The sequence below is a fragment of the Flavobacterium gillisiae genome (genome assembly GCF_900107635.1).
GTDB classification, from domain to species: Bacteria; Bacteroidota; Bacteroidia; order Flavobacteriales; family Flavobacteriaceae; genus Flavobacterium; species Flavobacterium gillisiae.
This window is the reverse complement of sequence record NZ_FNRD01000006.1, coordinates 57672-115342: the sequence shown is the minus strand read 5'-3', so window position 1 is coordinate 115342 and position 57671 is coordinate 57672. Positions and strand designations below refer to the sequence as shown.

Here is a 57671-nt window from a genome sequence, read left to right as displayed (position 1 = left end):
AATAAGCCGACAAAAAGAGCAATTACCACAAAGGATCCTGCAAAACCCCATTCTTCACCAACAGTAGTGAAGATGTAGTCAGTGTGTTGCTCTGGTACAAAACCTCCTTTAGTCTGTGTTCCTTCAAGGAAACCTCTTCCTAGCCATCCTCCGGAACCAATAGCAATCTCTGATTGATTAGTATTGTATCCAATTCCTTTTAAATCTACTGTTTTACCCAATAAGATATTAAAACGATCCCTATGGTGTTGTTTAAATACATTTTGAAAAACATAATTAACAGATAGTACAAAGCCTGAAATTAGTACAAAAAGAATACTACTTAAAACGATATTTCGGTCTCCTAATCTTGATTTAAAATAGACGATCAAGATGACCACTAGCGCCAATAATATCACATATTGTGGTTGTAAGACTAGGGTCAATACAAATAAAAGAATAGTTATGAAACCAGTCCATACATACCAGGAAGGCAATCCTTCACGATACAGTACAATGATAAAGATGCTATAAATAAGCGCGCTACCGGGGTCTGGTTGCGGTAGGATAAGTAGAACGGGTAAAAATACAATCGCAAGAGCTTGAATTTGACGATTGACTTCCTTTAAGTTAATTTGAGAATCACTTAAAAATTTTGCTAAAGCCAATGAGGTTGCTGCTTTTGCAAATTCAGAGGGTTGTAATGTGAAGCTACCTATTGCATACCAACAACGCTGACCAGCGATGGTTTTTCCAAATAAAAATAGACCTGCTAATGATAATAAAGAGACGGCAAAGATGATACTCGCATATTTCTCATAAAACTTACCGTCAATAGCAAGCAGTATGAAAATTAGAGGAATAGTTAATATAATAAATATAAGCTGTTTCTGGTAGGTGTCTTCTATAGATGACAAGGATGATGAGTAGATATTTAACCAACCCATAATCACAAGTGCACTATAAATTAGTATACATGTCCAGTCAAGATTTTTCTTTATACTCTGATTTTTCATTTGAAATGAATCTCTTTTTAATTTTGTTTAGTAGAGTCGATAGGTGTAAATGTATTCACAACATTTTTTTTCCCTATAGAATCTTTAGGCGTAGTTTCAATAGCGCTAGCTTCCGTCATTCCTCCTAATTTTGCATATTGATCTCGTAAGCTAATATTTAGAACTCTCGTTTCTAAATCTATTCTTGTAATTTTTTTTCTAAGGTATCTTTCGATCATTAGACTGGCAATAGGACCCGCAATTGTTGCTCCAAATCCACCATTTTCTACTAAAATGGCTATTGCGATTTTTGGATTATCCTTTGGCGCAAAAGCTACAAAAATAGAGTGATCCTTAAGCTGAACTCTTTTTCCTCCAATTTTAGCAAAATTTTCTGCTGTACCTGTTTTACCAGCAATGTCAATTCCTTCTACTCGCAATGAACTGGCGGTACCCATGTTGTACACGTCAAATAAACCTTGAATCATCGGTTTAAAATACTTTTTATCAATGGTCGTCTGATGTTTAACTTTAAATTTAGGGTCAATAGCAGTCCCTTTAATTTTCTTGATGATGTGAGGAGTATAATAGTAACCTTCATTAGCGACCGTAGCCATCATATTGGCTAGTTGTATTGGTGTCATTAAGACTTCTCCTTGTCCAATTGAATTTGATATAATGGTCGTGCTTCTCCAGCCTCCGTTAGGATAGATTTTTTTATAGGTTTTTGAATCCGGAACATTCCCTCTTTTTCCTGTGGGTAGATCATAACCCATAAAATCACCCAGTCCAAAGCTTTTTACGTGATTACTCCAAACATCAACGGCATAAGATGGTTTTGCATATTTATTAATAGTCCTCATGTAGACATTAGCAAAATAGGTGTTACAGGAAGCGTATATCCCATTATTCAATTTGTGCGGTCCAAAACCGTGACATTTCATAAATCGTCCTCTTGCATAACTAAATCCATGATGGCACATAAAAGTGGTTTGTTCGTCCACAACACCTTCTTGTAAACCAATTAAACCAGTTAATATCTTAAAAGGAGAACCGGGAGGGTACTCTGCTAAAAGACTTCTGTCATAAAGTGGTTTTGCAATCGAGTCGTAATATAATAAGGTGTAATTTTTAGAGCGTTGTCTACCAACCAAAATAGATGGATCATAAGATGGGGCGGTGACAAGGGCTAAAATCTCGCCCGTTTTAGGTTCGATCGCTACAATCCCCCCTCTTTTATTAATCATTAATTGCTCTCCATACTTTTGTAGTTCAGCATCAAGTGTAAGGTTTATATCTTCTCCTTGTACCGCAATAGTATCATATTTTCCGTCTTTATAGGAGCCTATTTCTCTGTTGTATTTGTCTTTTTGAAAATATTTAACCCCTTTTATTCCTCGTAGGATTTCTTCATAACTTTCTTCAACGCCTTGACGGCCTATCAAATCCCCACTGTTATAGTACGGGTTTTTAGCAATTAATCGTTCGTTAACTTGAGTGATAGACCCAAAAACATTTGCTCCAAAATCTACTTCATAATCACGAAGCGAACGTTTTTGAAAGTAGAAACCTGGAAATTTTCGTATTTTTTCTTGAAATGCAGCAAACTCACTCTTGTTTAATTGAGATAAAAAAACGGAAGGAAGGCGTGGGCTGTACACTCTAGCTTTAGCTATTTTTTGTATATAATCCTCTTTTGTAATATTTAGTAACTGGCAAAACTCTAAAGTGTCGATTTTTTTTAACTCTCTTGGTATTACCATAATATCATACGACGCTTGATTAGATACTAACAACTTCCCATATCGATCAAAAATATAACCTCTTTCGGGATAGTCGTATTTTATTTTAATGGCGTTATTATCTGATTTTAATTTGAAGCTGTCATTGATAACCTGCAAATAAAATATTCGAATCAGCAGCAATAGTGCTGCGACGATAATTAAGGAAGGCAGCAGGAGTTTTCTCATCTTTTGTTAGGCTTGATTAGGTATATTATTATGATACAGCTAATGATAGTAAACACGGTACTTAATAATGTTCGAATTAGGATGTCCCAGAAGAAACTGACCTGAAACGCTTCTAATATAAATAAGGTGAAATGATGAATTATTACTGAAATTAATATAAAAGAGAATCGCTCAGGTGTTAAGACATCATTCAATTTTATGGTTTGATATTCATAGCTAATTCCAAACGAAAATTTAAATATAGAAGGCCTGAGATAAGCTAAAGTCAGGCAGGAAGCAGCGTGGACACCTCCTGAATTAGAAAACACATCCATGGTTAGGCCTAATAGAAAACTGGCTAGTAAAAGCCCAGCTCTGTTTCCATTAACAGGATATAAAATAATAAACAACATGTAAGGTAGGGGCATTATAAACCCTAAAAAATTCATATTGTTAAAAATAACAATCTGGACGGCCAATAATAAAATAAACCGAAAAATATTGACTAACAAAGTGCTATTCATCTTTCTCTCCTTTTTCTAAATTATTAAGTTCGTCTCTATATTTGCTTTTTAGAATGTATACGTGACCTAAATTTGTCATGTCGTTAAAAAGTTTTATGTCTAAAGTATAATAATTGGTTTTGTTGTCAATGTATATTTTTTCAATTGTTCCAATGTTTATATTTTCGGGGAAAATAACGGATTGTCCGCCAGTAACAATGGTGTCTCCTTTTCTAACAGAAGCTAATCTTGGAACATCTATCAATTGTACGAACCCAGTACTTTTTCCGTTCCAAATTAAAGAACCAAAATGATTTGATTTTTTAATTTTAGCATTAATTTGAGATTTAACATTCAAAATACTGATAACAGTGGAATATCTTGGAGAAGTATTGTCTATGATTCCTACTAATCCTAAATTATTGATTACTCCCATATCAGATTTCACACCTTGTAAGGCACCGGAATTTAATGTTAGGTAGTTTTCGTGAACATTATAGGAGTTATGAATCACTTTAGAAACCACAATGTCGTAAGGCTGTGTTTCCTTTGTTTTTTCTAATTTTGTAATCGAAATAGAGTCGGTAGCGGCAAATAAGACACTTTTTAGCCTGGCATTTTCAATTGCCAAAGCGTCATTTTGAGTTTTTAAATTCAAATATTCGCTCACATTATTGATCTTTTCATAGACTCCGCCGCTTAAATAATTAGCGGAGCTTATTATTTTACTTCTATGGTAGGAGTGAGCTTGTATCGTAAGCAAAAACGAAATGCATAATAACAGCAAAAACAGTATTCTAGTACTGTTTTTGAATATAAAATTAAATATTTGCTGCATTCTCTTGTATGATTATTTTGTTTCAGGATTTGCTTCTAAACGGAATTCGTCAACATCTTATTTTATTAAGATACTTTTAAATTTCGAAAGGTTTTTAAGCGCCATTCCTGTTCCTCGAACTACTGCTCTTAATGGATCTTCTGCAATGTAAACAGGTAAATCTGTTTTTTGAGAAATTCGTTTGTCTAATCCACGTAACATAGAACCACCACCGGCAAGGTAAATACCTGTATTGTAGATGTCCGCTGCTAATTCCGGAGGAGTTTGAGACAACGTTTCCATAACTGCATCCTCAATTCTTTGAATTGATTTGTCTAACGCTTTAGCGATTTCTCTATAAGAAACCTCTACTTGTTTTGGTTTACCGGTAAGTAAATCTCTTCCTTGAACAGACATGTCTTCTGGAGGAGTTTCTAAGTCTTCGATTGCGGCTCCAATTTGGATTTTTATTTTTTCAGCTGTACTCTCTCCAACAAATAAGTTGTGTTGAGTACGCATGTAATATACTATGTCATTTGTAAAAACGTCACCAGCAATTTTTACTGATTTATCGCAAACAATACCACCAAGTGCAATTACAGCAATTTCAGTTGTACCTCCACCTATATCTACAATCATGTTTCCTTTTGGTTGCATAATATCGATACCAATACCAATTGCTGCAGCCATAGGTTCATGAATTAAGTAAACTTCTTTACCATTTACTCTTTCACAAGATTCTTTTACCGCTCTCATTTCAACTTCTGTAATTCCAGAAGGAATACATACCACCATTCGTAAAGCTGGAGTGAACATTCTTTTTTTCAATGCAGGTATGCTTTTTATAAACATACTTATCATTTTTTCTGAAGCATCAAAATCAGCAATTACACCGTCTTTCAAAGGCCTTATTGTTTTAATGTTTTCATGTGTTTTACCCTGCATCAAGTTGGCTTCTTTACCAACGGCAATGATTTTACCAGAGATTCTATCTCTAGCAACTATTGATGGGCTGTCAATTACGACCTTATCATTATGTATGATTAAAGTGTTAGCGGTACCAAGGTCTATCGCGATATCCTCGGTCATGAAATCAAAAAATCCCATAAGTTTTTCAGGGGTTTAAAAAGTTAAAAATTAGGAGCGTACAAAGTTAAACAAATTAATGCTTAAAATGACGTGTTCCTGTAAATACCATTGCAAGTTTATTTTCATTGCAATAGTCAATGCTCAATTGGTCTTTTATTGATCCTCCTGGTTGAATGACTGCTGTGATTCCTGCATTTTTTGCAATCTCAACACAGTCAGGAAATGGAAAGAAAGCATCGCTAGCCATTGAAGCTCCTTCTAATGAAAATCCAAAAGCTTTTGCTTTTTCAATTGCTTGAAGCAAGGCATCAACTCTTGAAGTTTGCCCTGTTCCGGATGAAATAAGGGTTCCGTTTTTTGCAAAAACGATTGTGTTAGACTTTGTGTTTTTACAAATTTTAGAGGCAAATATTAAATCTTGAATTTCCTTTTCTGTCGGAGTCGTTATAGTAACGGTTTTAAGATCTTCTTTATTGTCGGTAATGTTATTTCTTTCTTGAATTAAAAGTCCATTCAAACAAGATCTAACTTGTTTTTGAGGTAAGTCTATTTCGTTTTGAACTAAAATAATTCTGTTTTTCTTTTCTTGTAGAATAGCAATAGCGTCAGCATCATATTCAGGAGCAATAACTACTTCACAAAACAATTTGTTTATTTCAGTTGCTGTAGCAACATCTATTTTAGTGTTTGCAATCAATACACCACCAAATGCTGATGTTGGGTCACAAGCTAAAGCGGCGTTGTAAGCATCGCTTATTGTATCTCTTGTAGCTAGGCCACAAGCATTATTGTGTTTTAGTACGGCAAAAGTAGGTTTGTCAGTTTTGAACTCTGCAATCAAATTAACTGCGGCATCTACATCTAATAAATTGTTGTATGATAATTCTTTTCCGTGTAGTTTGTTAAACATAGCGTCAAAATCACCAAAGAAGAATCCTTTTTGATGAGGGTTTTCTCCATATCTTAATATCTGACCATCTGCGATACTTGCTTTGAAAATAGTTTCATCAGTATTGAAATAGTTGAAGATAGCAGTATCATAATGAGAAGAAACATGAAAAGCTTTTGTTGCCAATAGTTTTCTGTCGGCAATAGTTGTCGCACCATTTTGATCTGTTATTAAGTCCAAAAGTGTTCTGTATTCTTCAACTGATGCAATTATAACGGTATCCTTGAAGTTTTTTGCAGCAGCACGAATTAAGGAAATTCCGCCAATATCTATTTTTTCAATAATGTCACTTTCACTTGCTCCAGAAGCGACTGTTTTTTCAAAAGGGTACAAATCAACAATTACTAAATCGATTTGGGGAATATTAAACTCCTCCATTTGTTGAACATCACTTTCATTATCTTGACGGTTTAAGATACCACCAAAAACTTTTGGGTGTAATGTCTTTACTCTTCCACCTAGGATCGAAGGGTAAGAAGTTACATCTTCAACTGGTACTACTGGAATACCTAAGTTTTTTATAAAATCTTCAGTTCCACCTGTAGAATATAAAATTACATTCTGAGAATGTAATTTTCTAACTATAGGTTCTAAACCTTCTTTTGAAAATACTGAAATTAATGCTGATTGAATCGTTTTAGTTGTGCTCATTATGTAGTTATAGTTATAAAGTGCAAAAATAGTTAATTTTTGATTATAAATTTATATGAAGTGTTGTAACATTGTCTTAAAAAATTAGACCAACTTGAAGTATCCTTTATTATTTGGTTTTTGAATAATATTTTAAGATTTTTACAATAAAAGAAAAAAGTGTTTATGCTAGTATATCTCCGATTATTGAAAGAAAGTTTTGCTTTTGCAATGAATGCATTGCGAAGTAATATGTTGCGAACTTTACTTTCATTGCTGGGAGTGACTATAGGGATTTTTTCAATTATTGCGGTGCTTGCTGCTGTAGATTCATTGGACAGAAAGATCTCTAAAGATTTAAGTGGTTTAGATAAAAACACGATTTATTTAATGAAATTCTCTTTTGGGCCTTCTGAAATTCCCAAATGGAAAAGAGAGCAGTTTCCTAATATCAAGTATGATGAATATACCTATATGAAAGGGGCTATGACTAATACGGATCAATTGGGTTATCAAATTTTCACTAAACGTGAATCTATAAAATACGATTCAAACACAGTAAGTGACGTTAATATGGTGCCGGTGTCTTATGAATTTATAGATATTCAAGGGTTAGAGTTTGATAAAGGAAGGTTTTATAATGAGTCTGAAGCAAATTCAGGTGCGAAAGTTATTGTTTTAGGAAGTGAAATTGCAAAATCACTTTTTGATGAATTAGAGCCAATTGGTAAAAACGTTAGAGTATACGGTCAACGTTTTACTGTGATTGGAGTGTTAAAGAAACAAGGAGCAGGTCTGTTTGGAGATAGTGATGATACTTCTGCTTTTATTCCAGTTAATTTTCTTAGACAGTTGTATGGAGATAACAATGAATCTTTAGTTAATGTAATTATTCTAAAACCCAATAAAGGAGTGGATATGGGTGCTTATAAATCTGAAATTTCTCAAAAACTAAGAAGCTATAGAGGTGTGAAAGCTGGTGAAATAGATAATTTTTTTATAAATGTATTCTCTGGTTTTACAGATTTAATTGATGGGATTATATTGAATATGAAATTTGGAGGATGGATGATTAGTGGGTTTTCTCTTTTAGTTGGAGGATTTGGAATTGCAAATATCATGTTCGTTTCAGTAAAGGAACGTACGAATCTAATAGGAATTCAAAAATCATTAGGAGCAAAAAACCGTTTTATCTTATTCCAGTTTTTATTCGAAGCAGTTATATTATCTGTTATTGGCGGGGTTATCGGATTGTTTTTAGTCTGGATTATTGCTTTGGTATTAACTAATGTTTTGGATTTCGAATTTGTTTTAGGGATGGGTAATATTCTTTTGGGAACACTATTGGCGGGATTAATTGGTTTAATTTCCGGAATATTGCCAGCGATTACGGCTTCAAAATTAGATCCTGTGGAGGCGATTAGAACGGGGATGTAACACCAAACGAAGTTTTGTTTTATTCCAAATCGTTCTATTATAATAAAGAAAACCACTCGATTTGAGTGGTTTTTTGTTTTGTATACTTTGTTAGCAACGCCTCTGTTTGTGGGCACAGATTGCAAATCTGCGCTATCCTAACCTAGATATTTAGTTAAGTATCAAGGACGTTCGTCTTGCAAATCTGCGCTTTCCTAATCTACATATCTGAGCGGTCGGTGTTTGTTACTTGTGTAATAACAAGTTAATCTATATGGTCAAATATAATTAGTCTTCTTACAACAAAGTAAAAGTAAGTGTATTTTAAGAAACATAATTATGAAAACTACAATTTCCTTAGTAGCCCTGATCGCAGCGGCATCCTTTTATCTCGTCTCGTTTTTAGAACGAGACGAGATAAAAGATATAGCGTAGAGCAGGAGGGATGTCTGTTTAAAACGAGAATCACTCTGCTTCAAGAAAAGAATTAATTTTCAGGAAAGTTAGTTGCAAAAAAAATCCCAAGAAGTAAGTCTTGGGATTTTTTGTTTAGGTAGTATTAAAACTATCTAATATCATTATTTTGAATCAAATCGATATACAAGTTGATCTTGTCTTTCAATTCTTTTCTTGGCGTGATAAAGTCTAAGAAACCATGTTCTAAAAGAAATTCAGCAGTTTGGAAACCTTCAGGTAAATCTTTACCCGTAGTATCTCTTACAACTCTAGGTCCTGCAAATCCAATTAATGCACCTGGTTCAGAAATGTTGATGTCTCCTAACATAGCATATGATGCAGTTGTTCCTCCCGTAGTTGGATCTGTACATAAAGAGATGTAAGGTATTTTTTCCTCAGCAAGCTGGGCAAGTTTTACTGATGTTTTTGCTAATTGCATTAAAGAATAAGCAGCTTCCATCATTCTTGCTCCACCCGATTTAGAGATCATTATAAATGGGATTTTGTTTTTGATTGAGTGATTGATCCCTCTTGAGATTTTTTCACCTACAACAGCTCCCATTGATCCACCAATAAAGGCAAAATCCATACAGCAAATTACTACGTCTCTACCTTTGGATTTTCCAACTCCAGTACGTACCGCATCTTTAAGTTTAGTTTTCTCCATAACATCTTTTAGTCGATCTGCATATTTCTTCGTATCAACAAAGTGCAAAGGATCTTTAGACGTTAAGTTTTTATCTAATTCAACAAATTCATTATTGTCAAATAAGATTTCAAAATAGGTGCTACTACCAATTCTAACATGAAAACCATCTTCTGGACTTACAAATAAATTGCGTTCCAACTCATCGGCATCAATAATTTTTCCTGTAGGAGATTTGTACCAAAGACCTTTAGGAACATCCATTTTGTCTTCAGTCGCAGTTGTAATTCCTTTTTCTTTTCTTTTAAACCAAGCCATATTTAATAGTTATGAGTTATGAGTTAAAAGTTATGAGTTATAAAATAGAAATAATGCTTCTACTTCATAACTCATAATTCTTAATTTTATAGTGTATTCACGTTGTTCAAGTCGGCAAATGCTTGCTCTAATCTTGCGTTGAAAGTCATTTCGCTTTCACGGATCCATTTTCTTGGGTCGTAATATTTTTTGTTTGGAATATCAGCACCTTCTGGGTTACCAATTTGAGTTTTCAAATAATCAATATTTTTAACCATATAGTCACGGATACCTTCAGTAAATGCAAATTGCAAGTCGGTATCGATGTTCATTTTGATAACTCCGTAGCTAATTCCTTCTCTGATTTCTTCTAGAGTAGAACCAGATCCACCGTGGAAAACGAAATCAACTGGATTGTTTCCTGTGTTGAATTTCTTTTGAACGAAATCTTGAGAGTTTTTCAAAATTTTCGGAGTCAATTTTACATTACCTGGTTTGTAAACACCATGTACGTTTCCAAAAGCAGCAGCAATAGTAAATCTTGGACTTATTTTAGATAATTCTTCGTAAGCATAAGCTACTTCTTCTGGTTGAGTATATAATTTAGAGCTATCTACATCTGAGTTGTCAACACCATCTTCTTCACCACCTGTAATTCCAAGTTCGATTTCAAGAGTCATTCCCATTTTACTCATACGATCTAAGTATCCTTTGCAGATCTCAATGTTCTCTTCGATTGGCTCTTCAGACAAGTCAATCATATGTGAGCTATATAATGGTTTTCCAGTTGCAGCAAAATGTTCTTCTGAAGCATCTAATAATCCGTCAATCCAAGGTAAAAGTTTTTTTGCACAATGGTCAGTATGTAAAATTACTGTAGCTCCATATGCTTCGGCTAATGCATGTACGTGTTTTGCACCAGCAATACCTCCAGCGATAGCTGATTTTTCATTTGCGTTAGAAAGTCCTTTTCCAGCATTAAATTGTGCTCCTCCGTTAGAAAATTGAATAATAACAGGAGCATTTAATTTTGCTGCAGTCTCAAGAACTCCATTTATTGTGCTAGAACCAGTAACATTTACTGCAGGTAGAGCAAAGCCTTTTTCTTTCGCATAATTGAAAATTTCCTGTACTTGATCTCCTGTAGCTACGCCCGGTTTGATGTTATGTCCCATTTTAATTTTTTTTAGTTGGTTTTTTTGTTTTTAGTTCAAGACTGCAAAAATAAGAATTAAATAGCATTAGAAGGGGTAATTTATTCCAAAATTTAAAACAGAGTTCGCAAAGTTGTATTCTCTAAACCATTTTTGGCCAGAATCGTTGGCCGGATTATAGGTTTTAAATCCGAAATCAAATCGGATAACAAAAAAGCTTAAATCATATCTTATTCCGAAACCAGTCCCCAAGGCAATGTCTTTTAGACTTTTAAAACCGGTGAAAGTGGACTTCTCATCAGTCACGTTATCGTAAACATTCCAAATATTACCTGCATCAGCAAATAGAGCTCCTTTTAATTCTCCTAAAATTTTAAATCGGAATTCAGCACTCAATGCAATTTTCATGTTTGCTTCGTTAAAATCGTCTTTAGCTCCACTACTTCCAGGGCCTAAACTATAAGGTTGCCAAGCTCTGTTGTCATTTGAACCACCAGAAAAATAACTTCTAGAAAACGGAATGTAATCAGAGTTGCCAAAAGGAATTGCTATTCCAAAGAAGCTTCTTACTGCAAGAACTTTCTCTTTGGTTAGATCCCAGTGTTTAATATAGTCAAATTCTGTTTTGATATATTCTGAATACTCTAAATTGAAAAGTTCAAATTTGCCGTTTTTATTTTCAACTTGATTTGTCGTATTCGAAATTAAAGTCAATAGTGATCCCGCAGATTCTATTTTTGTTTTGAAGAGGTAGAAAGTGTTGTCTAGTAAATCTGTTTTGGTTGTTTTTGTAAAGGTATAACTAGTGGCTAGAATAAAATCGTTTTCAGTTAGTCTTAATCTTCGCTCTTCGATGCTTTTTACTGAAGCGTAATCGCTATCTGAAGAGGTTAATGCGGTATTTCCTGCTAATACATCAGTAATAAATCCGGTTGTTCCTTTTTCAATTATTAAATCATTGTTGTCGTCAAAATAGGTTGGTTCTGTATTGTATGTTTTTCCAATTTCGTTCAAAGCAGTATAGGAAGATCCGTAGACATTAAAATAATTTTGCGGATTCAGGTTTTGAACAAATTGGGCGTTGAAAAGATCAAAACGAGCGGTGTTATTTTTCTTGGGAGTCCAGTTGTAAGTAAATGCTCCAGTGAAATTTTCTTTATCTAATCCAATGTTTCTTTGTCTGGCAAATCCAATAGCCATAAGGGTAGAAGGGATCATGCTTTTCTTAATAATTTTTTCGGTAGAGAAAGGCATAAAGATCCTCGGGACGTTTAACTTTAAGTCAACTCCGTATTCTGAAACATTAAAAAATTGATTGTTTGGATTGGCTAAATCTTTAGACGAACCAATGTTTCCACGCACGGAAGCCTCCAATGTTTCGGCACCGTTAAATACATTTCTGATCGTTTCTGAAATACTTAATGCGATTCCTATATCCTGAATATTAGAATGGGTGATGTCAAGTGAGGTTCCAAAACTATATTTTTTTCTTGGTGTCAAGTATATTTTTGCAATCAAAGAACTATATGTAGTGTCTCTTGAGTCAATTTCGTATTGGACAGTAGGGTAATTGAATATTTTAAGGTTATTCAAATAACGTGTGGTTAGAACAGTTTTGTTGTCTGCAAAAAGTCCGCCCTTAGTGATAAAAATCGCATCTGTTATGGCGTGTGGTTTGTATTTTAATTTTTCGTGACTGTATAAATTAAAATTTTTATAAGTAGTACTATCCGTGATTTTTGAACTACTGTTGTTAGGAGAATAATCGGTATAGATGTTTACATCACTAATTTTATAGATCTTAAAAGGTTCAGTTCTCGTTGAGTCCTTATCTTGATACGAGTAATCATTAATGATTAAGTTTACATTAGCCTTATCGCCTTTTTGAATGGTGTCAATATCGAAGTTTACATAGGTAGGCTGAAAGTAGTACACACCATTATTTCTGAAATGGGTAGTAATACGGTTTTTCTCATCGTCAAAATCAAGTGTTTTATATTGAGTTCCGGACTTAAGTACAGAGTTGGATTTAATTGTTTCGTATAATGAATCTAATACAGGAGTAGCAATGGATGTTGTTATGGTGTCTAATGAGTAAGGTTTTCCTGTGCTAATTTCATATTTTATTTTGGCTCTTTTAGCAGCCACAGTATCTACTTTGTAATCTGTACTTACATTGAAGAAACCATTATTGAAATAATAGTAATTCAGTCGTAAGATTGATTTTTCGGTTTTGGTGCTGTCTAGTATTACAGGAGGTTCTCCTGTTTTTTTAAGGAAATCATGAATTCCATGATACCAAAAAGATTTTCCAAGTCGGTTTACTTGTTTTGCCGATAGCCATTTTGATTTTCTTTCGTACTTGTCAGGATGATTTGTAAATTTTGCTTGGTAGGTTGAATCTGGATTCAAATTAGCTAAATTGTACAAATTTAAACGCAGGCGAAAGCCTAATGACAAAGTGCTATTTGGTTTTTGATATAACTGATTGGAGACATTTTCTGCCTTTGTCGCTTTCCCATTTACTATAATTTGATTTTTAGTAAGGAGATGTTTTCCATCAGGAACTCTTTTTACAGCGTTACAGGCGCAAATAAATGTTGCTATTAGAATAAATGCTGCTATTTTTGTAGAAATCTTCTTCAAGTGTTATAAAATATTTAATTCAAAAGTACATTATTTTATGGTTAGTAAAAACCAAATAAAACTTATAACGAGTTTACAGCAAAAAAAATATAGAACCATCAATAAATTATTTTTTGCCGAAGGCGTAAAAGTAATTCAAGAATTGTTAGATTCAAATTTTGAACTGGAACATTTGTATTCCACTCAAAACGATTTTGAAGATGTCTTACCATCAAAAAAATCATTGATACTAGAAGCAGACTTGAAGAAAATCAGTGCATTGGCAACGGCGAATAGTTGTTTAGCAGTGTTTAAAATTCCTCTTGAGAAGAAAATTAAAGAATCAGGTTTAATTGTGGCTTTAGACTCCATACGTGATCCAGGTAATTTAGGGACGATTTTAAGGTTGTGCGATTGGTTTGGTGTTAAGGAGATCGTATGTTCAAAAGAAACGGTAGATTTATACAATCCAAAAGTGGTTCAGGCTACTATGGGCTCTATAGCGCGAGTCAATATGAGTTATATTGATTTGAATTCTTTTATAGCCGCTACTAATTTGCCGGTTTTTGGCACATTTATGGACGGCGTAAATATTTACAAAACTACGTTGCCACAAGAAGGTATTGTAGTTATGGGTAATGAAGCGAATGGAATTTCAATGGAACTCGAAAAATTGATAAAAAATAAGTTGTCTATTCCTCGTTTTGGAGAAATTCAAAAAACTGAAAGTTTGAATGTGGCAACTGCAACAGCGATCATACTCAGTGAATTTAGGAGATAGTGTTGATGTATTCTAGTGAAAGGTAAAATTAATCAATATAGCTCTCGTTTTTAGAGATTGAATGTCGCCTGTCCACGGACTGTTAGGATCATTGTCTCGTATCAACTCATCGTTAATTCCAAAAACTCCTCGGATAGAAGGGGAAAATATGAAATATTCAGAGAATAGATCGATGCCAAAACCTACTTCATAATTAGTAGTCCAAGGTTTTACTCTGAATTTTTGTTCGTAATTGTCATCGATTGCTTTTGAATTACCTGATAAATTTAAAGTAGCAGAAACGCCTCCAACAAGATATGGTCGAATGTTACCAGTTCTTAGTGAAGAGAATTTCAACAATAGAGGAAAGTGGATGTAGGTACTACTTACTTCTCTTAAAATATCTGTTTTTTTTGTAAACCCGGGAAAGTAGAGGTCTCTCTGGGTGTAATATAAACCAGGTTCAAATCTTAGATTGATATATTCTTGAAGTTTTAGATCGCCTACTATTCCCACGTTAAAACCGGTGGTCTTTTTAACAAGGATGTCCGGTCCTACAGTTCTGTAGTCTATTTTAAAGTCGTAGGAGTTGAATCCTAAGAAATATCCATAATAGACTCTGGATTTTTGAAAATTCTCTAAATTGATTATAGGATCTTTCGCAAACATGCTTTTTTTAAACTGTGAGTTTCCTTTAATGGACAAAACGAGTAAAAGTAAGACAACAATTTTTTTCATATTTGGGCTGAATATATCTCAGTATTAATTTTTAGATGCCGAATAAATAGTAGCTACCCCAAAAGTTTGTGGCAAGGCTATTACATCTATAAACCCAATTTTCCTCAATATATTGTTTAATGCCTCTCCATAAGGAAATGCTGCAGCTGATTCTGACAAATATCCATAAGCTACATCGTCTTTTGAAAAAAGTTTACCAATGATTGGCAATATGTTTTTACTGTAAAAATTATACCCTTGTTTGTAAGGAAATTTGCCTGGAACCGAAGTCTCAAGGATAACGAAAACACCATTAGGTTTTAAGACACGTAGTATTTCTTTTAATCCTTTTTCAAGTGTTTCGAAGTTTCTAACGCCGAAGGCAACCGTGATTGCGTCAAAATAATCATCCTCAAACGGCATGTTTTCAGAATCCCCTAATACCATTTCTATAGTATTAGATAGTTTTTTGTCCGCGATTTTTTTTACACCTACTTCAAGCATTCCTGAAGAAATGTCTAAACCAATAATTTGTTTAGCATTGGTTTGCGCCATCAAAATAGCTAAGTCACCAGTTCCTGTCGCAATATCCAATATTGTTTCTGGATTTGATTTTGCGACAATTTCCAATACTTTTTTTCGCCACTTTATATCTATTCCAAAAGAAATGACACGGTTCAAATTATCGTAATTTCCTGAAATGGTATCAAACATTTTTGCAACCTGTTCTTTCTTGCCTAAATCGGAATTTTTATATGGAGTTATGTTTTTTGACATTTTTTAAATTTTCACAAATATAATACATTCTATTTTGAACCGTAATCGAGTTTTGAAAATAGTAAGAAAAAAATGGGGCCTATGTTTGGTTTATACTTGTCTAGATATGAGGTGGAAAAGCGAGTGTTACAAATAAATTGAAATATCACTAAAAGTGGGTATTGTGTGTGAGTGTTTTTATAACGATTTTTACATTATAAAATTATAATAGTTTTTCAATGATTAAAAGGGAATTAATGACCCAAATCAAGTGGTTGATTTTTGCGCTAGTTATGTCACTTGTTCTTGTAGGCGGGTTTGACGGTACCATTGTAAAAGGTGGTAGTGTATTTATTGCGCAGCACACGTTCTTAGGATTAAATTTGTTTTTGGAAATTTTAATTTTTTTTGTCTTTAGTACCTTCGTGGTATTTGGTATTAAGGGCTTTTTTGAGATGTACTCTCAAAAAACATCAAATGTTATTATCTTCATTTCTGGAGTTTTATTAACATTCGTTATTTTTGGATTGTGTTATCAAATTCTGTTTCAAGAGTAGGTCATTTTCCTAATCATTGTTTTAAAAGAAAAACACCCTAATTAGGGTGTTTTTTTATTTTCTAATGTACGTTTGATAAGTGTAATCAAATTGATGTTTCTCGTCCTTATTTTGGAATTCAGAATGAATCATTTCCCAGTCCTTAAGATTAATTTCCGGAAAAAAAGCATCTGCTTCAAAGCTGTGATGAACACGTGTTAATTCAATTTTATTTGAAAAAGGAATTCCTAAATTATAAATTTCACCTCCACCTATAATATATATAGCTTCATTTGAAGGACAGATTTCTATTGCTTTCTCCATGCTGCTAACCACAGTACAGCCTTCTGGTTTATAGTTTTCTTGACGACTTATGACTATGTGTGTTCTGTTAGGCAGCGGTTTTGGAAAACTTTCAAATGTTTTTCGCCCCATAATGATATGGTGGCCTGAAGTGAGGCTTTTGAATCTCTTGAAATCGTTAGGTAAATGCCAAACCAATTCATTGTTTTTTCCAAGTGCATTGTTTTCTGATGCTGCCGCAATCATTATAATCATGTTTCTAGTGCTTATATTGAAGTGTCTTCAGTTATTTGTGATTGTATTTCAGCTATTTTGTTTTTTTGTAATGCAACCAGTCTGTCTATCTGCTCTCTTTCCCAGTTTTTATTCATAAAACGATCCGTTATGTAGACTTTGATGAAATGCAAAAGGAAAATAAAAAACCATGCTGTAATTAGGTAGATATGCCAATTTGAATCTATTCCAAAATTAAAAAGTTTGGTTGAGACAAACAAAAATAAACTGGCTAAAAATAGAAGTACAAAATGAAAATATAACCCTTTTTTTTGTTTTATTCTTCTTCGGGCATATTCATATAGTTCATGTTGTTCTCTTTCCATAAGTTGAATTTTGGTTATAAAGATAAAATTTAATTTGGAAAGTCGACATTTAGACTATCTAATATTTATTGAGAAAACGTTTTCTTTTTTATTTTAGAAAATTTAAGCTTGTGTTAATTGTTAAATTAGCTAAAATTTAACACTGTTTGCCTCATACTACTAAATCTGCATGGGGTATGACTTAAACTCAATAAAATTTGTTTTCTTTGCTTTATAATATTAAAAATGAAACTGTTATGGCTATTAAAAAGCAATTTATAAAAACAAAACCGGTGTGTAAAGTTACCTTTTCAGTTGAGGCAAAAGAAGCTGATGAAGCTGCGGTTATTGGAGATTTTAACAATTGGAATCCTAAAGAAGGGGTTTTAAGTAAATTAAAAAATGGTACTTTCAAAGGTGTCTTTACCATAGACAAGGACGCTGCTTACGAATTTAAGTACGTAATTGACGGTGCATTTGTAAATGAAACTGAAGCAGATTCTTTTAAATGGAACGAGTTTGCAGGAGCAGAAAATAGTGTTTTAGTTGTTTAAGCTAAAACATTTTTTTTGTCTATTATACGGCCACATTCCCTTTAATTAGGGCGTGAGGTTCGTATCCTTCCAGTGTGAAATCATCAAATTCAAATTTAAATATGTCTTTTATCGCTGGGTTTAAAATCATTTTTGGTAAAGATTTTGGTTCTCTGGATAATTGCAATTGCAGTTGCTCGATATGGTTATTGTAAATGTGTGCGTCTCCAAAAGTATGGATAAACTCACCTGCTTCTAGATCGCAAACCTGTGCAATCATCATGGTAAGTAGGGCATAAGATGCAATATTAAAAGGGACTCCTAAAAAGATATCGGCACTGCGTTGGTATAGCTGGCAGGATAGCTTACCATCGGCTACATAAAATTGAAAGAAAGCGTGGCAAGGCGGTAAAGCCGCTTTATTGTTAGCTACATTTTCCTCAAATGATTTTGTAGTATCGGGAAGTACAGATGGATTCCATGCGGAAACAAGCATTCTACGACTGTTAGGATTTGTTTTTAATTCGGTGATTAAATCGGCTATTTGATCTATTTCTTCACTGTTCCAGTTGCGCCATTGATGACCATAAACCGGTCCCAAATCGCCATTGGAGTCAGCCCAAGCATCCCAGATTTTCACTCCGTTTTCTTGAAGGTACTTGATATTTGTATCTCCTTTTAAGAACCAAAGTAGTTCGTAAACAATTGATTTGAAATGCAATTTCTTAGTAGTTACCATTGGGAAGCCTTCGCTTAAGTCAAAACGCATCTGATGACCGAAAACGCTTTTAGTTCCTGTTCCCGTTCTGTCTCCTTTTTGACAACCGTTGTCCATAACGTGTTGCACTAAGTCTAAATATTGCTTCATTGAAATGTTTATTTGGTGATTTGATAATCTGGTATTGAGTTCAAAAGTAACCAAATTAACGCTTGTGCAACTACGATTCTCTTTTAGAAATTTCGTCTCTTATTTTAGCTGCTTTTTCATAGTCCTCGTGCTGAACTGCCTGATCAAGTAATTCACTTAATTCCTGGAGGCTATGCTTAATATAAATACGACCGCTTTCGTTGCTTTCTTCTTCATTTCCAAAAGTTTCTGGGTTTGAAAGAATATCATCGATTTCTTGAGAGTCTTTATCTGTTTCTTGTGAATTTGCTTTTAAATAAATACCAGCTTTGTCTAGAATGTTTTTGTAGGTAAAAATAGGTGCGTTAAATCGCAATGCAAGTGCGATTGCATCTGAGGTACGTGCATCTATTATTTCTTCAATTTTATCTCTTTCGCAAATGATGCTGGAGTAAAATACACCGTCAACTAATTTATGAATGATGACTTGTTTTACAGTGATGTCAAATCGTTCTGCAAAGTTTTTGAATAAATCATGTGTCAACGGACGAGGTGGTTTAATTTCTTTCTCTAAGGCTATTGCTATAGATTGTGCTTCAAAAGCACCGATGACAATTGGTAGTTTTCTTTCGCCATCAACTTCATTCAAAATCAGTGCGTAAGCTCCGTTTTGTGTTTGGCTGTATGAAATTCCTTTTATCGACAATTTAACTAAACTCATATTTGCTGAAATGAAAAGTACAGAGTACCTAATTTAAAGATTTAATTTCGTTATTAAATTTGGGTGCAATTTTAATAAAAAAATGATAGACAAAAAAACTGCCTGAAAACAAAGGTACGATTATCTTGTTTTCAGGCAGCTATATTTATTGAAGAATATTACATTATGACTGTTGCGCCTTGAATGTTTTAAATTTCTCGATTAGTCTAGGAACGATATCGAATGCATCTCCAACGATTCCGTAGTCAGCCACTTTAAAAAATGGAGCTTCTGGATCACTATTGATAACCACTTTTACTTTTGAAGAACTTATTCCTGCAATATGCTGGATTGCTCCAGAGATTCCTATTGCAATATATAAGTTAGTTGCTACCGGTTTTCCAGTTTGACCAACATGTTCTCCGTGAGGTCTCCAACCTAAGTCAGAAACGGGTTTAGAACAAGCAGTTGCTGCACCAAGTACAGTTGCTAATTCTTCGATCATTCCCCAGTTTTCTGGTCCTTTTAATCCACGACCTGCAGAAACTACGATGTCAGCATCAGCGATAGATACTTTTCCAGATACTTTTTCTACCGATTCTACTTTTACTCCAAAATCATTTTCTCCAATAGTTGGATTAAAGTCTTCTTCAGTTAGTGTAGATGGGTTTTCAGAAATACCGTAAGAATTTTTGGCAAGACCAAGAACTTTTACATCAGTACTGATTTCAGTGATGTTGAATGCTTTGTTTGAAAATGCATTTCTTTTTACTTGAAAAGGAGAAGTACTTAATGGTAATCCCACAACATTTGAAGCAAAACCAGCTTCTAGAGCTACTGCAACAAGTGATGAAAGGTAGATACTGTCAGTTGTTGATGAAAGTAAAATTACTTTAGCGCTTTCTTTTTGTGCTGCTTGTTTGATAACATCAGCATACGCCTTAGCGGTAAAACCTGCTAATTTGTCATTGTTTACTTTTAATACCTTGTCTACTCCGTATTTTGATAATTCCGAAACATCGCCAGCGTTAACTGTTACTGCTGTTACAGTTGTTCCTAGAGATTCGGCTACTTTTTTTGCATAAGAAGCTAATTCAAAAGCTACTTTTTTGAACTTTCCTTCCGCAGATTCTGCATATATTAATATTGACATAAGATTTGTGTTTTTAGATTAGCGATTTATGATTTTAGATTTTAGAAGTTTGAATCAAGAGTTTAGATTTTTTTTGCCATCAGCAATCAAAAATCGTTAATCTTCATTCTTAAATCCAATTCTTAAATCACTTTTGCTTCGTTATGTAATAAGTCGATTAATTCGTCTAGATTGTCTGGAGAAATTAATTTAACAGCTGATCTAGGTGCTGGTTTTTCGAATTTTACTGCTTTAGTATTTACAGGAGCATCAATAGGTTCTACTATCGTTAATGCTTTACTTCTAGCAGTCATGATTCCTCTCATGTTCGGAATACGTAAATCTTTTTCTTCTACTAATCCTTTTTGACCTCCAATAATTAATGGAAGCGTAGTAGAAACAGTTTCTTTTCCACCATCAATTTCACGAATCGCTGTTACAGCAGTTCCTTCAACGGTAAGGCCAGTACAAGAATTAATGAAATTATTACCCAAGATACCTGCAATCATTCCAGGAACCATTCCTCCATTATAGTCTAATGATTCTTTTCCTGCAATAACAAGATCGTAACCACCATTTTTTATAACATCGGCAAGTTGTTTTGCTACAAAGAAACCATCAGTAGGAGCTGCATTTACACGAATTGCTTCGTTTGCTCCAATAGCTAATGCTTTTCTTAAAGTAGGTTCAGTTTCTGGTCCTCCAACATTCACAACAGTAACTGTTGCTCCTTGTTGTTCTTGAAACCATATTGCTCGTGTTAATCCGAATTCGTCATTTGGATTAATTACATATTGTACCCCATTGGTATCGAATTCAGAATCACCATTGGTAAAATTAATTTTTGAAGTAGTATCAGGAACGTGACTGATGCAAACTAATATTTTCATAGGATTGTTTTTTATTTTTCTAATAGTCTTTTACAAAATTAGGATATTAATTCGAATAATATACTATGCGTGCATAGTTTTTTTTAATGAACTATTACGTTTTCGTAGCCCGGATAGTAGCGACATCCTTCGTGTGGCTCCTTTAGCCACAGGAAGATATAGCGTATAGCCGGAAATAGCTCCTGATTATTTTAGAGTAATTTATGCAAAAAAGTGATTTAAAATATTTATTTTTGCTATCGAAAATTAGACATATACAATATAAATATGAGAACGATACAATTTAGAGAGGCTATTTGCGAAGCGATGAGTGAAGAAATGCGTAATGATGAGTCCATATATTTAATGGGTGAAGAAGTTGCGGAATACAACGGTGCTTACAAAGCGTCTAAAGGTATGCTTGCCGAATTTGGAGAAAAAAGAGTAATTGACACTCCAATTGCAGAGCTTGGTTTTACAGGGATTGCAGTAGGTTCAGCGATGAATGGTTGTAGACCTATTGTAGAATACATGACTTTTAATTTCTGTCTTGTTGGTATTGATCAAATTATAAATAATGCAGCTAAGATGCGTCAGATGACCGGTGGTCAGTTTAACGTGCCTATTGTTTTTCGTGGCCCAACAGCTTCGGCAGGACAATTAGGAGCGACACACTCACAAGCATTAGAAAACTGGTTTGCTAACACACCTGGTCTTAAAGTAGTAGTTCCATCTACTGTTTATGATGCTAAAGGATTGTTGAAATCAGCTATTCGTGATAATGATCCTGTGATTTTCATGGAATCAGAACAAATGTATGGTGATAAAGGTGAAGTTCCAGATGGGGAGTACACTATTCCTATTGGAGTTGCTGATATCAAACGTGAAGGAACAGATGTTACTATCGTTTCTTTTGGTAAAATTATCAAAGAAGCTCATATCGCTGCTCAAGAATTAGCCAAAGAAGGAATTTCTTGCGAAATTATCGATTTGAGAACAGTACGTCCTATGGATTATGATACTATTTTAACATCTGTTAAAAAAACAAATAGATTAGTGGTTCTTGAAGAGGCTTGGCCTTTTGCAAGTGTTGCTTCTGAAATTACTTATATCGTTCAAGAACGTGCTTTTGACTTTCTTGATGCGCCAATTCAAAGAATTACAACTGCTGATACGCCAGCGCCTTACTCTCCAGTCTTGTTGAAAGAATGGTTGCCTAATGCGGATGACGTTATAAAAGCGGTTAAAAAAGTAATGTATAAATAATATACTAAACATGTTATGAAAGCTTCATCAATCGTTCGTTTGATGAAGCTTTTTGTTTTAAATAGAATTATGAAAAAGAATTTTTTATTTATTGTCTTTCTTTTATTGATGATCTCCAATGCTGTTTTTGCCCAAACAAAAGTGAGTGGTATCATCGTAGATAAATTAGATCAGCCTGTCCCTTTTGCGAATATAGCGTTCAAAGATTCTAGGGAAGGAACTGTTGCTAATGAAGATGGGCGTTTTTATATAGAATCTGCTAAAACATATACGACTTTAGTAATTACTTCTGTTGGTTTTTCAGATCGGGAGATTGCCTTGGATAAAGCGGTTAGTTATAATTTTAAGGTGTTGTTGAAAGAAGCCGAAAGCTTAAATGAAGTTGTTATTTTTACTGGTAAAACATCAAAAAAGGACAATCCTGCGCTGGATATTCTTAGGAAAATATGGGAAAGAAAGCGTAAAAATGGGTTGTATCTTTTTGATCAATACCAAATGGAAAGGTATGAGAAGATTGAGTTTGATATGAACACAATTGACAGTGCTTTTATGAAAAATAAACTGTTTAGAGGAATGGAATTTATTTTTGATCATGTCGATACTTCCAGAGTTACCGGAAAGACGTATTTGCCGATTTTCATAAATGAGACCTTGTCAGATATTTACGGGGATAATAAACTGAAGAAAGTAAAGGAAAAAATAAAAGCCAATAAAAGCTCTGGTTTTAAAGGTAATCAGCAATTACTATCTTTTGTAAAAGATTTATATTCAGATTATAATGTTTATGATAATCACCTTACCTTTTTTGACAAAAGCTTTACCAGTCCCATTTCTACAACAGGAATTGATGTCTATAACTATGTACTGAGAGATAGTGCCTATATCAATAATAAATGGTGTTATAATATCGTATTCTATCCAAGACGTAAGAACGAATTGACTTTTAAAGGTGATTTTTGGGTAAATGATACAACCTACGCCATTAAGAAAATTAATATGGCAGTTACTAAAAGTGCTAATATTAACTGGGTGAAGGATATTTATTTAGAACAGGAATTTGATGTTGTAAATGATTCCGTATTTCTATTGACACGTGATTACTTAATGTCTGATTTTGCAGTAAATAAAAAAGAAGATTCAAAAGGACTTTATGGAAAGCGTACCTCTTTCTATGGAAATCATGAGTTCAATAAAGAAAAGACTTCGTCTTTTTATAAAGAAGAAGTCGCTTATGCTAACGATTCGATCTATAATAAGTCAGATCAGTACTGGCATAAAAACCGTTATGAGAACTTAAGTAAAGATGAATTGGGAGTTTATAGAATGCTTGATACTTTACAAACGGTTAATAAATTCAAGCAGATAACAAGTTTAGTTACTGTGCTTGCCAGCGGCTATGTCAATTATGGAAATTTTGATTATGGCCCTATTTTTTCCACATTTGGTTTCAATGAAGTAGAGGGAGTGCGTTTGAGAGCCGGAGGTAGAACTTATTTCGGTACTAGTGATACTTGGAGATTACAAGGTTATACAGCCTATGGATTTAAAGATGATAAATTCAAATACGGACTATCAGGAAAGTGGATGGTTGACAAACGAAATAGAATTATCCTGTCAGGGGGAAATAGGCGAGACGTAGAACAAATTGGTGCGAGTTTAACTACTACAAATGATGTTTTGGGTCGAAGTTTTGCCTCGTCTTCTTTATTTTCATCCGGTAGTAATGGGAAATTGACTAACATCAATCTGAGTAATGTTGCTGTCGAAATCGAACCAATCAAAAACCTGACCTTTCAAACCGGTTTTTCTTATCGAACATTAGAATCGGCTTCGCCAACATTTAGTTTGGATTACTATACAGATGCAGGACAAACTGCTACAAAAAGTGATGTGAAACAGTCAGAAGTGAGTTTTCAGATCGAATATACGCCAAAACGAAAAACGATTGGGTATGCAGTAGAGAGAGACAATGTAGATAGTCCTTTCAGTAGGTTTTTTGTGAACTACAGCCATGGATTCAAAGGATTGTTAGATAGTGATTTTAAATATGAAAAATTGCAATTGTACTATAAGCAGCCTATCATTATTGGTCCGTTAGGACGATCAAATGTGACTGTCGAGATGGGAAAAACTTTTGGTACAATTCCTTTAGGTCTTATGAGTGTTATTCCTGGGAATCAAACTTATTTTACTATTGAAAACACCTTTAGTAACCTTAATTTCTACGAATTTGTGTCTGATCAATATGCAACGGTACAATGGGATCATAATTTTGGAGGACGTATTTTCTCTAGAATTCCTTTTATGCGAAAACTGAATTGGAGAGAAATTATTGGAGTGAAAGGCGTTTACGGAACGATTTCAGATGCTAACAGAGCTATAAATGCTTCGGGTCTGCAGTACAATGCTCCTGAAAACGTGTATTGGGAGTACAATGCTGGAATTGGGAATATCTTCAAAGTGTTCCGTATCGATTTTGCTTGGAGAGGAAATTATTTAAACACACCAGATACGCAGCGATTTTCAGTAAAAGGATCTTTTGGGTTTTATTTTTAGGAGCTATTTACTTCGTGAGTTCGCTGCGCTCGTGTCCAGCTATTCGTTGCAATCTTTTCCTTTTTAAAGAAAAAAGGAAAAGGATTTCCACTTCTATCTGGGCTAAAAAAATCAGCGCATGAAAGCAGCTATTGAATATCTTTCGGCAGTAGACCCAATTTTCAATGTCATTATTGAAAAATACGGAATGCCAATTATTCCCTAACGACCACAAGGATTGGAGACGCTAGTGTTGCTGATTTTAGAACAACAAGTATCTATTGACTCAGCCAAAGCTACTTTTTTGAAATTAAGGGAAAGGATAAAGATCTTTGAGCCGACTGTTTTGATAGATTTAGCGGATGAAGAGTTTAGACTTCTTGGCGTAAGCCGGCAAAAAACATCTTATATCAAAGCATTGTCTGTGGCAGTGCTTAGTAAGAACATAGACTTAGAATCTTTGGCAAGCAAAACGCCAGAGCAGGTACGGGAAGAGCTTATTAAAATCAAGGGAATAGGAAACTGGACTATTGATGTCTATTTAATGTTTTGCCTTGAAGCTCCAGATTTGCTTCCAATGGGAGATGTTGCGGTAGTAAATACGATCAAAGAATTACTCGATATTCACGAGAAAGAAGCCATGGAAACCCATGCCGCTAAATGGAGTCCGTATCGTTCTTACGCTACCTTTTTGTTGTGGCATTATTATCTCAAAAAAAGAAATAGGACAATAGTGTATCAATATTAGTTTTTTTGCTATTTAATGTGTAGATAAGAGCAATTTTATATTGTAAAAACAGATGGTTTGCTTATTTTTGTTGCGATTATTATAGAAAAGAAAAAATTAAAATGACTGCAGACAAAATAAAAACTTTCGATGTACTTATCGAAATTCCAAGAGGAAGTAGAAACAAATATGAATACGATTTCGAAATAAAAAGAATGCGTTTCGACAGAATGTTGTTTTCATCAATGATGTACCCAGCTGATTACGGATTTATTCCTGAAACTCTTGCACTAGATGGTGATCCACTAGATGTATTGGTTTTAGTAAACGAGCCTACTTTTCCTGGATGTGTTATGGAAGTAAAACCTATTGGTGTTTTCCACATGGCAGATGATAAAGGGCCGGACGAAAAAGTAATTTGTGTACCAGTATCGGATCCAATTTGGAATTCATTGAATGATTTGTCAGATATGAATCCACACTTATTAAAAGAAATAGAGCATTTCTTCCAAGTGTATAAAGATCTTGAAAACAAAACAGTTGACGTAGGTGGATGGGGAGATGTTAATGAAGCATATGCCATTATTAAAAAATGTACCGATCGTTTTGATCAAATTGAAAATAAACCAGAGGGATTATTCAGTATTAAGTAATAAATACCCTTGTATTTTATAAAAAAAGCAACATTCTGTTAAGAGTGTTGCTTTTTTGTTTAAATTCGTTTTTGTACTATATTGATTATTAACCAATAACCAAAAAAAACCAAATTTATGAATACAATTATGATTTATTTGCCAATTGTCATGGCAATTGTAGGACTTCTGTTCATGTGGATTAAAAGATCTTGGGTATTAAAACAGGATGCCGGCGACGGTAAGATGAAAGAAATTTCAGATTATATTTACGAAGGTGCATTAGCGTTCTTAAAAGCAGAATATAGGTTACTCGCTTTCTTCGTTGTTGGAGCAAGCATCGTTTTAGCAGGATTGTCTTATTTTGTTCCTACTACACATATTTTAATAGTTGTTGCCTTTGTTTTCGGTGCAGTTTTCTCAGCTCTTGCAGGGAATATGGGAATGAAGATTGCAACAAAAACAAATGTTAGAACTACACAGGCAGCACGAACAAGTTTGCCGCAAGCATTAAAAGTTTCTTTTAGCGGTGGAACCGTAATGGGACTTGGTGTGGCTGGTTTAGCTGTTCTAGGTTTGACTTCTTTCTTTATCTTTTTCTTCCATTTCTTTATGAATGGAACGTGGACTTCAACAGAGGACATGACTATCGTCTTAGAAACATTAGCTGGTTTTTCTCTTGGAGCTGAATCAATTGCCTTGTTTGCCCGTGTGGGAGGTGGTATTTATACAAAAGCTGCCGATGTTGGAGCTGATTTAGTGGGTAAGGTAGAAGCTGGAATTCCGGAGGATGACCCGCGCAACCCAGCTACAATTGCTGATAACGTAGGGGATAACGTAGGAGATGTTGCCGGAATGGGAGCTGATTTATTCGGTTCTTATGTAGCAACTGTTTTGGCAGCTATGGTTCTTGGGAACTATGTTATCAAAGACATGGGAGGAAGTATAGATGATGCCTTTGGTGGTATCGGACCTATTTTATTGCCAATGGCAATTGCCGGTTTCGGAATCTTATTTTCGATTATAGGAACCATGTTAGTTAAAATTACTGATGAGAATGCTAAAGAAGCACAAGTACAAAAAGCGTTAAACATTGGGAACTGGGTTTCTATAGGTTTAACAGCAGTAGCTTGTTATTTCTTAGTACAATATATGTTGCCTGCCAATATGAAAATGGAATTTTTTGGTGAAGGAATGCAAGACATTTCGTCGATGAGAGTTTTCTATGCTACGATCGTTGGACTAGTAGTGGGTGCTGTTATTTCATCTGTTACAGAATATTACACGGGATTAGGAACTAAACCAGTGATGGCTATTGTTCAAAAATCGAGTACGGGAGCAGGAACGAATGTAATTGCAGGTTTAGCTACAGGAATGATTTCGACATTTCCAACTGTCTTATTATTTGCAGCTGCCATTTGGACTTCTTACGCTCTTGCTGGATTTTACGGAGTAGCATTAGCCGCTTCAGCAATGATGGCAACTACAGCGATGCAGTTAGCGATTGACGCCTTCGGACCTATATCTGACAATGCAGGTGGAATTGCCGAAATGAGTGAATTGCCAAAAGAAGTACGTACACGTACTGATATCTTAGATTCGGTAGGGAATACGACTGCAGCGACTGGAAAAGGGTTTGCAATTGCTTCGGCAGCATTGACTTCCTTAGCATTATTTGCAGCATATGTAACTTTTACAGGAATTGACGGGATTAATATTTTTAAAGCTCCTGTTTTAGCGATGTTATTCGTAGGGGGAATGATTCCGGTAGTGTTCTCTGCATTAGCGATGAACTCTGTTGGTAAAGCCGCGATGGATATGGTGTATGAAGTGCGCCGACAGTTCAAAGAAATTCCTGGAATTATGGAAGGTACTGGTAAGCCAGAATATGCAAAATGTGTTGATATTTCTACTAAAGCCGCTTTACGCGAAATGATGTTACCTGGAATTTTGACGATTGGTTTTCCTATAGCCATTGTACTTCTTGGGAAACTAGTTTACGGAGATAACAATCAATTAATCGCAGAAATGCTTGGAGGATATATGGCTGGAGTTACTGTTTCTGGTGTTCTTTGGGCAGTTTTTCAAAACAATGCCGGAGGTGCTTGGGATAATGCTAAGAAATCTTTTGAAGCAGGGGTAATGATTAACGGTGAGATGACTTACAAAGGGTCTGAGGCACATAAAGCGGCCGTAACGGGAGATACTGTTGGAGATCCTTTCAAAGATACTTCTGGACCATCGATGAACATATTAATTAAATTGACTTGTTTGATAGGTCTAGTAATGGCGCCAATTTTAGGAAGTGGAAGTCATACTATTACAGATAAAGCGAGTTGTTGCATTACGACTGGTGCATGTACTTCAATGTCTAAAGAAGAATGTATTGCTAAAGGCTGTACGAATGCAGCTTGCGAGCATATGAAAGGTGCGCATATGATGCAGGAAGTTTCTAAACAAGTGACTATTGAGAAAACAAATGTTAATGGTGCAGTTGTCGGTACAGTTACAACTACTGTAAACGGTCAAGTGGAAACACAAGTTTTTAAAGGTACTGACGCAGAAGTTCAAGCAAAAATTGATGCTTTGAAATAATTATATGATTTGTTATAAATGAAAAATGCCTCGCGAAAGTGAGGCATTTTTTTATAGTAAGTTTGTTTTTTTTTATTTTAAGACGGGAAGAATAGGGCTAAAATAATCCGTTCAACTCAGCATTAATCTTGTTTAAAATCATTCCTAAATCCTCAGGATTGTCGACAAAGTTAATGTTGTCTACGTCAATAATTAATAATTTTCCGCGATCGTAGGTATGAACCCAGGCCTCATAACGTTCGTTTAATCGGCTTAAATAATCAATAGAGATAGAGTTTTCATACTCACGTCCTCTTTTATGTATTTGTCCCACTAGATTAGGAATTGAACTTCTCAAATAAATTAATAAATCAGGAGCTTTCACTGTAGATTCCATTAATTCAAAAAGAGAGGAGTAATTCTGAAAATCACGATTGGTCATCAAACCCATTGAGTAGAGGTTTGGCGCAAAAATATGGGCGTCTTCATAAATCGTTCTATCTTGAATGATTTTCTTTCCGCTCTCGCGTATTTGGATCACTTGGCGGAAACGACTGTTTAAGAAGTAAATCTGTAAATTAAATGACCAGCGTTCCATTTGGTGATAGAAATCATCGAGGTACGGATTGTCAACGACATCTTCATAATGAGGCTCCCATTTAAAATGTTTTGCCAATAAACGCGTTAGTGTCGTTTTTCCCGATCCGATGTTTCCTGCTACTGCTATGTGCATTACGGTGTTATGATTTTATAATTTATAATTCCCTTCGATGTAAAAATAGATAAAATTTGGTCTTTGTAACAGAATTTTTTAAACGTTTTTTCTGAAATATCAATTTCATGTTTTTGTTTTTTCTCCAAGTCTTCAAAAAACAGGGTGTTATTTTTAGAGTAGATAAATTGAGAGTCATTAATGATTTCAATAGCATCGAAATCTGGTGTTTTGCCTTTAGTTTTTATTTTCCCGAAGGCATCGCAAGAATACCAGTTGTTTTTGTTGTCTATCCAATAGAAGGTATTGAAATCAGTTTGATAGTATTTGATGCTTTCTGGAAAAGGTGTTGATATTGTTTTATAGTCATTTTTTATATAATCAAAAAGACCAATCTGCTGGTTCAAACTATTATAAATCCAAAGCCTATTTTGTGCTGCAATTCCAATCGCTGATACCGCTATGGGACTTGTGTTTTCTGAAAAATTTACTTTGTGTGTTTCATTTAATTGATTGTCCAGTAAGATAACGGTATTGAAATTCTCATAGAAAAGCACGATTTTTAGTGGGTTTCTAATGTCGACTTTTGCTATTTTTCCAAGAGAAGCGTTTTTATATTCTAATGATTCAGTGTCATTCGTTTTATGTAGAACGTTATCCTTTATGTAATAATAGAATTCAAACTGATCGTAATCAATAAAATCATCAGCAACCACATTGATGGTGTCTGTTGTAATGGTTTCAAGCTTAATGTTTTGACTAATCGCGGTCCAAGTCGATACTAAAGTAATAAAGAGAATTATTTTTTTCATATATAGCTAAATTACGATTAAACCTTTTATAATTATTGAAGTCTTAATTTATTTATAATAAGATTGTAACAAAAAGATAAACTAGAGGTCTTACCATAATAATTTTTTAAAAATTAAAAGTCATGAAGAAAGTAATTTTAGTTTTAGCATTTAGTGCGTTTGGCTGTTTAGGTTTGCGAGCACAGGAGTTCCAAGGTATGGCTGTGTATGAATCAAAAACGAGCACGGCTGATTTTAAATCGAATTTTGCAGGGAATAGGGAGATGACTCCCGAAATGCAGAAATCCATGGAAGAACGTATGAAGAGTATGTTTGAAAAAACCTTTATTCTGAATTTTGACAAGTCGGCTTCAGTTTATAAAGAGGAAGAAAAACTAGACGCTCCAGGTCAAGGAGGCGGAATGAGAATGATGGTTTCAATGACTGGAGGTGGCGGTACCTTATATAAAAATGTTAAAGAGAAACTGTACGCTGTTGATAAAGAATTTATGGGGAAAGAGTTTCTTGTAAAAGATTCGTTAGTAAATTATCAGTGGAAAATGGAAGGCGAAACTAGAGTTATTGGTGGGTATAATTGTTTTAAGGCGACAGCTGTGAGGCCAGCTAGTAAAACTGATTTTAGAAATTTCAGACCTAAAAAAGAAGATCCTGCAGCTGCTAAACCTGCTGATGGTGAGAAGAAAACAAATTTCATGGATAATTTAGAAATGCCTAAGGATTTGACTATAACAGCTTGGTACACACCTGAGATTCCAGTAAATCAAGGTCCTGAAAATTATTGGGGATTGCCAGGTTTGATTTTAGAGGTTAACGACGGTAAAACTGTTATTTTATGTTCTAAAATAGTACTAAATCCTAAAGAAAAAACGGTGATAAAGGCACCGGTTAAAGGGAAAGTGATTTCTCAAAAAGAATATGATGAAACGGTTGTAAAAAAAATGCAAGAAATGCGTGAGATGAACCAAGGTCGTGGGGGTGCGCAAATGAGAATGGGTCGTTAGAACTTCGCGGAATTTGAAAATTATATAATTAAATTATTTACAATCTACTTGCACTACATGAAAACAACAATACAAATTGCTTTTCTTTTTATTACTTCTATTTTTTATTCCCAATCTATAAAGTTGGAGGGATTTATTAATGATTCTAAATCGGTTGGACTTGAAATGGCAAATGTCATGGCCGTAAATAGTACTACAAAAGCGATGGATGCCTATGCAATCACAAATGATAAAGGGAAGTTTTCTCTAAATTTGAAACCTAATACTACATACAGTATCAAAATTAGCTTTTTAGGGATGCAAAATAAAGAAGTCGAAATTGTTACTTCTACAGAAGATATAATTAAAACTATTGTTCTTCAAGAAGGAGGAATTGAGTTAGATGGTGTAGAGATTGTTCGAGAAATGCCAGTTTCTATAAAAGGAGATACCATTGTTTATAATGCAGACTCTTTTAAAACAGGGACAGAAAGGAAGTTAGAAGACATTCTTAAAAGACTGCCTGGTGTAGAAGTAAATGCTGATGGGGAAATTGAAGTCGAAGGAAAAAAAGTTACTCAGATGATGGTTGATGGCAAGAAGTTTTTTGAAGGAGACACGAAGTTGGGATCAAGGAATATACCTGCTGGTGCAGTTGATAAAATTCAAGTGCTTAGAAATTTCTCTGATGTAAGTCAATTGAAAGGATTAGAAAATAATAATGATGATGTTGCTATTAATATCAAGTTGAAATCAGGTAAAAAGAGGTTCTGGTTTGGGGATGTTTCTGCTGGAACAGATTTTGTAGATCGATTTATTATTAATCCAAAATTATTTTATTACAGTCCCAAGACGAGTGTTAATGTAATTACTAATTTTAATAATATAGGAGATGTGCCGTTATCTAATAGGGATTATTTTAGATTGACAGGAGGATCGAGAAATACCATTGGAAGAAGCGGAACAAATTTCAATGTTTCAAGCAATGATTTAGGAATTTCTACTCAAAGGAATGATAAGGCTCAAAACATTGAAAATAGATTTGGGGCGATTAATATAACGCAACAGATGTCAAAAAGTTGGAATGTTAGTGGTTTTGGGGTCCTTTCTTCGAATAAAACACTTACAAATACACAGACAAAAATAGGGATATTTCAGCCTAATTCAACTGCTATAAAAACAAATGAAAACAGGTCTGATTTGTCTGATTTGAGAAATAATTTGGCTATTTTTAAATTTGGATCAAAGTTTAAGCCTAATGTAAATTTTCAATTTGATTATGATATATCTGTTCGTAAATCAAATCAAACTGAAGATAATGATTTGTTGACGAATTCAGTTACTTTTGGTTCTTCGGGAGATATAGTTCAGAACAATGCGATAAAGTCTTTTAAAAAGCAAGATCCTATAGCAGTAAATCAGAGTGTGAATATGTTTTGGACTCAGAATAAAAAAAGTACTTGGGCATTTGAGATGCAACATTTATATCAGGATGAAGATCCGTTTTATAATCCTGATTTACAAAATGATCCTTTTCCGTTTTTAGGTTTTGATTCAAACCAGAGTAGTTTTAATATAAATCAAGATCGATTTGTAAAAACAAATAAATTAGATGTAAAAGCAGATTATTATTACTCGTTAACAGCTAAAAGCAATCTGAATTTTACTTTGGGAAATACTAATTCTCATCAGGCTTACAATTCGTCAATTTTTCAGATTTTAGATAATGGAGATCAGTCGGTTTTGAACAATGATGAATATAAAAATGATGTTACCTATGGTTTTAATGATGTTTATTTAGGGGCACATTACAAATTTATTACAGGTAAATTCACATTTAATCCCGGTCTAACTGTACACAGATATAGTACCTTTAATGAGCAGTTAAGTGCTAAGGTTGAAGATAATTTTTCTCGAGTTTTACCTGATTTATTTGCTCAATATCAAATCAAGAAGTCGGAATCATTAACCTATAATTTTAGAAAAACGAATGTATTCAATGATATTAATTCATTTGTTCAAGGGTATATCTTTTCAAATTTTAACTCCTTCAATAGAGGGAATAGATTCTTAGAAAACGCATTACAAGAAACGCACTCTTTAAGATATTTTAAGTATAATTTATTCAATTTCACGACTGTCTTTGGAAACCTAAATTATAGTAAGACAACTGATCCAGTAGTAAATAGAGCCTATTTTAATGGGATAAATCAAGTGAGTGAAAAAGTAAATGCTAATTTTGAAAACGAGAGTATTAATGGCGTCGTTGGGTATCAACGTTCATTCCTTAAGTATTATAAAGCCTCTGTTAATTTAAATTTAAATTGGTCTAAATTCAATAGCTTAAGAGCAAATCCAGTAGATCCTTCAGATCCTTTAATTGATTTTGTACAAACAACAGAGTCTTTTTCTCAAACGTATAAAGGTTCACTGGGAACTCAATTTAAAATTTGGCCTAATTTAGAACTAGGGTATTCATTGACATTAAACGATTATCAAAATACTACTTTCAAAACAAAACAACCATTTGTAAAATTAGATTATTTCTTCTTAAAAGCATTTTCATTAACTGCGGATTATAATAACTATACCTATTCAAATTCTGAAGGGACAATAAATAATAAGTATGAGTTTTTAAATTCTAGCTTTAGTTACCGTAAAAAAGATGCTAAAATGGAATATACAGTCGCTGCGACAAATTTATTAAATACTAAAACTCTAAATGATGATAGCTTTAGTCAAACGGGATATAGTTCATCACAGTATATAGTTCAGCCTAGATATATTATATTTTCGTTAAAATATAATTTATAAATAAACCGTGTTTAAGCAAAAAACCAGCTCAATTGAGCTGGTTTTTTTATGTCTTTTAATTGAAAATCTAATTACAATCCAAAAGCTTCTTTCACTTGGTCAACAAAATCTAATTTCTCCCAAGTAAATAACTCAACTTCAACAGTTTTTGTTAATCCTCCTGGAGCAGAGAAAGTTTTAGTAACCGTTTCTGGCGTACGTCCCATGTGTCCGTAAGCGGCAGTTTCGCTATAGATAGGATTTCTTAGTTTTAGACGTTGCTCAATAAAGTAAGGACGCATATCAAAGATTTCTTCTACTCTCTTAGCAATTTCTCCGTCTCTTAAGCTTAGTTTTGACGTTCCGTAAGTATCAATGAAGATTCCCATTGGCTTCGCTACACCAATAGCATAAGAAACCTGAACTAGAATTTCGTCAGCTACACCAGCAGCAACTAAGTTTTTAGCGATATGACGTGTAGCATAAGCGGCACTTCTATCCACTTTACTTGGATCTTTTCCAGAGAAAGCACCACCACCGTGAGCTCCTTTTCCTCCGTAAGTATCTACAATAATTTTTCTTCCTGTAAGTCCAGTATCTCCGTGAGGTCCTCCAATTACAAATTTACCCGTTGGGTTGATATGATATTGAATAGTATCATTAAATAAATGAGCGTGAGCAGGATTTTTAGCAATGATTCTTGGAATCAAAATCGACACTAGATCTTTTTTAATTTTAGCAAGCATAACTGATTCTTCATCAAAATCATCATGTTGAGTAGAAATTACAATAGCATCAATACGTGTAGGCTTATTGTCATCACTATATTCTAATGTTACCTGTGATTTAGCATCTGGGCGTAAATAAGTAATTTCATTATTTTCACGTCTAAGAATAGCTAATTCCTGTAATAATTTATGAGATAAATCCAAAGCCAATGGCATGAAGTTCTCTGTTTCATTAGTAGCGTAACCAAACATCATTCCTTGGTCACCAGCTCCTTGATCTTCAGGATTAGCTCTGTCAACACCTTGGTTTATATCTGCTGATTGTTCGTGAATAGCAGAAAGAATACCACAAGAATTGGCTTCAAACATGTATTCGCTTTTTGTGTAACCAATCTTTCTGATTACTTCACGAGCAATATGTTGCACGTCTAAGTAAGTATTTGATTTTACTTCACCTGCTAAAATTACTTGACCTGTAGTCACTAAAGTTTCGCAAGCTACTTTTGAATCAGCATCAAATGCTAAAAAATTATCAATTAATGCGTCTGAAATTTGATCTGCAATTTTGTCTGGGTGTCCCTCACTTACAGATTCTGACGTAAATAAATATGCCATAATAAATATAAATTTAAAATTAAGGGAGGAAAAATAATTGCTGGAAATACTAAAGTAGAGTTTCTGCTTTAGCATTTTTTCTACTGAAAATTTTTCAGCATCCATAATGAATTCGTTTCATTATGAAGAGGTTGCAATCAGTTCAAATTTTTCCTCTTGTAATTGAGTGCAAAGGTATGAAACCATTTTGAATTGTAAATTAAACTTAAGTATTTTTTTTAAGTTAAAAGGGTTGCAAGCCATAAGGCTATAAGTTAGTGTTATTTGGGCGTGCCTCCATTAGTAAAATGAGCCATCTAGTTTGTGCGTAGTGGCTCATTTTATTAATGCTGTCGTGCTATTCGTTGCAAGTCCTCAACAAGTTCCGCTAGCGCTACACTTGTTTGCGGGCTTTTCACTGCTATCACTCACGCGGGTTTGGGAATTCTCATTGCCATTTAGAACATTACCAAACACTACTTATCTTCTTTTTTGATTTTATAGAATACGTCCACATCATGCCGTTTTTGCTGTCATGTTTTTCAATCTTTCCTTGATGATACAAATCATTTAAAATTAGATTGCTCTCCTCAACACTACAATCACTTATAAAAGCATATTCTGTAACGGTCATGTTATTAAATCGTTGGAATAACGATTCTGGACTTAGTTGGATGTTGTTTTTGGTAACATTAGGTATGAATTTCCGAATGATTTCTTCAAATTTTTCATACGGTTGTAAACCTGTTATGGAGGTTTTTATTTCGTTGTCTATAGAAAACAATATTGTTGGAAAAGTAGTGACTTTTAGTTTTTTAGCATAATCTAAATCTTCATTAAACAAAGCTAGCCCTTTACCATTTATATCTTTTAAAAGTAATGCCGAATCTAATCCACAAGTCAAAGCGGCTTTTTCAATTTCGGGCCATTTGCTAATATTCCTTTTTTCGATAAAAATCATTTCCTGTAAACGTCTTAAAAACGAAACTGCTTTGTCATTACTTTGAATCTGAGCAGCTTTAAACGCAATCGACGGTGGGTAGGAGGAATGAAGTGGGTCTTCAATCCAGATGTCACCATCCAGCGGAGTTTTGTGTTCTTTACTTACCTCTTCCCAATGTTTGGCAGCGTCCAATGGGTTTTTGATGATGCCACGATCATAATTTTTCCATGATGGCAATAAGCCACCCATATGATATTGAATGTCAATATAGTCACCATATTCTAATTTTAGCTTCCTTAAAACGGGCTGAATCACCCAGCAAGTAGAGCAAATAGGATCTGTAAAATAAGTGATTTTAAGAGGTTTATTAACGGGCTCTTTTTTGTCTTTGTCAGTTACCAAAGGCAAGATATAACCTCTTTCGCTGTGTTTCTTAGGTTCCAAAAAGATTGTTTTCAGCAATCGGCCTTGTTCTAAATGATTGGTAAGATCACTGTAGCGTTCTTGATAATAGGTGTCAAAAGCTTGTTCAATCGAGGAAGAATTTATCAAGGTTTTTGTCAAAGTTTTGGCGTCAAGAAGAGCGTTGGTTGTTCCTGCACTCGTAAACGGCACCGCAAGATGCGCCGCATCACCAATCAAAACCACATTTTCTTTATGAAAAGTAGGCAAAGTATCAAAATCTCTAGTTTTCCAGATGTAAGAAGTGCTGAAATCATTGGCGTCGAGAACGGCTCTGACTTCGTCGGGGAAATCGGTAAGCATGTCATAACAAAACTTTTGAAGCGCTTCAGGGCTTTTTCCTTCGTCTCCAGAGGCTAGTTTGACATCATATTGCATAAACCATACTGATTCTTTGCAGGAAGCTGGAATAAAGCCAAACGCCAAACCTTTGATTTTGCTTTGGTATTTCTGAAAAACAACTTTTTCGGGATCGTCTATGGCTCGTTTTTTCGAAATCCCTACAATCTCATGTACTGCTACTGGAGTAAAATTGACTTTTCCAAATAGCGACTCTCTTACTTTAGAATTACTTCCATCGGCACCGATGAAAATGTCACCATATTCGATTTCTCCATTTTCAAAAACCGCGGCAATCGCAACATTATTTTCGTATAAAAAATGAGAAAACACGCGTCCCATTTTTAAATTTTTATTTGAAAAAAAAGAATATAAGTGTGAAATAAGATCAACACGTTTCATACAATGCCATCCGTCTAATTTGATTCGGATTTCTTCATCGCCGTTGGGTCTTTTTAAACTGAATAAATTGACGTTTTGTTTGTGCAAAGTAGAACTTTGTTCTTTCGCAAATTCAGATAATATGGAAAGTCCATCGGCACTCATCAAAAATGCATGTCCTTGATTGACCATACTTGCTGATCTCTCGCTGATAACAACATCCCAGTTTTCTTTTCGCAGCAGTAGTCCCATTGTAAGACCAGCTATACCGCCGCCTAATATAACTGCTTTCATATTAAAACGGTTTTAATTCTATTCATTGCTTCATAAATCACTTCTTCAGAGGTGGCAAAACTCATTCGAATATGACCTTCGGCACCTTCTCCAAACCATTGTTTTAATCCTGGTACAACAGCTACTTTTGCATCTTGTAGTAAGAGTTCGTAGATTTCTTGACTTGTTTTCTTGGTTTCAGTAATGTTGGTAAAAGCAACATAGCAGCCATCAGGAGCAATGCAATTAAAACCAGGGATAGTATTCAATTCGTCTACTATTATGCTTCTAACCTTTGTGAGATGCGTGACAAAATTATCTAGATAATACCCGCATTCGTTCAAAGCAGCACTGGCAGCCACTTGTGATAAAACAGTAGCGCCATGTACGGTAGAATTATGCAAAGAAGTGTCCATTAAAAGTTTGAAATGGTTTTGATTGTGTGCAATTACAGCACCAATTCGTAAACCGGCAAGGCCATAGGATTTACTAAACCCAGTAATGGTAATGGTTTGATTTCGTATTTCTTCATTGATAGAAGCGATACTGGTAAATACAGCTGGTAAAAACACAATATCACTCCATATTTCGTCAGACAAAATAATCAAATTGTGTTTACAGGCAATTTTTCCCAGAGTTGTAAGTTCACTTTTAGAAAATACTTTCCCCGTTGGATTTAGCGGATTACACAAGCAAATCATTTTGGTGCGTTTAGTAATGAGTTTTTCCATTTCCTCAAAATCAACATTTGAAGTTCCTGCTGGAATTGCAAACGAAACCGCTTTTCCTCCCACATTTTCAATAGAATATCGGAATAAAAAATCGACGGGGTCAAAAATAATGGCTTCGTCGCCAATGTTTAAAAAAGCTTTGCAAGTCAAAAAGATGCCAAAAGCAGCACTATCCACGGGAAAAGCAAATTCAGGTTGCACAGGTACATTTCGTCGTTGCTGAAAATAAGTAGCTATACTCTCTTTAAACTCCGGAAGTCCTTCGGGAGGCGTGTAGCAAAAATAGCGGTCTTTTGCAAACTTGGCGACGGCTTCAGCAATTTCAGGGGCACTTTTAAAATCGGGATCCGCAGCAGTAAGTGGAATAACACCTTCAGGAACTGTTGCCCATCTTAAATTATAGGCGCGTTTTTTGAGTAAGTCAAAATCGATTGCATTGTTTTGAAACATTTTATGTGTAGGTTTTGAGATTTGTGGTGCATTGAAAAATCAATTGCGTATTTCAAAAATAAGTGTTTTTTAATTAGTAGGAACTTCTTCTGTTTAATTATTTGTAGTGTAGTAATGCGGTGCCTTTTTTTTTTTAAAACTAAATTCAAATTGTTGCTATTGTGTTGTGAAGGACTATTTATTTGGAGTACAGTAAAAAAACGCAGAATAACTGCAGTTGTAATTGGTTCAAGCCGTTTGATTTTCGATAATTATATTAAAAATGATAATAGTAGTATCTACATTAAAGTAATTTTTTGGTCGTGTCAGTATTCCCAAAAGGGGCTGTTTTCTCTGTGGGTAGAGATTTATAACCGCTACTAGTCATGCTGGTTTTGGTAATTTAAAGATGTTTTTTGTGAAATAGAAAACTTGGATTAATGCTAAAAAGAGTCTTGGCCTAAAGCCTTAATTATAAAGGTGTAAGCTTTGTAGAAAAAAATAAAAGTTTATACGCATTACGTACTACGCGAATCCTTGCGTGTGGCAAATAACCGGATGATATGTGTTTTTACTTTCTTCGCATCAATAGTAATGAATTTTTCACAGAATGTCGAGCCGTATGAAAAGCTCCTTTGTATAATTATTAATGAAGCGCTATTGGTTAGTTGTTTTTTACTTAATAATTTAATGACACACTGTTTACTTATGATTGAAATCATAAAACTATTTTAGTATCGTTTTAGTACTGATGTGAAAAGAGGAATTTTTATGACTTTTTTCTGAGTTATCATTCGTTAAAAACGTAACGTATCTGATATTGTGGTTTTTAAACGAGTATATTTTAGTTCATTAATGTTAGTTGGTAAATTTGTTAAAGCTATAGATAGAAAGACTTTATATTTTTTTAAATTAAATGTTTTATCCGGTTTTTAAAACAGGAAAAGAGGGGGGTACCTCAAACTATACTAAACGTAAGCTAGGAGTTAGGAATAATTTATTAATCAAAAAACACTTTATTATGAGAGCAATTGAAAAGGTTTTAGTACTTGAAAAAAGAGCTATAGGAAAAGAAAATACCGGAAATGAAAAGTGGGATAGATATCTGGATGATTATAATAATTACGTTAAAGAATACAATAAGCATTATTTGAATGCATTAAAAGGAGATGAACGATCCATTTCATTGTATCCCTATATGAAAGAGAAATGGGAAGCTTTGAAGAAACGACTCGTTAAAGCATACAACAATAAGCGATTGAGCGATCGACAAATTCGAAGAGTGGTTAAAATTAACACGAAAATTGTTAAAGCTTACTTTAAGTAAAATTACTTATCAGGTAACCTTAATGAAAGATTTGTTATAGCGTTTCTAGAGACGTGTTTTATCATTGTCTTTAGCGGTTATGTAGTGTTAGCAATAGTGTAGATTATAATGGATGGAAGGATTTAGGCTAAAGGATTTAAGTAGCTTAAATAGGAGAGAGGAAAAACAAACTGCTAAAAATAATTATCATGAAAACATCAAAAACAACTTCGTTAACATTAAATTTTGAAAGCAAGTTACAAAAAGGAAAAAGGGGAGAGCCTATTATTGATTTAGTTCACCCAAGGATTCAAGTTAGAAGAACCAACTCTTTTGGGTTAAAAAAGACTTCAAATTCATTAATGGTACAAATGTATTCTCAAGAAAATGAAGTGTTGTTCATATAATTGAAAGTCGATTCTAAATTAAAGAAATGTAATATGAGCAAAAATACTTTGTATCATTTAAAATAAATCTATTATTAAAAATAGCATTAAGTTTTATGATTTTTTTTTAAATAATTGATTAGTTGTGTTTTAACAGAAAGGCTTTTATTTGTTATTTTTTAAAATATATTAGGATATATAAATTATTGTGAGCAAATTTGTTGCAACAAAAGGAGGATATCATGAATTTAAATGTTTGTAATAAGTCAAAAGCCATGCAGGAAAATTCCTGAGGGTAGTCTATTGCTTCAATTTAAAATCTTAAATATAGCATAAGCTTTCCTCAAAAAGGGAAGCTTTTTTTTTGAAAACTAAACAAAGATATTTTTAAAATAATAAATAACAATTCAAAATGGTTAATCTAAATTTTAAACAAATCAACTCATCAATTGTCAAGTCTATGATTTGTGCAAAAGCCATGATGTGTGTTTGTTTCAGGTGATCCAAAGTATAAGTTTATAATACAACTTAAAACCCTTTTGGATACCTATCTGAAAGGGTTTTTCATTTAATAAAAAAGAATAAAATCAAAAAACTAAAATTATGAGCACATTAAAATTTGAAACAAATGCCTTACATGCCGGACATGATGTAACAAAACACGCAGGGACAAGAGCAGTGCCTATTTACCAAACATCATCTTATGTGTTTGATAATTCAGAGCATGCGGCTAATTTATTTGGATTAACCGAAGCAGGTTATATTTATACAAGATTAAATAATCCAACAAACGATATTTTAGAACAACGCTTAGCAGCGCTTGAAGGAGGAATTGCGGCAGTCGTTACCGCATCTGGAACAGCAGCAATTGCAACAGGTTTATTGACCATGTTAAAAACGGGAGATCATATTGTAGCTTCAAGTAGTTTGTACGGTGGAACATTTAATTTACTAAATGCTACTTTACCAAGATTAGGAATAACAACTACTTTCGTAGATCCTTCGGATGCACAAAATTTTGCGAAAGCTGCCAATGACAATACCAAAGTAATTTTTGTAGAAAGTTTAGGGAATCCTAAATTAGATGTATTGGACTTAAAAGCGATAGCAGCAGTAGCTAAGGCTTTAAAAGTGCCGTTTGTAGTTGATAATACGGTCGCTTCACCTGCTTTGTTAAACCCTATTGCACATGGAGCGAATATTGTAATTCATTCTTTAACTAAATACATCTGTGGTAATGGAACTTCATTAGGTGGTGCTATTATTGATGCTGGAACTTTCGATTGGAGTAGTGGTCGTTTTCCTGAATTTACAGAACCTAATCCGGGTTATCATGGTTTAGTTTATCATGATGCATTAGGAGCTGCTGCTTATATAGCAAAAGTTAGAATTGAAGGACTGCGTGATTATGGAGCGGCTTTGAGTCCTTTCAATGCTTTTCAAATTATTCAAGGATTAGAGACATTATCCATTCGTGTGAAAAAACACAGTGAAAACGGATTAGCTTTAGCACAATGGTTAGAGTTGCAAGAGCAAGTAGCTTGGGTAAATTATCCAGGATTGAAATCAAGCAAATATTATGATTTAGCACAAGAGTATTTACCAAAAGGACAAAACGGATTAGTGACCTTTGGTTTAAAAGGTGGTTTTGATGCTGCTAAAAAAGTAGCGGATGACACAAAATTGTTTTCGCTTTTAGCAAATATTGGTGATACAAAATCCTTAATTATTCATCCATCAAGTACAACGCATCAACAATTGTCAGAAGAGCAACAATTAACTTCTGGAGTTTCTAAAGATTTGATTCGTCTTTCTGTCGGATTAGAGGATATTGAAGATTTAAAAGCGGATCTAAAAGCTGTTTTTGATTTATTGTAATTAGATCACTTTTAAAGTTTTTTTAATTCTAAAGATGGTTTTTGGTTGTAAATGGTATCAAATGTTAATATTGACCATTTTTTTAATTAGTTACATGAAATTATCGTTAAATCATTGTGAATCATTTGGAATTTGTGGAATTAAGTGAGATATTTGTTCAAGAAAAATACCAAAAATGAATTTAAATATTTGTAAACAATTTGTAGTCGTATCGAAGAAATTCGGGAGCTTGTAATTGCATTAAATTATATAAAAATATAATATAGCAAGAGCCTCCCAAGATAATTGGGAGGCTCTTATTTTTAAAGAAATAGTAACTTTCAAGTTAAATAAATTAAATGAAGATATTTTTAAATAATAAGATTCAGATCCTTGTCGCAATGTTTTGCGCAAAGTTCTGTTGATTCCAAAAGTACAAGTTTTTATAGCTTAAATCCTTTTGGTAATTTTTCCAAAAGGATTTTTTTTATAATAGAAAATAACAATAAGAATATAATAATAGAAAACAAACAACTTAAATATATATATCATGAGCGCACCAAACAGATTTTCAAGGGCATTGGAACTTCTTAGAAACTTAAGAGGTAAAAAAAACAGCAACAATGTAATTACAATTGATGAACTAATTAATCCAAGATTGGGTATAAATATATCAAAAGGGAAAAATGCTAAAAATGTAGTCAACTCATTACAACTTTTGATGTATTCAAAAGAAAATGACACACTTTTTATTTAATTGAAAGTTATTCAACATAGCTTTTTACACGTGAGGAATTTCTGAATTGTTTGATTCAGCGAGGTCTTGCGTTTTTTTGTTAAATATATTTTTTGCTAATAATCAGAATGGTTAAAGTTTGGTTGTTATAAAAATATGTAGTTAATTTGCAGTAATAAGTTCACACACGTATTGAAATGTTATAAAGAAAGGACGAGGGATTAGACCCGATGAAGCCTTAGCAACCCTTCGAGAAATCGAAGAAGGTGCTGCATTCTACCACTCCTAAAAGTGGAAAGATAACAACAAGAATTTCTCTAGTATTTGCCTAGTTTTTTCTTTCTAATATTTCCAAATACAAATCAAAATCAATAAAAGATTTGAAATTGGAAAATAAACCAACACATATTACCATACAAAATTTCACCACGTATAATGGTGCTTTTTATGCTGCGCTAAACTTAAGTTTTCAGGTTTTTGGCGCTCCATTGCATACAGCCCCCATTATTTTAATTAATCATGCCTTGACTGGAAATTCACAAGTAATTGGTGAATCTGGCTGGTGGAATGATATCGTGGGAGTAGATAAAACCATTGACACTAGAAAATATACCATTGTCTCATTTGACGTGCCAGGTAATGGTTTCAATTCGGCTACTATCGAAAATTACAGAGATTTTATCGCAAGAGATATTGCTAGAATTTTCATCGAAGGACTTCGCGTTTTAAAGATTGGTAATTTATTCGCTCTCATCGGAGGTTCTGTGGGTGGTGGAATTGCTTGGGAAATTTTGGCCTTAGAGCCAAAATTAGCTCAAAACTTTATTCCTATTGCTACAGATTGGAAAGCGACTGACTGGTTGATTGCTAATTGCTATTTGCAAGAGCAAATTCTAAATAATTCTAAAAAACCTATCGAAGATGCGCGTATTCACGCTATGTTATGCTACCGCACGCCAGAATCTTTCAAAGAAAAATTTAATAGAGACATCAATATACAACTAGAAACTTTTCAAGTGGAAAGTTGGTTGAATTACCATGGCGAAAAATTAGAAAAAAGGTTTCAGCTTTCGGCATATAAGATGATGAACCAACTTTTAAAAACGATTGATATCACTCGGAATCACGAGACATTAGAATCAATTATATCTAAAGTGGACGCCAATATATACATTGTAGGAATCAATTCGGATTTGTTTTTTACAGCAAAGGAGAATAGAGAAACCTATAACGAGATTAAAAAATTTAAAAATAATGTATTCTATAGTGAGATTGACTCACAACATGGGCACGATGCCTTTTTGATGGAATATGAACAATTAGACAATTTATTAGAAGTTGTTTTCAAAAATAAAAAGCAGATGAAAATAGTTAAATTTGGCGGTAAATCTTTAGCAAACGGCAAAGGTATCGACACCGTTTTGGATATTATTGAAGGTAAGATAAAGCAACAAGAGAAAATTGCTGTTGTTGTTTCAGCAAGAGGAAAGGCAACGGATGAGCTGGACGATATTCTTACTATTGCAGTTAAAAATGGAAATTACAAACCGCTTTTAGAAAGTTTTAAAACCTACCAAAAAGATGGTTTTGATAAAGTTGATTTTTCGACTGAATTTGAAAAATTAGATAAGCTTTTTGAAGGTGTTAGCTTGATTGGCGATTTTAGCGTGAAGATTCAGGATCAAGTTTTAGCACATGGCGAAGTACTTGCAGCTAAATTATTGGTATTTTTATTGAATGAAAGAGGTATTCCTGCTAAACTAGCAGACACCAGAGAGTTAATTATTACCGATTCTAATTTTGGCGATGCACAACCTTTAGACGCCGTTTCTAAAAAGAATTTCATCCAAATTTTTAAAGAAAACAAAGATGTTGTTTTGGTGATTACTGGTTTTATTGGTTCGAATGTTAAATATGAAACCACTACTTTAGGTAGAAACGGAAGTAATTATACGGCATCATTGGTTGCTAATTATATCAATGCCGAAGAATTGCAAAACTTCACTCATGTTGACGGAATTTACACTGCCAATCCTGAATTAGTTTTAGATGCTAAAAAGATTGAATCTTTGTCCTATAATGAAGCAAATGAAATTGCTAATTTTGGAGCGAATATTTTGCACGCCAAAACCATCATTCCGTTATTAGAAAAAAATATTCCACTTCGAATTCTGAATACGTTCAATCACGAAAATAATGGAACTTTAATTACGTCAAATTCTAATGCGAGCGGAATTAAAACATTATCTGTTTTAGAAAATGTTTCTTTGGTGAACTTAGAAGGAAGAGGATTACTTGGAAAAACGGGAGTTGATGCTCGAATTTTTAGAGTGATGGGGGATAACGATATAAGTGTAAGTATTATTTCGCAAGGTTCTTCAGAAAGAGGAATTGGACTAGTGGTTGCTGCTGATAAAGCAACAAAAGCAATGATCGAATTAGAAAAGGAATTCGAAAATGATTTCTATTCTAAGGATGTCAATAAGATTACAGTGGTAGACAATGTTTCTGTGATTTCAATAATAGGTCAGGATTTGAGCACGTTTCATAAGCCTTACACGGCATTGATAAAAAACAAAATTGTCCCTATTCTTTTCAACAATACAGTAACGGGTAAGAACGTTAGTTTGGTGGTTAAAAAATCAGAACTAAACAAAGCGTTGAATGTTATTCATGGAGAGATTTTTGGCGTAGCCAAGAAAATAAATATTGCTATTTTCGGACATGGATTAGTGGGAGGGACTTTGATAAATCAAATCTTAGAGTCAGCTGCAGCTATCGAAAAACGAAAAGATATTAAACTCAATGTTTTTGCTATTGCCAATTCTAAAAAAGTATTACTTAATAAAAACGGAATTAACGCAAACTGGAAAAAAGAGCTGGATACTGATGGAATTGGTTACACTTTAAATGATATTATCGGGTATGCAACTGAACATCATTTAGAGAATTTGATCGCTATTGATAATACAGCATCGGCAACTTTTGTAGAAAATTATATTCCGCTAGTAGACAGTAGCTTTGATTTAATTTCATCAAATAAAGTGGCTAATACATTGAGTTATGGTTTTTATAAAGAACTAAGAGGTGTTTTAGAAAAAAATCAAAAGAATTATTTGTACGAAACTAATGTAGGAGCAGGATTACCATTGATTGATACTATTAAATTACTACATCTTTCGGGTGAAAACATTACAAAAATTAAAGGGGTATTCTCAGGAACTCTGAGTTATTTGTTCAATCATTTCTCTGCCAAAGATGTTCCGTTTAGCGAAATATTAAAAGAAGCAATTGATAGTGGATTCACAGAGCCAGACCCAAGAGAAGATTTATGCGGGAATGACGTGGGAAGAAAATTATTGATCTTAGCAAGAGAATTGGATTTACAAAACGAATTTGATGAGGTTGCTATTCAGAATTTAATTCCGGAACACTTACGTGAAGGAAGTGCCGCTGATTTCTTAACTAAATTGGAAGAGTTTGATCCTATTTACGATAAAATAAAAAGCGAACAAAAACCGAATCACGTTTTGAGATACATAGGGGAGTTGTCTGGAGATTTGCAGCATGACAAAGGAATTTTGGAAGTAAAATTAGTTTCCGTACCTTCGGATACTGCTTTAGGTGGATTGAAAGGTTCTGATTCTTTCTTCGAAATATATACCGAATCTTATGGAGATAGACCAATTGTAATTCAAGGCGCAGGAGCAGGTTCTGCTGTAACTGCAAGAGGAGTATTTGGAGATATTTTGAGGTTGTCTGATAGAGGCTAATGATTTAAGATTGTAGAATAACGATTTTGGATTTCAGATTAAAAAAAATAAAAATCCGCGTTTAGAATCCGTTTTATCCGCGTTCAAATAAAAAACGTAACAATGAAAATTACATTAAATAGAGTAAACGACAATTTCCATTTCGAATTAAAAAACGAAAGAGGACATATAGTAAACGTAGACAGCCGTCCAGAATTTGGAGGTGATGATCAAGGACCAAGTCCAATGGAATTAGTTTTAATGGGAGTTGCTGGATGTAGCGCTATTGATATGATTTCGATTCTAAAAAAACAACGCCAAGTGATCACTTCATTCAAAGCTGAGGTAGAAGGTGAGCGCGTGCAAGTAGGAGAAGCAAAACCGTTTAAAGATATCCACTTGGTTTTTTACTTAGAAGGAGATATTAAAGAAGACAAAGCGGCAAAAGCAGCCCAATTATCTTTTGACAAATATTGCTCGGTTTCTAAAACATTAGAGCCAACAGCAACAATACATTATAAAGTAGTTTTAAATGGGGTCGAATTAGCAAAAGTCTAGTTTATCCACTTTTATAATTAAATAAAATTCACTATTTTTTTGTGTGCCTCTGAGTTTCCTTCGTGAATCTCTGTGGTACACTTTTAACAACCAATAGCATGAACGAAGAAAAATTTGGTTTTGAAACCGAAGCCATCCGTACCCAATTAGAACGCACCCAATATTTAGAGCACTCCGTTCCATTATACTTAACTTCTAGTTTTGTATTTGAAGATGCCGAAGATATGCGTGCCTCATTTGCCGAAGAGAAAGACAGAAACATTTATAGCCGTTACAGTAACCCGAACACGAACGAGTTTGTGGAAAAAGTGTGCAAGATGGAAGGGGCAACTGCTGGTTTTGCCTTTGCTTCAGGAATGGCCGCAGTGTATTCAACCTTGGCTGCATTATTGAAATCAGGTGATCATATTGTCTCTTCCAGTAGTGTTTTCGGAGCGACACATTCGTTGTTTATCAATTATTTTCCAAAGTGGAATATTCAAACATCGTATTTTGATATAAACGAGCCAGAAACTATTGAAAGTTTCATCACGCCTGATACAAAGATTCTTTTTGCTGAATCACCTACAAATCCTGCAGTTGATATTATTGATTTGGAATTGCTAGGGAAAATTGCCAAGAAGCACAATTTGATTTTAGTAATCGATAACTGTTTTGCAACGCCTTATTTGCAGCAACCTATAAAATGGGGAGCGCATTTAGTGGTTCATTCGGCTACAAAGTTAATGGATGGTCAAGGAAGAGTTTTAGGTGGTGTAACTGTCGGTGAACCCGAATTGATTCATAAAATTTATTTGTTTAGTAGATTAACGGGGCCTTCATTATCTCCATTTAATGCGTGGGTTTTATCAAAGAGTTTAGAGACGTTAGCGATTCGTTTAGATAGACATTGCGAAAATGCAATGAAAGTGGCTGAGTTTTTAGAACAGCATCCAAATGTGAATCGTGTAAAATATCCGTTCTTAAAATCACATCCACAATATGAAATTGCTCAAAAGCAGATGAAAGCGGGTGGTAATATTGTCGCTTTCGAAATAAAAGGTGGACTAGAAGCAGGACGAAATTTTTTAGATAAGATAAAACTGTGTTCGCTTTCGCCAAATTTAGGTGACACGAGAACCATTGTGACACATCCTGCCTCTACAACGCATAGTAAATTATCAGTTGATGAAAGATTAGCGGTAAGTATTACTGATGGATTGGTACGTGTTTCTGTAGGACTAGAAACCGTGAAAGATGTCATTGCCGATTTAGAGCAGGCGTTGGATTAAAATTTTTAAAATGTGATAATGAGTATTGTATGATATTTTATTTTTTGTTAATATTTTATTAATAATTTGTTAAAGAGTTTTTTTTCTTTTCAATTTTGTTATGATATATCAGAAAAAAATTATTAATTTTAAATCAAGAAAATGAAAAAACTTATTATTTTATTTGTGGTTACATTAGGATTGTTTGGTTGTGAAGATAATTCATCTCGGGATGTTTTGAGTTCTCAATTAACAAATGACAATACAAAAGAAATCTTTGAATTAAAACAAAAAGCGATTGTTCCAATTTTGGTTATGTCCAAAAATAAACAATTTAAACAGTTTGTTTTGAATGAATGTTTAAAACAGGAACATGGTGAGTATAATGTTTATTTATCTAAAATTATTACAGAATATAAGGACAATCCTAGTTTTAGTGAGTCTATTTTGGAATTAGCAGCATTGGCTACTAAAATAAAATTTTTAAACGGTGGTATTGAGCCATTGCTTTTTTATCCTAGGGCAGAAACTATTGAAGAAAGTAGATTAAATCAAAAGTCTTCTGCAACAGCAAGATTAGCTGAAGAAATGGTACTTGTAAATCAAGATGATTATGATATAGGTACCAACTCAAGTCCTGGTTATGTCTTAACTTTTGATGGTGAATTAATTTTTTATGACAATATTACTGAAGATTTTTCATGGGAAAATGATGTTTGGGTAATTGGACAAGAAGAAGAAGGAGTAATAATGTCTTCAGTAGGAGATGAGATAATATCTTCTCAAGTTTTCACAAGTACACCGCAATCAAGATTTGATGGACAACCAGAATACGGGGGGATAATTCAAGTAACAGATTTGGGTGCTGTTGAGCCATGGGTTCTAGGAAAATTAGAATTTAGAATTGTTATTTTAGATTCAAAAGGTGTTGTAATTAAAGAAAAAGAATTTGATAAACGTAAAAGAAGTCATTTTAGAAATAAAAAATGGTATGATTATGGTTATTTTGTTGGTAATTGGAACCTGCCTGCTATTGGTAATTGGACAACTGAAAAATGGATGGAAATGGATGGAGGTAAATCGTCTTCTGTTACTTTTAAAGTTCCAGCATCTGGACCTGGGGGAATACCTTTTGATGTAACTATTCCAAGTAAAGAAAAAGATGATGATTTAGGGTTATCAATGATTCAGTTTACTGAGCCCATGGATCAAGTTTATAATCTTACTCATATAAATATCAAAAGAAAACATCAATAAATAATATAATTTAATTTTATGAAATATTTATTCTTTTTTGTTTTTTTAATTGTAAGTTATAAAGGTGTTTCTCAAAAGAAAATAAGCACATATAATAAATCATTTCAATTTGATATTGGAACCTCCTTTAATGGGTCAGGTGATTTGGGAGGTTTTGTTGTTTATAGCGAGTACAATAAATATTTTAAAAAACACTTTTCCTATTCTGTAGGATTGGGAGCTACTTTTCATGATAATTCCTCCATATCTAATAATTCAATAGATGAAAGATCATTGTACATTACGATTGCAGGGCTTGAAGTGCTTGGAAAGATAGGATATAGTTTTGTAAAAACAAACAAACATGATTTAGGTGTAAAACTAGGCGTATTGATTAGATATCAATCCAATTCTACGGATAGTTATGAAACAGATTATCCACCTTACAATGGTTATAATGTACCAATTGTTATAATTGTTAATAACGAACCCCAAAGATCTCTTTCTTTAGGAGGGATAGCACAATTATGCTACAACTATAGCATTAATGAAAAGATATTTGTTGGTACATCAGGTTCTTTTCAAAGTGATACGAATGAAGATGCAATATCAAAATTATCTTTAACTTTTGGTATGCGTTTTAATTAAAATTTAAAGTATTATTTAATTTAAAGCTTTTTAAAAGAAATTTTGAGAAGCTTTTTTTATTTAATTATTAAGCTTTCTTTAAAAAATGAAACCAAAACTAATCATCCTGTCAGACGTGTGGGGAAAAGAAAAATCGAACTGGATTTTGGGTTATGTTGAAATAATAAAAGATAAGTTTGATATTCAATATTACGATTGTTGTGAATTGGGAGGGATTGATAAATCTATTTTTACGGAACAAAATCTCCACAATCAGTTTGTGAATGGTGGAATCGAAATTGCAGTAGAAAATTTATTAAATAAAGAAAAAGGAGAAATTAAAATTCTTGCCTTTAGTGTTGGTGGGACTATTGCTTGGAAAGCAGCTTTAAAAGGATTAAAAGTTAGTGACTTGGTTGCAGTATCTTCAACTAGATTGCGAAATGAAATAGAAACGCCAAATTGTCGAATTAGATTACTATTTGGTGAAAATGATGTAAATAAACCCAGTCTGGATTGGTTAAAAAAGCAGGATGTGTCGTTTGAAATTTACAAAGATATGAAGCATGAAATGTATGTAGAAGCTAATTTAGTAAAAGACATCTGTGATGAAATCTTAAAATGAGAGATTTAAAATTTAAGATTGTTTTCGATGCTTGTTAGTAAGATTAAACAGCTGTTGTGTATTTCGGTAATAGAATTTAGTACATTTATATTAGCCTTAAAAATTAGTTTAAAAAAGACAGTTTATTTATGGATGATATAAAATTATTTGAAGCTAAACAAGTACGAACTTCATGGAGTGATAAAGAAGAAAAGTGGTATTTTTCAATTGTAGATGTGATTGCTGTTTTAACCGAAAGTATTGATGCGAATGGATATTGGCGTAAGCTAAAGCAACGGCTTAAAGCTGAGGGAAATGAAACCGTGACGAATTGTCACGGGTTGAAAATGCAAGCAGCTGATGGCAAAATGCGAATGACTGATGTTGTTGACACTGAACAGCTCTTCCGTTTAATACAATCTATTCCTTCGCCCAAAGCGGAGCCGTTCAAATTGTGGTTGGCTCAAATTGCTAATGAACGATTAGATGAAATGCAAGATCCTGAACTCACCATTGATAGAGCATTAGAACAATATTTGAATCTTGGCTATAGCGAAAGTTGGATTAATCAGCGGTTAAAAAGTATTGAAATTCGCAAAGAATTAACTGATGAATGGAAGAGATTAGGTCTAAAAGAAGGGCATCAGTTTGCGAGTTTGACCGATATAATTACCAAAACCTGGTCAGGTCAAACGACCAAAGAATACAAAACACTGAAAGGGTTGAAAAAAGAAAACTTGCGAGATAATATGACCAACACCGAATTAATTTTGAATATGTTGGCTGAAGCTAGTACGAAAGAAATATCAGAAGCGGTGGATCCAAAAAATTTTAATGAAAGTAAAATCATTGCCAAACAAGGCGGTGCAATTGCAGGAAATGCGAGGAAAGAATTAGAAGCTAAAACAGGCAAAAAAATCATAACGGGTTTAAATGCTAAAACATTTTTAGACGATAACGAAAAAAAGCTATAAATTCGTCATGAAGCAAATCTATAAATCGTTAATTCGCATTCAACAATCATAAATTTTACCAATGCTTTCAAAGAAAACTAAATACGGTATCAAAGCTTTGACTTTTTTGGCTCGCCAAGAAGATCAAACACCCGTTGCTATTGCTGATATTGCAAAAAGTGAAAATATTTCGGTTAAATTTCTGGAAAGTATTTTATTGCTTTTGCGTCATTCTGGTTTTTTGGGTGCTAAAAAAGGCAAAGGTGGCGGTTATTATTTGATTAAAGACCCAAAGGACATCAATATGGCCAAAGTGTACCGAATCCTTGAAGGACCGATTGCCTTATTGCCTTGTGCCAGTCATAACTTTTATGAAAAATGTGATGACTGTAAAGATGAGGTTGCTTGTGCAGTACGCAAGTTAATGACCGAAGTAAGAGACAATACATTAAAAATACTAGAGAATAATTCGCTTGCAGATATAGCTTTTTAATTTTTAGGTAATATAGAAAAGACCCTTTCATTGGATAAACAATGAAAGGGTCTTTTTGTGTCAATTAATTATTTTTAAGCTAAAAAAACAAGTTTGTAGCCTACAAAGAATAACATTCCTGCAATAGCATTTCTAAGTAATAAATCGGGTACTTTACCACTTAGCATACTTCCTATAAAAATTCCGGGAAGCGATCCTATTAATAATTGACCTAATAATCCTAAGTCTAAATTCCCCATGGTTGCATGTCCTAAACCGGCAACTAAAGTTAATGGAACAGCATGAGCAATCTCGGTTCCAACAAGTTTTGGTGTTGCTAATATTGGATACAAGAAAAATAATGTAACGGTTCCTAATGCTCCGGCTCCAATTGATGTTAAGGTTACAGTAGCACCTAATAAAACCCCTATGGCAACAGTCAATAAGTTTTGTGTTTTACTCTCGCTATGAAACTTATCGCCAGCATGTTTTTGAGAGAAGTTTAAAAGCTTCTTTTTGAATAAAACAGCTATTGAAGTCATCAGTAATGCCCAGCCCAAACTGTATTTAATGACTGCGTTTAATGCGGTAATATCTGTTTTTATACTATGTAAAATCCACAATGTTACTAGCGCAGCTGGAACACTACCTAATGAAAGCCAAGCTGTGATAGTCCAGTTAATATTCTTTTTCTTGTGATGCACATATATACCACCCATTTTGGTAAATGCTGCATACAATAAGTCAGTTCCAACAGCCGTTGATGGAGGAATCCCGAACCATAATAAAATGGGCGTCATCAAAGAACCGCCTCCTACACCTGTTAACCCTACGATAAAACCAACAGTTAAACCTGCAATGACTAATCCTATTTGAAAATCCATACAATTAATTTTTCGCCAAAATTAATAACTATTTTATAATTATCCTATAGGGGAAGTAGGCTAATTGGAATATATTTGAAAAATTAAAGATTTATTAGAATAGCATTACGTTATTTAGGAATAATAGTAAAGTAATTGCGATTAATGATTAATTCAATAATTAGTAACGGATAAAGGTCTAATGTGCTTTTTTTGAGTCAGTAACGTATTGTATGTTTTGGAATAAAAAATCAAAATTTTGTTTTGTAGTGTGGAAATAAGTGTTACTTTTGCCTCATAATCTACTAAACCGATAGGGTAATAGATTTTGTATAAATTAAAATAAAATGAGCACAACGATTGTACAAACATTAATAGAAAAAACAAAAGACTTTTCAATAGAAGAGGCTTTTACTTTTTTAGCAGATGAATATAAAGACAAAGTGGTTTTTTCAACTTCTTTTGGACAAGAAGATCAGGTGATTACGGCTTTAATTGCCAATAGCAACGCTTTAATCAATATTTTCACCTTAGATACAGGACGTTTATTTCAAGAAACGTATGATGTTTTTCATAAAACATTAAAAAAGTATAAAAAACACATTGAAGTATATTTTCCTGAAGCTGCTGATGTTCAAAACCTATTGAATGCAAAAGGACCGAATAGTTTTTATGAGTCGGTTGAAAATAGAAAAGAGTGTTGTTTTATTCGAAAAGTAGCGCCACTTACCAAAGCTTTAAAAGGGAATTCAGTTTGGATTACAGGATTAAGAGCAGAGCAATCAGAAAATCGAAATGACTTGCATCTTTTTGAATACGACGCCAAGTTTGAAATAATCAAATTCAACCCATTGTTAAAATGGTCATTGAAAGAAGTAGAAGATTATTTAGAACAAAACAACGTACCACAAAATGCCTTACACAAAAAAGGATTTGTAAGCATCGGATGTGCGCCTTGTACTAGAGCAATTGCCGAAGGTGAAGATATAAGAGCCGGAAGATGGTGGTGGGAATCGAGTCACAAAGAATGTGGTTTGCACGGGAAATAAAGTTCAAAAATAAGTAGATAGAGGTTCTAATTAAGATTTATAAACGAATATAACTCCGTTTGCTCTCCCCCTCCTTCGGAGGGGGTTGGGGGGAGGATAAAACAAAAGATATGAGTACGATATTAAAAACAAACGCATTAGAAAGCGAAGCAATATACATTTTCAGAGAGGTGATCTCTCAATTTGATAAGCCAGTATTGCTTTTTTCTGGAGGAAAAGATTCAATAACTTTAGTTCGCTTAGCGCAAAAAGCATTCTTTCCAGCTAAAATTCCGTTTCCATTATTGCATGTTGATACAGGGCATAATTTTCCTGAAACAATCGAATTCAGAGACCGATTAGTTAAAGAATTAGGTTTAGAATTGATCGTTCGTAATGTGCAAGATGCCATTGACGAAGGAAAAGTAGTAGAAGAAACTGGGAAATATTCGAGTAGAAACAGTTTGCAAACAACTACTTTATTAGATGCAATCGACGAATTTAAGTTTGATGCTTGTATTGGTGGTGCGCGCCGTGATGAAGAAAAAGCGAGAGCAAAAGAACGTATTTTTTCTGTTCGTGATGACTTTGGTCAATGGGATGAGAAAAATCAACGTCCAGAGTTGTTTGATTTATTAAACGGTAAAATCGAAAACGGTCAAAACGTACGTGTTTTTCCTATTTCAAATTGGACTGAATTAGATGTATGGAGTTATATCGAACAAGAACAAATCGAGATTCCTTCCATTTATTTTTCTCATAAACGTAAAGTATTCTTGAGAGACGGAATGATTTGGTCACACTCACCTTTTGTTTACCAAGAAGAAAACGAAGAAATTCAAGAACGAATAGTTCGTTTTAGAACCGTTGGAGACATGAGTTGTACTGCCGCAGTTGATTCCTACGCAGCAACAATATCTGAAGTGGTAGGCGAAATTAGATTGTCAACTATATCTGAAAGAGGTGCCAGAATTGATGATAAACGCTCAGAGGCAGCGATGGAGAAAAGAAAACAACAAGGATACTTTTAGGATGAAGTTCCTGAAAATAGTTTTAGGTGTATTTCTTTTTAGTATTGGAGTAAAAGCGCAAACAGAGAAAAACGTTGACAAACAAAGTTTACTCTGGACGCGATATTACAATCAGCTGGAATTAAATAGTAAATGGTCTGTTCATACTGAGGTTGATAATAGGATTTTTACAAATCCAGTAACTCAAAATACTTTTGTAAGTCGGGTTCAGGTACGAGATAAAGTAACGGATAAGGTAGAGTTGGGAGCCGGTTTTGCTTATTTCTCGGTGGCAACACAAGATCCGGAAGTTAAAAATGGATTTCATATTCCAGAATACCGAATGCAGCAAGACGCAACAGTAAAACAAGTCTTAGGTAAAGTCAATCTTACACACCGTTATATGATTGAAGAGCGTTACATTCACAAGTCAACGACTACAGGATTAGTAGATGGAACGGCATTTTACTTGAGATTTAGATATCGACTTCAAGGAGATTACACTTTCTGGAAGAAGGAAAAGCAATATCTAAAAGGGATTTTGTATGATGAAATAATGATTAATGGCGGAAACAAAATTATCAAAAACACATTCGATCAAAATCGAGTTTATGCCGCCGTTCAAGTAGGAGTTAGTCCAGCAATTGCATTAGAGTTGGGATATTTAAATAGTTTTCAAGAAAGAGCAAATGGAGTTGATTATTTTAATAGAGATATAATTAGGTTTAGTTTCATTCATAAGGTTAAAATATAATTCAGGTTAAGGATTGATTCTCTTAGGAGGATAAAAAAAGATAAGATAATAAATTACCATTTCGATTCCCACTCCTTCGGAGGGGGTTGGGGGGAGGAAAAAATATAAGAATTCATATGGAAGTTTTAAAAATAGCAACAGCAGGAAGTGTAGATGATGGAAAAAGTACCTTAATCGGAAGATTATTATACGATACGCAATCTTTGACTACAGATAAATTAGAAGCAATTGAAAAAAGCAGCAAGCAAAAAGGGTATGATTATTTAGATTTCTCTTTAGCTACAGATGGTTTAGTTGCAGAGAGAGAACAAGGAATCACTATTGATGTGGCGCATATTTATTTTTCTACAGCTAAGAAAAGTTACATCATTGCAGATACTCCGGGACATGTTGAATACACACGTAACATGGTTACTGGAGCTTCGACTTCACAAGTTTCTATCATTTTGATTGACGCTCGTAAAGGTGTAATTGAGCAAACGTACCGTCACTTTTTTATCAATAATTTATTGCGTGTAAAAGAGGTAATTGTTGCGGTTAACAAAATGGATTTAGTTGATTATTCTGAAGAAGTGTATAATAAAATTAAAGCCGACTTTGAAGCGTTAAACGCCAAAAGCACTTTCAAAGAACAAAACGTGAGTTACATTCCATTGAGTGCTTTGACTGGTGATAATGTAGTAGAATCTTTAGGTGGAATGCCATGGTACGAAGGGCAAACGATTCTTGAACATTTGGAAGCTTTAGAGCCAGCAGATGTTTATGAAAAAGGAAAAGCACGTTTTCCAGTACAAACAGTTATCCGACCAAAAACAGAAGAGTACCACGATTTTAGAGGATATGCTGGTAAATTATACGGAAACAATATTAAGGTAGGAGATGCCGTAACAGTATTGCCTTCTTTAACAGAATCGAAAGTATCCAACATCCATTTTTTCGATAAGCAATTTGATGAAGCTTCAGTAGGTTCTTCGATTACTATCGAATTAGAAAATGATATTAATGTGACCAGAGGAGATATGATTGTAAAATCATCGGAATTGCCAAAAGTAGAAAAAGATATCAATACTACAGTTTGTTGGATGGACAGTAAAAAACTAGTTCCAGGCGCAAAATATTTTGTACAACACAA

50 protein-coding genes and 1 riboswitch (2 of these 51 cut by a window edge) are annotated in these 57671 nt (G+C 33.8%); of the genes, 27 read left to right on the top strand and 23 right to left on the bottom strand.

Annotated features, from left to right (window positions below; genetic code table 11):
• The 6 genes in view from rodA to purH are tightly spaced (at most 57 nt apart) and all read right to left on the bottom strand, a layout consistent with a single transcriptional unit that may run on beyond the window.
• Positions 1-995: the 5' portion of a rod shape-determining protein RodA gene (gene rodA, locus BLV35_RS09870; RefSeq protein ID WP_091088889.1), read on the bottom strand. Its footprint begins 241 nt before the window's first position; 995 of the gene's 1236 nt are visible here — the first part of the coding sequence; it begins with the start codon at positions 993-995; its stop codon lies beyond the left edge, outside the window.
• Positions 996-1012: 17 nt separating this feature from the next.
• Complete coding sequence (mrdA, locus tag BLV35_RS09865) at positions 1013-2944, bottom strand: penicillin-binding protein 2 (RefSeq protein ID WP_091088887.1); 1932 nt, start codon at positions 2942-2944, stop codon at positions 1013-1015.
• Positions 2941-3447, bottom strand: coding sequence for a rod shape-determining protein MreD (locus BLV35_RS09860; RefSeq protein ID WP_091088883.1), 507 nt, complete (start codon positions 3445-3447; stop codon positions 2941-2943). The genes mrdA and BLV35_RS09860 overlap by 4 nt, the downstream gene beginning before the upstream one ends.
• Complete coding sequence (gene mreC, locus BLV35_RS09855; protein WP_091088879.1) at positions 3440-4264, bottom strand: rod shape-determining protein MreC; 825 nt, start codon at positions 4262-4264, stop codon at positions 3440-3442. Before mreC ends, BLV35_RS09860 begins: the two co-directional genes overlap by 8 nt.
• A gap of 57 nt (positions 4265-4321) precedes the next feature.
• Positions 4322-5350, bottom strand: a complete 1029-nt coding sequence (locus tag BLV35_RS09850) for a rod shape-determining protein (RefSeq protein ID WP_091088876.1) — start codon at positions 5348-5350, stop codon at positions 4322-4324.
• Positions 5351-5405: 55 nt separating this feature from the next.
• Positions 5406-6932: a bifunctional phosphoribosylaminoimidazolecarboxamide formyltransferase/IMP cyclohydrolase gene (gene purH, locus BLV35_RS09845; protein ID WP_091088872.1), complete on the bottom strand. Its 1527-nt coding sequence runs from the start codon at positions 6930-6932 to the stop codon at positions 5406-5408.
• Positions 6933-7097: 165 nt separating this feature from the next.
• Here purH and BLV35_RS09840 point away from each other — a divergent pair, with 165 nt between their 5' ends.
• The gene (locus tag BLV35_RS09840; RefSeq protein ID WP_091088868.1) at positions 7098-8348 is read left to right on the top strand and encodes an ABC transporter permease; all 1251 of its coding nucleotides are present in this window, start codon (positions 7098-7100) and stop codon (positions 8346-8348) included.
• Positions 8349-8892: 544 nt separating this feature from the next.
• Here BLV35_RS09840 and accD read toward each other — a convergent pair.
• From accD to tamL, 3 genes are all read right to left on the bottom strand, one after another.
• Positions 8893-9747, bottom strand: coding sequence for an acetyl-CoA carboxylase, carboxyltransferase subunit beta (accD, locus tag BLV35_RS09835; RefSeq protein ID WP_091088865.1), 855 nt, complete (start codon positions 9745-9747; stop codon positions 8893-8895).
• An 86-nt stretch (positions 9748-9833) separates the two neighbouring features.
• On the bottom strand, positions 9834-10901 hold the full coding sequence (fbaA, locus tag BLV35_RS09830) for a class II fructose-bisphosphate aldolase (protein WP_091088861.1): 1068 nt from the start codon (positions 10899-10901) through the stop codon (positions 9834-9836).
• Between the two features lie 66 nt (positions 10902-10967).
• Positions 10968-13526 (bottom strand): translocation and assembly module lipoprotein TamL, encoded by a 2559-nt coding sequence (gene tamL, locus BLV35_RS09825; RefSeq protein WP_091088858.1) that lies wholly within the window; start codon positions 13524-13526, stop codon positions 10968-10970.
• Between the two features lie 37 nt (positions 13527-13563).
• On the opposite strand from tamL, the gene BLV35_RS09820 reads away from it, so the two are divergent.
• Positions 13564-14286, top strand: a complete 723-nt coding sequence (locus BLV35_RS09820) for a TrmH family RNA methyltransferase (protein ID WP_091088855.1) — start codon at positions 13564-13566, stop codon at positions 14284-14286.
• Positions 14287-14298: 12 nt separating this feature from the next.
• Here the strand turns inward: BLV35_RS09820 and porT are convergent, their stop codons facing one another.
• Together porT and ubiE are read right to left on the bottom strand one after the other, a co-directional pair.
• Entirely contained in the window at positions 14299-15003 is a 705-nt protein-coding gene (porT, locus tag BLV35_RS09815; protein ID WP_091088851.1) for a type IX secretion/gliding motility protein PorT/SprT, read from the bottom strand.
• A 24-nt stretch (positions 15004-15027) separates the two neighbouring features.
• Positions 15028-15759 carry a bifunctional demethylmenaquinone methyltransferase/2-methoxy-6-polyprenyl-1,4-benzoquinol methylase UbiE gene (gene ubiE, locus BLV35_RS09810; protein ID WP_091088848.1) on the bottom strand — a complete coding sequence of 244 codons (732 nt, stop codon included), beginning with the start codon at positions 15757-15759 and terminating at the stop codon, positions 15028-15030.
• 236 nt (positions 15760-15995) lie between these two features.
• Between ubiE and BLV35_RS09805 the strand changes: the two genes are divergently transcribed.
• A complete protein-coding gene (locus BLV35_RS09805) occupies positions 15996-16295 on the top strand; it encodes a hypothetical protein (RefSeq protein ID WP_176980600.1) in 300 nt (99 codons plus the stop codon).
• Between the two features lie 54 nt (positions 16296-16349).
• On the opposite strand, the gene BLV35_RS09800 is transcribed toward BLV35_RS09805, so the two are convergent.
• Positions 16350-16832: a dihydrofolate reductase gene (locus BLV35_RS09800; protein ID WP_091088841.1), complete on the bottom strand. Its 483-nt coding sequence runs from the start codon at positions 16830-16832 to the stop codon at positions 16350-16352.
• A gap of 11 nt (positions 16833-16843) precedes the next feature.
• A complete protein-coding gene (locus tag BLV35_RS09795) occupies positions 16844-17176 on the bottom strand; it encodes a 2TM domain-containing protein (RefSeq protein ID WP_091088838.1) in 333 nt (110 codons plus the stop codon).
• A 236-nt stretch (positions 17177-17412) separates the two neighbouring features.
• On the opposite strand from BLV35_RS09795, the gene BLV35_RS09790 reads away from it, so the two are divergent.
• A complete protein-coding gene (locus BLV35_RS09790) occupies positions 17413-17709 on the top strand; it encodes an isoamylase early set domain-containing protein (RefSeq protein ID WP_091088835.1) in 297 nt (98 codons plus the stop codon).
• A gap of 22 nt (positions 17710-17731) precedes the next feature.
• Here the strand turns inward: BLV35_RS09790 and BLV35_RS09785 are convergent, their stop codons facing one another.
• The 4 genes from BLV35_RS09785 to BLV35_RS09770 form a co-directional block, all read right to left on the bottom strand.
• On the bottom strand, positions 17732-18556 hold the full coding sequence (locus BLV35_RS09785; RefSeq protein WP_091088833.1) for a thymidylate synthase: 825 nt from the start codon (positions 18554-18556) through the stop codon (positions 17732-17734).
• 70 nt (positions 18557-18626) lie between these two features.
• Entirely contained in the window at positions 18627-19256 is a 630-nt protein-coding gene (locus tag BLV35_RS09780) for a bifunctional nuclease family protein (protein ID WP_091088830.1), read from the bottom strand.
• A 163-nt stretch (positions 19257-19419) separates the two neighbouring features.
• Positions 19420-20388 (bottom strand): electron transfer flavoprotein subunit alpha/FixB family protein, encoded by a 969-nt coding sequence (locus BLV35_RS09775; RefSeq protein WP_091088827.1) that lies wholly within the window; start codon positions 20386-20388, stop codon positions 19420-19422.
• A gap of 122 nt (positions 20389-20510) precedes the next feature.
• Positions 20511-21257 (bottom strand): electron transfer flavoprotein subunit beta/FixA family protein, encoded by a 747-nt coding sequence (locus BLV35_RS09770; RefSeq protein WP_091088823.1) that lies wholly within the window; start codon positions 21255-21257, stop codon positions 20511-20513.
• Between the two features lie 267 nt (positions 21258-21524).
• Here BLV35_RS09770 and BLV35_RS09765 point away from each other — a divergent pair, with 267 nt between their 5' ends.
• The 5 genes from BLV35_RS09765 to BLV35_RS09745 all read left to right on the top strand — a co-directional run bounded on the left by BLV35_RS09765 (position 21525) and on the right by BLV35_RS09745 (position 28991).
• Positions 21525-22502: a pyruvate dehydrogenase complex E1 component subunit beta gene (locus BLV35_RS09765; RefSeq protein ID WP_091088820.1), complete on the top strand. Its 978-nt coding sequence runs from the start codon at positions 21525-21527 to the stop codon at positions 22500-22502.
• 69 nt (positions 22503-22571) lie between these two features.
• On the top strand, positions 22572-25058 hold the full coding sequence (locus BLV35_RS09760) for a DUF5686 family protein (protein WP_091089284.1): 2487 nt from the start codon (positions 22572-22574) through the stop codon (positions 25056-25058).
• A 217-nt stretch (positions 25059-25275) separates the two neighbouring features.
• Positions 25276-25785, top strand: coding sequence for a DNA-3-methyladenine glycosylase family protein (locus BLV35_RS09755; RefSeq protein WP_245712046.1), 510 nt, complete (start codon positions 25276-25278; stop codon positions 25783-25785).
• A 101-nt stretch (positions 25786-25886) separates the two neighbouring features.
• On the top strand, positions 25887-26417 hold the full coding sequence (locus BLV35_RS09750) for an inorganic diphosphatase (protein ID WP_091088816.1): 531 nt from the start codon (positions 25887-25889) through the stop codon (positions 26415-26417).
• 117 nt (positions 26418-26534) lie between these two features.
• On the top strand, positions 26535-28991 hold the full coding sequence (locus BLV35_RS09745) for a sodium-translocating pyrophosphatase (protein ID WP_091088813.1): 2457 nt from the start codon (positions 26535-26537) through the stop codon (positions 28989-28991).
• 97 nt (positions 28992-29088) lie between these two features.
• On the opposite strand, the gene BLV35_RS09740 is transcribed toward BLV35_RS09745, so the two are convergent.
• Positions 29089-29703 carry a deoxynucleoside kinase gene (locus BLV35_RS09740; protein ID WP_091088809.1) on the bottom strand — a complete coding sequence of 205 codons (615 nt, stop codon included), beginning with the start codon at positions 29701-29703 and terminating at the stop codon, positions 29089-29091.
• A complete protein-coding gene (locus BLV35_RS09735) occupies positions 29703-30494 on the bottom strand; it encodes a hypothetical protein (protein ID WP_091088806.1) in 792 nt (263 codons plus the stop codon). The genes BLV35_RS09740 and BLV35_RS09735 overlap by 1 nt, the downstream gene beginning before the upstream one ends.
• A gap of 122 nt (positions 30495-30616) precedes the next feature.
• Here BLV35_RS09735 and BLV35_RS09730 point away from each other — a divergent pair, with 122 nt between their 5' ends.
• Positions 30617-31495, top strand: coding sequence for a GLPGLI family protein (locus BLV35_RS09730; RefSeq protein ID WP_091088802.1), 879 nt, complete (start codon positions 30617-30619; stop codon positions 31493-31495).
• Between the two features lie 57 nt (positions 31496-31552).
• Entirely contained in the window at positions 31553-34288 is a 2736-nt protein-coding gene (locus BLV35_RS09725) for a carboxypeptidase-like regulatory domain-containing protein (RefSeq protein ID WP_091088799.1), read from the top strand.
• A 71-nt stretch (positions 34289-34359) separates the two neighbouring features.
• Here BLV35_RS09725 and metK read toward each other — a convergent pair whose 3' ends face one another.
• The 3 genes from metK to BLV35_RS09710 all read right to left on the bottom strand — a co-directional run bounded on the left by metK (position 34360) and on the right by BLV35_RS09710 (position 39168).
• Entirely contained in the window at positions 34360-35610 is a 1251-nt protein-coding gene (metK, locus tag BLV35_RS09720; RefSeq protein ID WP_091089281.1) for a methionine adenosyltransferase, read from the bottom strand.
• A 445-nt stretch (positions 35611-36055) separates the two neighbouring features.
• Positions 36056-38008: a DsbA family protein gene (locus BLV35_RS09715; protein ID WP_091088796.1), complete on the bottom strand. Its 1953-nt coding sequence runs from the start codon at positions 38006-38008 to the stop codon at positions 36056-36058.
• The gene (locus BLV35_RS09710; protein WP_091088792.1) at positions 38005-39168 is read right to left on the bottom strand and encodes a pyridoxal phosphate-dependent aminotransferase; all 1164 of its coding nucleotides are present in this window, start codon (positions 39166-39168) and stop codon (positions 38005-38007) included. The genes BLV35_RS09715 and BLV35_RS09710 overlap by 4 nt, the downstream gene beginning before the upstream one ends.
• Before the next feature lie 1000 nt (positions 39169-40168).
• Between BLV35_RS09710 and BLV35_RS09705 the strand changes: the two genes are divergently transcribed.
• The 12 genes from BLV35_RS09705 (at position 40169) to BLV35_RS09650 (ending at position 52905) form a co-directional block, all read left to right on the top strand.
• Positions 40169-40474, top strand: coding sequence for a hypothetical protein (locus BLV35_RS09705; RefSeq protein ID WP_091089277.1), 306 nt, complete (start codon positions 40169-40171; stop codon positions 40472-40474).
• A gap of 188 nt (positions 40475-40662) precedes the next feature.
• Positions 40663-40860, top strand: coding sequence for a hypothetical protein (locus tag BLV35_RS09700; protein ID WP_091088790.1), 198 nt, complete (start codon positions 40663-40665; stop codon positions 40858-40860).
• A gap of 582 nt (positions 40861-41442) precedes the next feature.
• Complete coding sequence (locus tag BLV35_RS09695; RefSeq protein ID WP_091088786.1) at positions 41443-42717, top strand: O-acetylhomoserine aminocarboxypropyltransferase/cysteine synthase family protein; 1275 nt, start codon at positions 41443-41445, stop codon at positions 42715-42717.
• A 529-nt stretch (positions 42718-43246) separates the two neighbouring features.
• Positions 43247-43453, top strand: coding sequence for a hypothetical protein (locus BLV35_RS09690; protein ID WP_091088782.1), 207 nt, complete (start codon positions 43247-43249; stop codon positions 43451-43453).
• 176 nt (positions 43454-43629) lie between these two features.
• Positions 43630-43738: riboswitch (SAM riboswitch) on the top strand.
• Positions 43739-43818: 80 nt separating this feature from the next.
• Positions 43819-47205, top strand: a complete 3387-nt coding sequence (thrA, locus tag BLV35_RS09685; RefSeq protein ID WP_091088779.1) for a bifunctional aspartate kinase/homoserine dehydrogenase I — start codon at positions 43819-43821, stop codon at positions 47203-47205.
• Positions 47206-47307: 102 nt separating this feature from the next.
• Entirely contained in the window at positions 47308-47742 is a 435-nt protein-coding gene (locus BLV35_RS09680; RefSeq protein WP_091088775.1) for an OsmC family protein, read from the top strand.
• 98 nt (positions 47743-47840) lie between these two features.
• On the top strand, positions 47841-49013 hold the full coding sequence (locus BLV35_RS09675) for a trans-sulfuration enzyme family protein (RefSeq protein WP_091088772.1): 1173 nt from the start codon (positions 47841-47843) through the stop codon (positions 49011-49013).
• A 141-nt stretch (positions 49014-49154) separates the two neighbouring features.
• On the top strand, positions 49155-50249 hold the full coding sequence (locus BLV35_RS09670; RefSeq protein WP_091088768.1) for a hypothetical protein: 1095 nt from the start codon (positions 49155-49157) through the stop codon (positions 50247-50249).
• Between the two features lie 18 nt (positions 50250-50267).
• Positions 50268-50876, top strand: a complete 609-nt coding sequence (locus tag BLV35_RS09665; protein ID WP_091088765.1) for a DUF481 domain-containing protein — start codon at positions 50268-50270, stop codon at positions 50874-50876.
• A gap of 85 nt (positions 50877-50961) precedes the next feature.
• Positions 50962-51480 (top strand): dienelactone hydrolase family protein, encoded by a 519-nt coding sequence (locus BLV35_RS09660; protein ID WP_091088761.1) that lies wholly within the window; start codon positions 50962-50964, stop codon positions 51478-51480.
• Between the two features lie 128 nt (positions 51481-51608).
• Complete coding sequence (locus tag BLV35_RS09655; protein WP_091088757.1) at positions 51609-52433, top strand: BRO-N domain-containing protein; 825 nt, start codon at positions 51609-51611, stop codon at positions 52431-52433.
• Between the two features lie 61 nt (positions 52434-52494).
• Positions 52495-52905 (top strand): RrF2 family transcriptional regulator, encoded by a 411-nt coding sequence (locus BLV35_RS09650; protein WP_091088753.1) that lies wholly within the window; start codon positions 52495-52497, stop codon positions 52903-52905.
• 74 nt (positions 52906-52979) lie between these two features.
• Here BLV35_RS09650 and BLV35_RS09645 read toward each other — a convergent pair whose 3' ends face one another.
• The gene (locus tag BLV35_RS09645; RefSeq protein WP_091088751.1) at positions 52980-53768 is read right to left on the bottom strand and encodes a sulfite exporter TauE/SafE family protein; all 789 of its coding nucleotides are present in this window, start codon (positions 53766-53768) and stop codon (positions 52980-52982) included.
• A 326-nt stretch (positions 53769-54094) separates the two neighbouring features.
• On the opposite strand from BLV35_RS09645, the gene BLV35_RS09640 reads away from it, so the two are divergent.
• From BLV35_RS09640 to BLV35_RS09625, 4 genes are all read left to right on the top strand, one after another.
• Positions 54095-54796, top strand: coding sequence for a phosphoadenylyl-sulfate reductase (locus BLV35_RS09640; RefSeq protein WP_091088748.1), 702 nt, complete (start codon positions 54095-54097; stop codon positions 54794-54796).
• A gap of 110 nt (positions 54797-54906) precedes the next feature.
• Complete coding sequence (gene cysD / locus BLV35_RS09635) at positions 54907-55806, top strand: sulfate adenylyltransferase subunit CysD (RefSeq protein WP_091089274.1); 900 nt, start codon at positions 54907-54909, stop codon at positions 55804-55806.
• Entirely contained in the window at positions 55751-56539 is a 789-nt protein-coding gene (locus BLV35_RS09630; RefSeq protein WP_245712045.1) for a DUF2490 domain-containing protein, read from the top strand. Before cysD ends, BLV35_RS09630 begins: the two co-directional genes overlap by 56 nt.
• Positions 56540-56655: 116 nt before the next feature.
• Positions 56656-57671: the 5' portion of a sulfate adenylyltransferase subunit 1 gene (locus BLV35_RS09625; protein WP_091088741.1), read on the top strand. Its footprint extends 229 nt past the window's final position; 1016 of the gene's 1245 nt are visible here — the first part of the coding sequence; its start codon is at positions 56656-56658; its stop codon lies off the right edge, out of view.

Bases quoted from the DNA above. Each gene is read 5' to 3' on its own strand.
- mrdA (WP_091088887.1), bottom strand. From the start codon at position 2,944: ATGAGAAAACTCCTGCTGCCTTCCTTAATTATCGTCGCAGCACTATTG.
- BLV35_RS09860 (WP_091088883.1), bottom strand. From the start codon at position 3,447: ATGAATAGCACTTTGTTAGTCAATATTTTTCGGTTTATTTTATTATTG.
- mreC (WP_091088879.1), bottom strand. From the start codon at position 4,264: ATGCAGCAAATATTTAATTTTATATTCAAAAACAGTACTAGAATACTG.
- BLV35_RS09850 (WP_091088876.1), bottom strand. From the start codon at position 5,350: ATGGGATTTTTTGATTTCATGACCGAGGATATCGCGATAGACCTTGGT.
- purH (WP_091088872.1), bottom strand. From the start codon at position 6,932: ATGAGCACAACTAAAACGATTCAATCAGCATTAATTTCAGTATTTTCA.
- BLV35_RS09840 (WP_091088868.1), top strand. From the start codon at position 7,098: ATGCTAGTATATCTCCGATTATTGAAAGAAAGTTTTGCTTTTGCAATG.
- accD (WP_091088865.1), bottom strand. From the start codon at position 9,747: ATGGCTTGGTTTAAAAGAAAAGAAAAAGGAATTACAACTGCGACTGAA.
- fbaA (WP_091088861.1), bottom strand. From the start codon at position 10,901: ATGGGACATAACATCAAACCGGGCGTAGCTACAGGAGATCAAGTACAG.
- BLV35_RS09820 (WP_091088855.1), top strand. From the start codon at position 13,564: ATGGTTAGTAAAAACCAAATAAAACTTATAACGAGTTTACAGCAAAAA.
- porT (WP_091088851.1), bottom strand. From the start codon at position 15,003: ATGAAAAAAATTGTTGTCTTACTTTTACTCGTTTTGTCCATTAAAGGA.
- ubiE (WP_091088848.1), bottom strand. From the start codon at position 15,759: ATGTCAAAAAACATAACTCCATATAAAAATTCCGATTTAGGCAAGAAA.
- BLV35_RS09805 (WP_176980600.1), top strand. From the start codon at position 15,996: ATGACCCAAATCAAGTGGTTGATTTTTGCGCTAGTTATGTCACTTGTT.
- BLV35_RS09800 (WP_091088841.1), bottom strand. From the start codon at position 16,832: ATGATTATAATGATTGCGGCAGCATCAGAAAACAATGCACTTGGAAAA.
- BLV35_RS09795 (WP_091088838.1), bottom strand. From the start codon at position 17,176: ATGGAAAGAGAACAACATGAACTATATGAATATGCCCGAAGAAGAATA.
- BLV35_RS09790 (WP_091088835.1), top strand. From the start codon at position 17,413: ATGGCTATTAAAAAGCAATTTATAAAAACAAAACCGGTGTGTAAAGTT.
- BLV35_RS09785 (WP_091088833.1), bottom strand. From the start codon at position 18,556: ATGAAGCAATATTTAGACTTAGTGCAACACGTTATGGACAACGGTTGT.
- BLV35_RS09780 (WP_091088830.1), bottom strand. From the start codon at position 19,256: ATGAGTTTAGTTAAATTGTCGATAAAAGGAATTTCATACAGCCAAACA.
- BLV35_RS09775 (WP_091088827.1), bottom strand. From the start codon at position 20,388: ATGTCAATATTAATATATGCAGAATCTGCGGAAGGAAAGTTCAAAAAA.
- BLV35_RS09770 (WP_091088823.1), bottom strand. From the start codon at position 21,257: ATGAAAATATTAGTTTGCATCAGTCACGTTCCTGATACTACTTCAAAA.
- BLV35_RS09765 (WP_091088820.1), top strand. From the start codon at position 21,525: ATGAGAACGATACAATTTAGAGAGGCTATTTGCGAAGCGATGAGTGAA.
- BLV35_RS09760 (WP_091089284.1), top strand. From the start codon at position 22,572: ATGAAAAAGAATTTTTTATTTATTGTCTTTCTTTTATTGATGATCTCC.
- BLV35_RS09750 (WP_091088816.1), top strand. From the start codon at position 25,887: ATGACTGCAGACAAAATAAAAACTTTCGATGTACTTATCGAAATTCCA.
- BLV35_RS09745 (WP_091088813.1), top strand. From the start codon at position 26,535: ATGAATACAATTATGATTTATTTGCCAATTGTCATGGCAATTGTAGGA.
- BLV35_RS09740 (WP_091088809.1), bottom strand. From the start codon at position 29,703: ATGCACATAGCAGTAGCAGGAAACATCGGATCGGGAAAAACGACACTA.
- BLV35_RS09735 (WP_091088806.1), bottom strand. From the start codon at position 30,494: ATGAAAAAAATAATTCTCTTTATTACTTTAGTATCGACTTGGACCGCG.
- BLV35_RS09730 (WP_091088802.1), top strand. From the start codon at position 30,617: ATGAAGAAAGTAATTTTAGTTTTAGCATTTAGTGCGTTTGGCTGTTTA.
- BLV35_RS09725 (WP_091088799.1), top strand. From the start codon at position 31,553: ATGAAAACAACAATACAAATTGCTTTTCTTTTTATTACTTCTATTTTT.
- metK (WP_091089281.1), bottom strand. From the start codon at position 35,610: ATGGCATATTTATTTACGTCAGAATCTGTAAGTGAGGGACACCCAGAC.
- BLV35_RS09715 (WP_091088796.1), bottom strand. From the start codon at position 38,008: ATGAAAGCAGTTATATTAGGCGGCGGTATAGCTGGTCTTACAATGGGA.
- BLV35_RS09710 (WP_091088792.1), bottom strand. From the start codon at position 39,168: ATGTTTCAAAACAATGCAATCGATTTTGACTTACTCAAAAAACGCGCC.
- BLV35_RS09705 (WP_091089277.1), top strand. From the start codon at position 40,169: ATGAGAGCAATTGAAAAGGTTTTAGTACTTGAAAAAAGAGCTATAGGA.
- BLV35_RS09700 (WP_091088790.1), top strand. From the start codon at position 40,663: ATGAAAACATCAAAAACAACTTCGTTAACATTAAATTTTGAAAGCAAG.
- BLV35_RS09695 (WP_091088786.1), top strand. From the start codon at position 41,443: ATGAGCACATTAAAATTTGAAACAAATGCCTTACATGCCGGACATGAT.
- BLV35_RS09690 (WP_091088782.1), top strand. From the start codon at position 43,247: ATGAGCGCACCAAACAGATTTTCAAGGGCATTGGAACTTCTTAGAAAC.
- BLV35_RS09680 (WP_091088775.1), top strand. From the start codon at position 47,308: ATGAAAATTACATTAAATAGAGTAAACGACAATTTCCATTTCGAATTA.
- BLV35_RS09675 (WP_091088772.1), top strand. From the start codon at position 47,841: ATGAACGAAGAAAAATTTGGTTTTGAAACCGAAGCCATCCGTACCCAA.
- BLV35_RS09670 (WP_091088768.1), top strand. From the start codon at position 49,155: ATGAAAAAACTTATTATTTTATTTGTGGTTACATTAGGATTGTTTGGT.
- BLV35_RS09665 (WP_091088765.1), top strand. From the start codon at position 50,268: ATGAAATATTTATTCTTTTTTGTTTTTTTAATTGTAAGTTATAAAGGT.
- BLV35_RS09660 (WP_091088761.1), top strand. From the start codon at position 50,962: ATGAAACCAAAACTAATCATCCTGTCAGACGTGTGGGGAAAAGAAAAA.
- BLV35_RS09655 (WP_091088757.1), top strand. From the start codon at position 51,609: ATGGATGATATAAAATTATTTGAAGCTAAACAAGTACGAACTTCATGG.
- BLV35_RS09650 (WP_091088753.1), top strand. From the start codon at position 52,495: ATGCTTTCAAAGAAAACTAAATACGGTATCAAAGCTTTGACTTTTTTG.
- BLV35_RS09645 (WP_091088751.1), bottom strand. From the start codon at position 53,768: ATGGATTTTCAAATAGGATTAGTCATTGCAGGTTTAACTGTTGGTTTT.
- BLV35_RS09640 (WP_091088748.1), top strand. From the start codon at position 54,095: ATGAGCACAACGATTGTACAAACATTAATAGAAAAAACAAAAGACTTT.
- cysD (WP_091089274.1), top strand. From the start codon at position 54,907: ATGAGTACGATATTAAAAACAAACGCATTAGAAAGCGAAGCAATATAC.
- BLV35_RS09630 (WP_245712045.1), top strand. From the start codon at position 55,751: ATGATAAACGCTCAGAGGCAGCGATGGAGAAAAGAAAACAACAAGGAT.